The sequence below is a fragment of the Pontibacter brevis genome (assembly GCF_054779655.1).
Window position 1 is genome coordinate 1 of record NZ_BAAGXV010000084.1, and the last position, 54,407, is coordinate 54,407.

The 54,407-nt window shown below is 47.9% G+C and carries 62 protein-coding genes; 25 read left to right on the forward strand and 37 right to left on the reverse strand.

Going from position 1 to position 54,407, the window contains the following annotated elements:
* Positions 1 to 161: 161 nt before the first annotated feature.
* From ACYVB1_RS17750 to ACYVB1_RS17780, 7 genes are all read left to right on the forward strand, one after another.
* Positions 162 to 410 carry a hypothetical protein gene (locus ACYVB1_RS17750; protein WP_460925139.1) on the forward strand — a complete coding sequence of 83 codons (249 nt, stop codon included), beginning with the start codon at positions 162 to 164 and terminating at the stop codon, positions 408 to 410.
* A gap of 79 nt (positions 411 to 489) precedes the next feature.
* A complete protein-coding gene (locus ACYVB1_RS17755; RefSeq protein ID WP_460925141.1) occupies positions 490 to 831 on the forward strand; it encodes a hypothetical protein in 342 nt (113 codons plus the stop codon).
* Positions 832 to 929: 98 nt separating this feature from the next.
* Positions 930 to 1,661: a hypothetical protein gene (locus ACYVB1_RS17760; RefSeq protein WP_460925142.1), complete on the forward strand. Its 732-nt coding sequence runs from the start codon at positions 930 to 932 to the stop codon at positions 1,659 to 1,661.
* Between the two features lie 135 nt (positions 1,662 to 1,796).
* A complete protein-coding gene (locus ACYVB1_RS17765) occupies positions 1,797 to 2,240 on the forward strand; it encodes a hypothetical protein (protein ID WP_460925143.1) in 444 nt (147 codons plus the stop codon).
* Positions 2,241 to 2,553: 313 nt separating this feature from the next.
* Complete coding sequence (locus ACYVB1_RS17770; RefSeq protein WP_460925144.1) at positions 2,554 to 2,895, forward strand: type II toxin-antitoxin system RelE/ParE family toxin; 342 nt, start codon at positions 2,554 to 2,556, stop codon at positions 2,893 to 2,895.
* A complete protein-coding gene (locus tag ACYVB1_RS17775) occupies positions 2,879 to 3,190 on the forward strand; it encodes a helix-turn-helix domain-containing protein (RefSeq protein ID WP_460925145.1) in 312 nt (103 codons plus the stop codon). The genes ACYVB1_RS17770 and ACYVB1_RS17775 overlap by 17 nt, the downstream gene beginning before the upstream one ends.
* A gap of 106 nt (positions 3,191 to 3,296) precedes the next feature.
* On the forward strand, positions 3,297 to 4,262 hold the full coding sequence (locus tag ACYVB1_RS17780) for a glycoside hydrolase family 5 protein (RefSeq protein WP_460925146.1): 966 nt from the start codon (positions 3,297 to 3,299) through the stop codon (positions 4,260 to 4,262).
* 85 nt (positions 4,263 to 4,347) lie between these two features.
* Here the strand turns inward: ACYVB1_RS17780 and ychF are convergent, their stop codons facing one another.
* Both ychF and ACYVB1_RS17790 read right to left on the reverse strand, forming a co-directional pair.
* Entirely contained in the window at positions 4,348 to 5,445 is a 1,098-nt protein-coding gene (gene ychF / locus ACYVB1_RS17785; protein WP_460925147.1) for a redox-regulated ATPase YchF, read from the reverse strand.
* 285 nt (positions 5,446 to 5,730) lie between these two features.
* On the reverse strand, positions 5,731 to 6,075 hold the full coding sequence (locus ACYVB1_RS17790) for a DUF3276 family protein (RefSeq protein WP_460925222.1): 345 nt from the start codon (positions 6,073 to 6,075) through the stop codon (positions 5,731 to 5,733).
* Positions 6,076 to 6,205: 130 nt separating this feature from the next.
* Here ACYVB1_RS17790 and ACYVB1_RS17795 point away from each other — a divergent pair, with 130 nt between their 5' ends.
* Together ACYVB1_RS17795 and ACYVB1_RS17800 are read left to right on the forward strand one after the other, a co-directional pair.
* Positions 6,206 to 6,622 (forward strand): septal ring lytic transglycosylase RlpA family protein, encoded by a 417-nt coding sequence (locus tag ACYVB1_RS17795; protein ID WP_460925148.1) that lies wholly within the window; start codon positions 6,206 to 6,208, stop codon positions 6,620 to 6,622.
* A gap of 5 nt (positions 6,623 to 6,627) precedes the next feature.
* A complete protein-coding gene (locus ACYVB1_RS17800; protein WP_460925149.1) occupies positions 6,628 to 7,539 on the forward strand; it encodes a DUF58 domain-containing protein in 912 nt (303 codons plus the stop codon).
* Between the two features lie 5 nt (positions 7,540 to 7,544).
* Here ACYVB1_RS17800 and ACYVB1_RS17805 read toward each other — a convergent pair whose 3' ends face one another.
* From ACYVB1_RS17805 to ACYVB1_RS17815, 3 genes are all read right to left on the reverse strand, one after another.
* The gene (locus ACYVB1_RS17805; protein ID WP_460925150.1) at positions 7,545 to 8,156 is read right to left on the reverse strand and encodes a hypothetical protein; all 612 of its coding nucleotides are present in this window, start codon (positions 8,154 to 8,156) and stop codon (positions 7,545 to 7,547) included.
* A gap of 127 nt (positions 8,157 to 8,283) precedes the next feature.
* Complete coding sequence (locus ACYVB1_RS17810; RefSeq protein WP_460925151.1) at positions 8,284 to 8,907, reverse strand: DNA-3-methyladenine glycosylase family protein; 624 nt, start codon at positions 8,905 to 8,907, stop codon at positions 8,284 to 8,286.
* 386 nt (positions 8,908 to 9,293) lie between these two features.
* Positions 9,294 to 10,340 carry a threonine aldolase family protein gene (locus tag ACYVB1_RS17815; protein WP_460925152.1) on the reverse strand — a complete coding sequence of 349 codons (1,047 nt, stop codon included), beginning with the start codon at positions 10,338 to 10,340 and terminating at the stop codon, positions 9,294 to 9,296.
* 78 nt (positions 10,341 to 10,418) lie between these two features.
* On the opposite strand from ACYVB1_RS17815, the gene ACYVB1_RS17820 reads away from it, so the two are divergent.
* A complete protein-coding gene (locus ACYVB1_RS17820; RefSeq protein ID WP_460925153.1) occupies positions 10,419 to 10,634 on the forward strand; it encodes a hypothetical protein in 216 nt (71 codons plus the stop codon).
* Between the two features lie 110 nt (positions 10,635 to 10,744).
* Here the strand turns inward: ACYVB1_RS17820 and ACYVB1_RS17825 are convergent, their stop codons facing one another.
* Together ACYVB1_RS17825 and pyrE are read right to left on the reverse strand one after the other, a co-directional pair.
* A complete protein-coding gene (locus ACYVB1_RS17825; RefSeq protein ID WP_460925154.1) occupies positions 10,745 to 11,242 on the reverse strand; it encodes a metallophosphoesterase family protein in 498 nt (165 codons plus the stop codon).
* Positions 11,243 to 11,439: 197 nt separating this feature from the next.
* Positions 11,440 to 12,078: an orotate phosphoribosyltransferase gene (pyrE, locus tag ACYVB1_RS17830; protein ID WP_460925155.1), complete on the reverse strand. Its 639-nt coding sequence runs from the start codon at positions 12,076 to 12,078 to the stop codon at positions 11,440 to 11,442.
* A gap of 111 nt (positions 12,079 to 12,189) precedes the next feature.
* On the opposite strand from pyrE, the gene ACYVB1_RS17835 reads away from it, so the two are divergent.
* Positions 12,190 to 12,870, forward strand: a complete 681-nt coding sequence (locus ACYVB1_RS17835) for an NUDIX hydrolase (RefSeq protein WP_460925156.1) — start codon at positions 12,190 to 12,192, stop codon at positions 12,868 to 12,870.
* Here the strand turns inward: ACYVB1_RS17835 and coaD are convergent.
* The 3 genes from coaD to ACYVB1_RS17850 form a co-directional block, all read right to left on the reverse strand.
* Positions 12,824 to 13,303: a pantetheine-phosphate adenylyltransferase gene (coaD, locus tag ACYVB1_RS17840; protein WP_460925157.1), complete on the reverse strand. Its 480-nt coding sequence runs from the start codon at positions 13,301 to 13,303 to the stop codon at positions 12,824 to 12,826. The genes ACYVB1_RS17835 and coaD overlap by 47 nt on opposite strands.
* Positions 13,304 to 13,436: 133 nt before the next feature.
* A complete protein-coding gene (locus tag ACYVB1_RS17845; RefSeq protein ID WP_460925158.1) occupies positions 13,437 to 14,324 on the reverse strand; it encodes a DUF3822 family protein in 888 nt (295 codons plus the stop codon).
* A 90-nt stretch (positions 14,325 to 14,414) separates the two neighbouring features.
* Positions 14,415 to 14,900 carry an NUDIX domain-containing protein gene (locus tag ACYVB1_RS17850; RefSeq protein ID WP_460925159.1) on the reverse strand — a complete coding sequence of 162 codons (486 nt, stop codon included), beginning with the start codon at positions 14,898 to 14,900 and terminating at the stop codon, positions 14,415 to 14,417.
* 38 nt (positions 14,901 to 14,938) lie between these two features.
* On the opposite strand from ACYVB1_RS17850, the gene ACYVB1_RS17855 reads away from it, so the two are divergent.
* From ACYVB1_RS17855 to ACYVB1_RS17870, 4 genes are all read left to right on the forward strand, one after another.
* Positions 14,939 to 15,394, forward strand: a complete 456-nt coding sequence (locus ACYVB1_RS17855) for a PaaI family thioesterase (RefSeq protein WP_460925160.1) — start codon at positions 14,939 to 14,941, stop codon at positions 15,392 to 15,394.
* A gap of 148 nt (positions 15,395 to 15,542) precedes the next feature.
* The gene (locus ACYVB1_RS17860) at positions 15,543 to 15,734 is read left to right on the forward strand and encodes a cold-shock protein (RefSeq protein ID WP_460925161.1); all 192 of its coding nucleotides are present in this window, start codon (positions 15,543 to 15,545) and stop codon (positions 15,732 to 15,734) included.
* A 279-nt stretch (positions 15,735 to 16,013) separates the two neighbouring features.
* Entirely contained in the window at positions 16,014 to 17,420 is a 1,407-nt protein-coding gene (locus ACYVB1_RS17865) for an ATP-dependent DNA helicase (protein WP_460925162.1), read from the forward strand.
* An 81-nt stretch (positions 17,421 to 17,501) separates the two neighbouring features.
* A complete protein-coding gene (locus ACYVB1_RS17870; protein ID WP_460925163.1) occupies positions 17,502 to 17,951 on the forward strand; it encodes a DUF1573 domain-containing protein in 450 nt (149 codons plus the stop codon).
* A gap of 190 nt (positions 17,952 to 18,141) precedes the next feature.
* On the opposite strand, the gene ACYVB1_RS17875 is transcribed toward ACYVB1_RS17870, so the two are convergent.
* The 7 genes from ACYVB1_RS17875 to ACYVB1_RS17905 all read right to left on the reverse strand — a co-directional run bounded on the left by ACYVB1_RS17875 (position 18,142) and on the right by ACYVB1_RS17905 (position 23,881).
* Entirely contained in the window at positions 18,142 to 18,519 is a 378-nt protein-coding gene (locus ACYVB1_RS17875; RefSeq protein WP_460925164.1) for a DUF423 domain-containing protein, read from the reverse strand.
* A 113-nt stretch (positions 18,520 to 18,632) separates the two neighbouring features.
* On the reverse strand, positions 18,633 to 19,082 hold the full coding sequence (locus ACYVB1_RS17880; RefSeq protein ID WP_460925165.1) for a DUF2750 domain-containing protein: 450 nt from the start codon (positions 19,080 to 19,082) through the stop codon (positions 18,633 to 18,635).
* A gap of 175 nt (positions 19,083 to 19,257) precedes the next feature.
* A complete protein-coding gene (locus ACYVB1_RS17885) occupies positions 19,258 to 20,103 on the reverse strand; it encodes a glycerophosphodiester phosphodiesterase family protein (RefSeq protein ID WP_460925166.1) in 846 nt (281 codons plus the stop codon).
* 51 nt (positions 20,104 to 20,154) lie between these two features.
* Positions 20,155 to 20,838, reverse strand: a complete 684-nt coding sequence (locus ACYVB1_RS17890) for a YggS family pyridoxal phosphate-dependent enzyme (protein WP_460925167.1) — start codon at positions 20,836 to 20,838, stop codon at positions 20,155 to 20,157.
* A 227-nt stretch (positions 20,839 to 21,065) separates the two neighbouring features.
* A complete protein-coding gene (locus ACYVB1_RS17895) occupies positions 21,066 to 22,112 on the reverse strand; it encodes a vWA domain-containing protein (protein ID WP_460925168.1) in 1,047 nt (348 codons plus the stop codon).
* Positions 22,099 to 23,007: a hypothetical protein gene (locus ACYVB1_RS17900; RefSeq protein WP_460925169.1), complete on the reverse strand. Its 909-nt coding sequence runs from the start codon at positions 23,005 to 23,007 to the stop codon at positions 22,099 to 22,101. Before ACYVB1_RS17900 ends, ACYVB1_RS17895 begins: the two co-directional genes overlap by 14 nt.
* Positions 23,000 to 23,881 (reverse strand): DUF58 domain-containing protein, encoded by an 882-nt coding sequence (locus tag ACYVB1_RS17905; RefSeq protein WP_460925170.1) that lies wholly within the window; start codon positions 23,879 to 23,881, stop codon positions 23,000 to 23,002. The genes ACYVB1_RS17900 and ACYVB1_RS17905 overlap by 8 nt, the downstream gene beginning before the upstream one ends.
* A gap of 136 nt (positions 23,882 to 24,017) precedes the next feature.
* Between ACYVB1_RS17905 and ACYVB1_RS17910 the strand changes: the two genes are divergently transcribed.
* Positions 24,018 to 24,347, forward strand: a complete 330-nt coding sequence (locus ACYVB1_RS17910) for a DUF4296 domain-containing protein (protein ID WP_460925171.1) — start codon at positions 24,018 to 24,020, stop codon at positions 24,345 to 24,347.
* Between the two features lies 1 nt (position 24,348).
* Here the strand turns inward: ACYVB1_RS17910 and ACYVB1_RS17915 are convergent, their stop codons facing one another.
* A complete protein-coding gene (locus ACYVB1_RS17915; protein WP_460925172.1) occupies positions 24,349 to 26,592 on the reverse strand; it encodes an ATP-dependent helicase in 2,244 nt (747 codons plus the stop codon).
* A gap of 299 nt (positions 26,593 to 26,891) precedes the next feature.
* On the opposite strand from ACYVB1_RS17915, the gene ACYVB1_RS17920 reads away from it, so the two are divergent.
* Both ACYVB1_RS17920 and ACYVB1_RS17925 read left to right on the forward strand, forming a co-directional pair.
* The gene (locus ACYVB1_RS17920; RefSeq protein WP_460925173.1) at positions 26,892 to 28,514 is read left to right on the forward strand and encodes an ankyrin repeat domain-containing protein; all 1,623 of its coding nucleotides are present in this window, start codon (positions 26,892 to 26,894) and stop codon (positions 28,512 to 28,514) included.
* Between the two features lie 241 nt (positions 28,515 to 28,755).
* Positions 28,756 to 29,340: a DUF3109 family protein gene (locus tag ACYVB1_RS17925; RefSeq protein ID WP_460925174.1), complete on the forward strand. Its 585-nt coding sequence runs from the start codon at positions 28,756 to 28,758 to the stop codon at positions 29,338 to 29,340.
* Between the two features lie 75 nt (positions 29,341 to 29,415).
* Here the strand turns inward: ACYVB1_RS17925 and ACYVB1_RS17930 are convergent, their stop codons facing one another.
* The 6 genes from ACYVB1_RS17930 to efp form a co-directional block, all read right to left on the reverse strand.
* Positions 29,416 to 29,751 (reverse strand): DUF6340 family protein, encoded by a 336-nt coding sequence (locus ACYVB1_RS17930; RefSeq protein ID WP_460925223.1) that lies wholly within the window; start codon positions 29,749 to 29,751, stop codon positions 29,416 to 29,418.
* Positions 29,690 to 29,839 (reverse strand): hypothetical protein, encoded by a 150-nt coding sequence (locus ACYVB1_RS17935; RefSeq protein ID WP_460925175.1) that lies wholly within the window; start codon positions 29,837 to 29,839, stop codon positions 29,690 to 29,692. Before ACYVB1_RS17935 ends, ACYVB1_RS17930 begins: the two co-directional genes overlap by 62 nt.
* The gene (locus ACYVB1_RS17940; RefSeq protein ID WP_460925176.1) at positions 29,823 to 30,362 is read right to left on the reverse strand and encodes a hypothetical protein; all 540 of its coding nucleotides are present in this window, start codon (positions 30,360 to 30,362) and stop codon (positions 29,823 to 29,825) included. Before ACYVB1_RS17940 ends, ACYVB1_RS17935 begins: the two co-directional genes overlap by 17 nt.
* A 108-nt stretch (positions 30,363 to 30,470) precedes the next feature.
* Positions 30,471 to 31,817: an acetyl-CoA carboxylase biotin carboxylase subunit gene (gene accC / locus ACYVB1_RS17945; protein ID WP_460925177.1), complete on the reverse strand. Its 1,347-nt coding sequence runs from the start codon at positions 31,815 to 31,817 to the stop codon at positions 30,471 to 30,473.
* A 123-nt stretch (positions 31,818 to 31,940) separates the two neighbouring features.
* Positions 31,941 to 32,438 (reverse strand): acetyl-CoA carboxylase biotin carboxyl carrier protein, encoded by a 498-nt coding sequence (accB, locus tag ACYVB1_RS17950; protein WP_460925178.1) that lies wholly within the window; start codon positions 32,436 to 32,438, stop codon positions 31,941 to 31,943.
* Positions 32,439 to 32,441: 3 nt separating this feature from the next.
* Positions 32,442 to 33,005 carry an elongation factor P gene (gene efp, locus ACYVB1_RS17955; protein WP_460925179.1) on the reverse strand — a complete coding sequence of 188 codons (564 nt, stop codon included), beginning with the start codon at positions 33,003 to 33,005 and terminating at the stop codon, positions 32,442 to 32,444.
* A 374-nt stretch (positions 33,006 to 33,379) separates the two neighbouring features.
* On the opposite strand from efp, the gene ACYVB1_RS17960 reads away from it, so the two are divergent.
* The 3 genes from ACYVB1_RS17960 (at position 33,380) to ACYVB1_RS17970 (ending at position 36,382) form a co-directional block, all read left to right on the forward strand.
* Complete coding sequence (locus ACYVB1_RS17960) at positions 33,380 to 34,399, forward strand: NADP-dependent oxidoreductase (protein WP_460925180.1); 1,020 nt, start codon at positions 33,380 to 33,382, stop codon at positions 34,397 to 34,399.
* 100 nt (positions 34,400 to 34,499) lie between these two features.
* The gene (locus tag ACYVB1_RS17965) at positions 34,500 to 35,657 is read left to right on the forward strand and encodes an iron-containing alcohol dehydrogenase (protein ID WP_460925181.1); all 1,158 of its coding nucleotides are present in this window, start codon (positions 34,500 to 34,502) and stop codon (positions 35,655 to 35,657) included.
* 479 nt (positions 35,658 to 36,136) lie between these two features.
* On the forward strand, positions 36,137 to 36,382 hold the full coding sequence (locus tag ACYVB1_RS17970) for a hypothetical protein (RefSeq protein ID WP_460925182.1): 246 nt from the start codon (positions 36,137 to 36,139) through the stop codon (positions 36,380 to 36,382).
* 127 nt (positions 36,383 to 36,509) lie between these two features.
* Here the strand turns inward: ACYVB1_RS17970 and ACYVB1_RS17975 are convergent, their stop codons facing one another.
* Together ACYVB1_RS17975 and ACYVB1_RS17980 are read right to left on the reverse strand one after the other, a co-directional pair.
* Complete coding sequence (locus ACYVB1_RS17975) at positions 36,510 to 36,755, reverse strand: hypothetical protein (protein ID WP_460925183.1); 246 nt, start codon at positions 36,753 to 36,755, stop codon at positions 36,510 to 36,512.
* Positions 36,756 to 36,830: 75 nt separating this feature from the next.
* Positions 36,831 to 37,586 carry a hypothetical protein gene (locus tag ACYVB1_RS17980; RefSeq protein ID WP_460925184.1) on the reverse strand — a complete coding sequence of 252 codons (756 nt, stop codon included), beginning with the start codon at positions 37,584 to 37,586 and terminating at the stop codon, positions 36,831 to 36,833.
* 143 nt (positions 37,587 to 37,729) lie between these two features.
* Between ACYVB1_RS17980 and ACYVB1_RS17985 the strand changes: the two genes are divergently transcribed.
* The 3 genes from ACYVB1_RS17985 to ACYVB1_RS17995 all read left to right on the forward strand — a co-directional run bounded on the left by ACYVB1_RS17985 (position 37,730) and on the right by ACYVB1_RS17995 (position 39,455).
* The gene (locus tag ACYVB1_RS17985) at positions 37,730 to 38,446 is read left to right on the forward strand and encodes a hypothetical protein (RefSeq protein ID WP_460925185.1); all 717 of its coding nucleotides are present in this window, start codon (positions 37,730 to 37,732) and stop codon (positions 38,444 to 38,446) included.
* A gap of 89 nt (positions 38,447 to 38,535) precedes the next feature.
* On the forward strand, positions 38,536 to 39,099 hold the full coding sequence (locus ACYVB1_RS17990) for a hypothetical protein (protein ID WP_460925186.1): 564 nt from the start codon (positions 38,536 to 38,538) through the stop codon (positions 39,097 to 39,099).
* Between the two features lie 122 nt (positions 39,100 to 39,221).
* Positions 39,222 to 39,455, forward strand: a complete 234-nt coding sequence (locus ACYVB1_RS17995; RefSeq protein ID WP_460925187.1) for a hypothetical protein — start codon at positions 39,222 to 39,224, stop codon at positions 39,453 to 39,455.
* A 163-nt stretch (positions 39,456 to 39,618) separates the two neighbouring features.
* Here ACYVB1_RS17995 and ACYVB1_RS18000 read toward each other — a convergent pair whose 3' ends face one another.
* The 10 genes from ACYVB1_RS18000 to ACYVB1_RS18045 all read right to left on the reverse strand — a co-directional run bounded on the left by ACYVB1_RS18000 (position 39,619) and on the right by ACYVB1_RS18045 (position 50,860).
* A complete protein-coding gene (locus tag ACYVB1_RS18000; RefSeq protein WP_460925188.1) occupies positions 39,619 to 41,364 on the reverse strand; it encodes an amino acid permease in 1,746 nt (581 codons plus the stop codon).
* A gap of 168 nt (positions 41,365 to 41,532) precedes the next feature.
* Entirely contained in the window at positions 41,533 to 42,207 is a 675-nt protein-coding gene (locus ACYVB1_RS18005) for a DedA family protein (RefSeq protein ID WP_460925189.1), read from the reverse strand.
* 118 nt (positions 42,208 to 42,325) lie between these two features.
* A complete protein-coding gene (locus tag ACYVB1_RS18010; RefSeq protein WP_460925190.1) occupies positions 42,326 to 42,688 on the reverse strand; it encodes a hypothetical protein in 363 nt (120 codons plus the stop codon).
* An 80-nt stretch (positions 42,689 to 42,768) separates the two neighbouring features.
* Positions 42,769 to 43,620 (reverse strand): hypothetical protein, encoded by an 852-nt coding sequence (locus ACYVB1_RS18015; protein WP_460925191.1) that lies wholly within the window; start codon positions 43,618 to 43,620, stop codon positions 42,769 to 42,771.
* Positions 43,621 to 43,730: 110 nt separating this feature from the next.
* The gene (dapA, locus tag ACYVB1_RS18020) at positions 43,731 to 44,600 is read right to left on the reverse strand and encodes a 4-hydroxy-tetrahydrodipicolinate synthase (RefSeq protein ID WP_460925192.1); all 870 of its coding nucleotides are present in this window, start codon (positions 44,598 to 44,600) and stop codon (positions 43,731 to 43,733) included.
* Between the two features lie 186 nt (positions 44,601 to 44,786).
* Positions 44,787 to 45,524 carry a LytR/AlgR family response regulator transcription factor gene (locus ACYVB1_RS18025; protein WP_460925193.1) on the reverse strand — a complete coding sequence of 246 codons (738 nt, stop codon included), beginning with the start codon at positions 45,522 to 45,524 and terminating at the stop codon, positions 44,787 to 44,789.
* Between the two features lie 4 nt (positions 45,525 to 45,528).
* Complete coding sequence (locus ACYVB1_RS18030) at positions 45,529 to 46,575, reverse strand: sensor histidine kinase (RefSeq protein WP_460925194.1); 1,047 nt, start codon at positions 46,573 to 46,575, stop codon at positions 45,529 to 45,531.
* A gap of 704 nt (positions 46,576 to 47,279) precedes the next feature.
* Positions 47,280 to 49,292 (reverse strand): NAD-dependent DNA ligase LigA, encoded by a 2,013-nt coding sequence (gene ligA / locus ACYVB1_RS18035; RefSeq protein ID WP_460925195.1) that lies wholly within the window; start codon positions 49,290 to 49,292, stop codon positions 47,280 to 47,282.
* 198 nt (positions 49,293 to 49,490) lie between these two features.
* A complete protein-coding gene (locus ACYVB1_RS18040) occupies positions 49,491 to 49,994 on the reverse strand; it encodes a DUF4920 domain-containing protein (RefSeq protein ID WP_460925196.1) in 504 nt (167 codons plus the stop codon).
* Between the two features lie 287 nt (positions 49,995 to 50,281).
* Positions 50,282 to 50,860: a hypothetical protein gene (locus ACYVB1_RS18045; RefSeq protein ID WP_460925197.1), complete on the reverse strand. Its 579-nt coding sequence runs from the start codon at positions 50,858 to 50,860 to the stop codon at positions 50,282 to 50,284.
* Between the two features lie 292 nt (positions 50,861 to 51,152).
* Between ACYVB1_RS18045 and ACYVB1_RS18050 the strand changes: the two genes are divergently transcribed.
* Positions 51,153 to 51,779 carry a cytochrome c oxidase subunit 3 gene (locus tag ACYVB1_RS18050; RefSeq protein WP_460925198.1) on the forward strand — a complete coding sequence of 209 codons (627 nt, stop codon included), beginning with the start codon at positions 51,153 to 51,155 and terminating at the stop codon, positions 51,777 to 51,779.
* An 87-nt stretch (positions 51,780 to 51,866) separates the two neighbouring features.
* Here the strand turns inward: ACYVB1_RS18050 and ACYVB1_RS18055 are convergent, their stop codons facing one another.
* Complete coding sequence (locus tag ACYVB1_RS18055; RefSeq protein WP_460925199.1) at positions 51,867 to 54,383, reverse strand: gliding motility-associated C-terminal domain-containing protein; 2,517 nt, start codon at positions 54,381 to 54,383, stop codon at positions 51,867 to 51,869.
* Positions 54,384 to 54,407: the final 24 nt, after the last annotated feature.

Here is a 54,407-nt window from a genome sequence, read left to right on the forward strand (position 1 = left end):
AGAACCTTGGTCAGACAGGAAAAGAAGGCTGATAATTACCTGGCATTCCTGCTGCTCGCGTGCATGAAGATAATGCTTAGGTATTTTTGAGATAGCTTCTAGTCTTGGCTTTTTTGATGGTGGGCTGTGAGCAGAAGGTATCTGAAAAGGCTATAGCGTCCTTGGATAACGAGGAATACCCTATATTTTCCCATGGCGGAGATGGGCTCCCAGATGATTTACCAGAAAGAAGATATGAAAAGTATACTGCCTTCAAAGTGAAAAGGAGATTTAGCAACATGGCTTTATTTCCTAACTACATTTCTTTAGAAAATGATACTGTCATAGTACATGAACCAAAGAAAGATAGCTCTCTTACAAGCGTAAAAATCATTTCTACAGGTTCCTTACCAGAAAAAAAAATACACTGAATTGAGAAGTGTTCAGACGAGAAATAATTTTGAAACTTTTCTGTTTCGGGACACGCTGCAATTGAAATTCTTTGACAGAATGAAATTCAGAGAAGAGGGCGTGAGAGTCAGAGTTATAAATAATCAGTTTACAGTTTCTCCTTACGTTGTTGATGATGACAATGTCATTTACACACCAAATAATTTAAGACCTCTGCCTTATACAGAGTCAGAGAGTTTTGTTCATTGGTGGTATGTGCCACAGGAACTGAACCTTTATCTATTCTTAAACCAAGAGTCATATGAGGTAGGGGATACAGTTTTTGGAGAGATAAACTATGTAGGTAGCTACCGTAATTCTACAATATATGCAAAGGGTAGCTTTAAGGGTACTGTAAAAGAAGGAAAATCATTTACCCTAACCTCACCTAAAAAGCACTAAAGCCCTTCATTGCCTAGCCTTTTAGCGCATATAAAAATATGAATTTCCCTTCTACTGAACCGCTATCATCCTTTGTTAACCTGTGAAGAACTGAAGCTATGCATCAGATATTGTTATTATCGCTACTCTTTCAGTTTAGCTCTTGGTTTGCTCCTTTAGCTGCACCAGAGGAAAATGGTGGATTCCAGTTCAACAACTTCAAGAAAAATTATGTGAAGATGCCAAAAGGATTGGAGCAAGCGGTGGAAGGATTGGGGGTGTATGAACACAACATGATATCAGGAGCAATGGCTAATTTGAGTGAAAAGGAATTCATTGATGAAGACAGCCTGCTTACTAATGTTGGTAATAAGGGCATCTTTGATGCTTTCTGCGACCCTTATGAGCCTGCAACGGACTTTAGTGCAGGTCAACACTACGATAGGGTAAAGATAACACTGTGTGGCAAAATTCCTTACAGCACAAACTTCACCACCACAGTTGTTCTCGTTGAGTATGACGTGATGTCGTACTGTGACAATAAGTTTGTTATATTGTTGCTAAACACAAAGGGTAATAGGATACTGAGCTTGGCAAGGGTGGCAATGCATGACTTCCAGAAAAGGAGATTAGGTTATACAAGGCTCACCAAAGCTCATACTTTTTATTATAAAGACGAGCCATATTCTGGAGATGTTAAAATTGATAGACAGGGGTTGGAAATTCTAAAGACAAAGGGAAAGAGAACACCAGAGAAACAGGATGACTGGGCAGACTACATAATTAACTATGCCAAATTCAGGATAAGTAAGGATGGCTATATTGAAGTGGTAGAAAAAGGGAAGATTTAATATCTCTTCAGGTGAGGGATACAGATTGTAGTACCAATCATCAACAGGTATTATCAAAAGAACAAAATGACATTACCTAACCCCACCTTTACGGTAGCTGCGCCACCGCAAAGCCTTATCCGTTAGCAAGTAATTATGATGAAATTTCTAAAGAAGATTCCTAAAGAGAACTACTGGGACTACTTTATACTTGCGGCAAGGTTTCTCATCGGGTGGACTTTCCTGAGGTACGGCTACAGCAAAATGGTGGATGGACAATTTGGTATAAGTGACGTAGAACTGGCCACACCGTTGAAGGATTTAAGCTTGTTTCGTGTCTCTTGGTACATGTTCGACCATCAACCCTTCAAGGCATTTATAGGTGTCTCACAGGTGATTTGTGGTGGTCTGCTCATCATCAACAGAACAGCCTTGCTTGGAGCGTTTCTCTTCCTTCCAATAGTTACTACAGTTCTGCTGATTGACCTTACATTTATGCCGACAGCTATGGCTAATGCCTTTGCATGGCGCCTGTCATTTTATATCCTGTTAGACTTTTTGATACTATGGCACTACAGGAGCAAAATGGAAGTAATCTAGAATGAGGTATGGCAAAATGTAAACACCAAATTCAAGTATCCGATTTGGATGTACATGCTACTGCCGCTTATGGCAATAGCTATCGAAGTAGCAGGTGTTTTACCGAAAGCATTGTACCACATCATCCTGAATCCAGATAGGGCATGGTCAGGCGTACAGGGAAGACTAAATAAAATCATCAGCATATAACACCTATCAGGTAGCTACGCCACCGCAAAGCCCAGGACGTTGAAGGAAATAGGAAATATAAGAGGAGAATATTTTATAATTTATAGTAACTTTTAAGTTACATTTACTGTTGAAAATACAACAGATGGATAAAGTCAGAGAAATCATCGCTTACAAAAATTACTTTGAAGATTTCTTGAAGAAGCAACCTGTTAAGGTGCAGGACAAAATATTTAAGATTCTGGAAGCGATAGAAACACTTGAGCGAGTGCCTCAGAATTACCTGAAGCACCTGACAGGCACAGATGGACTATATGAAGCACGCGTACAACTTGCTTCCAACATTTGGCGGGTGTTCTGTTTTTTCGACGAAGGCAAGCTAGTCATCCTGCTTAACGGTTTTCAGAAGAAAACACAAAAGACACCAAAGAAAGAAATCGACAAGGCACTACAATTAATGGCTGAATATTATGAAGGAAAAAGATAAACAAAGAGAAGTTAGTTCTTGGGCAGACATCAAGAACAGAGTGTACGGAGTGAAAGGCACAGAGAGACGTGATAACCTTGACAGGGAGTTTGAGTCGTTTAAAATTGGGCTTGAGTTGAAAAAGGCCCGCGAAGCACGACATCTTACTCAGCAGGAGTTGGGAGAAATCATTGACAAAAAAAGAACTTACATTTCCAGAGTTGAAAACGACGGAAGCAACCTAACGCTTAAAACTTTATTCGATATTGTTGAAAAAGGATTGGGCGGGAAAGTGAAAATCTCTATTGAGCTTTAAAAGAAGAATTACTACTCCGTAACCTAGTGCAGCCATAACCCCTTGCTTCGCTTTGGGCTTCGGTTGCACTAATCCGTTCACCAAACTATTGATCTAACCCCGAAGAATGAACCTAAGAACAACACTAGCAGCCCTTGCCCTGGCAGGTTGCACTTTCGCGGCCAGCGCCCAATCCGTAAAAAAGCACGGGCAGCTAACAGTTGACGGCACACAACTGAAAGATAAAAATGGAGAGGCTATTATGCTGCGTGGCATGAGCTATGGCTGGCACAACTTCTGGCCGCTTTTTTATAATGCCGGTTCTGTGAAATGGCTGCAGGAAGATTGGAACAGCACCGTGGTGCGTGCTGCCATGGGCATAGAACCCCGCAACGGCTACCTTGAAAAACCGGAGTGGTCAAAAGAAAAAATCAAGGCTGTGGTGGATGCCGCTATCAAAGAAGACATGTATGTGATCATCGACTGGCACAGCCATAATATTAACCTGGAAGAGGCCAAGGCCTTTTTTACTCAAATGGCGCAGACCTATGGCAAACACCCGCACGTGATTTATGAGATTTTCAATGAGCCGGACGAGGAGTCGTGGGAGGAGGTGAAGGCATATTCTACGGAGGTGATAGATGCCATACGGGCACATGACCCGGACAATATCATCCTGGTAGGCTCACCACACTGGGACCAGGACATTCATTTGGCGGCCGATGCGCCTATAACAGGCTATGATAACCTGATGTACACGTTACATTATTATGCTGCCACACATAAGCAGTCTCTCCGCGACCGCGGCGACTATGCCCTTCGCAAAGGCTTGCCCATTTTTATATCAGAATCGGCAGGTATGGAAGCAACCGGCGATGGGCCTTTGAACTTGGAGGAGTGGCAGCGGTGGATAGACTGGTCTGAGAAAAACAAAGTGAGCTGGATTACCTGGTCTGTTTCCGATAAAGATGAAACCTGCTCGGTGCTTTTACCTACCGCAAACGCAGAAGGGGGCTGGAAGGAGAAAGACTTAAAGCTATCAGGCAAGAAAAGCCGGGAGTATCTGAGGAAGTATAATGCAAAGCAAAAATAGCGGCTACACACTATATAAAACAGGAAAGGCGGGTAACACCCGCCTTTCCTGTTTTATATAGTTCTGCTCATCAGAGCGTTTTGGCTTACACGTTAAAGCGGAAGTGCATGATGTCGCCGTCCTGCACCACATAGTCTTTGCCCTCTACCGCCATTTTACCGGCTTCTTTGATTTTCGCCTCCGTTTTATACTCCTGGTAATCCTTTAGCTTGATTACCTCGGCCCGGATAAAGCCTTTCTCGAAGTCAGAATGAATCACACCGGCTGCGGCAGGTGCTTTCCAGCCCCGGCCAATCGTCCAGGCGCGCACTTCTTTTGGACCGGCAGTGAAGTAAGTGATCAGGTTCAGTAACTGGTAGGACGCTCTAATCAGCTTGTTCAGGCCAGACTCTTTCAGACCATATTCTGCCAGGAACATTTCTTTCTCTTCCGGGTCAGTCAGTTCAGCAATCTGCGCTTCGATAGAAGCCGAGATCAGAACTACCTGGGCATTCTCGCCTTTTACGTGCTCTTCCAATGTCTTTGAAAACTCGTTGCCGTCGTTCATAGAGTTTTCGTCCACGTTGGCAGCGTATATCACCGGCTTGGCTGTGAGCAGGTTCAGGTCTGCTACGGCTTCCAAATCATCCTCGGTCACATCAAGGCTGCGGGCGTTCAGGCCGGCCTCCAGGTGCGCTTTGTACTTCTCTAAGCTGGCGTGCTCTTTCTTAGCCTTAGCATCACCGGACTTGGCAGAGCGAACTACTTTCAGCAGTTTTTTCTCAACTGAATCCAAGTCTTTCAGCTGCAGCTCTGTATCGATGATTTCCTTGTCAGAGACAGGGTCTACCTTTCCGGCCACGTGCACAATGTTCGGGTCTTCGAAGCAGCGCACCACGTGAATGATGGCGTCTACCTCGCGGATGTTAGCCAGGAACTTGTTACCGAGGCCTTCGCCCTTGGAGGCTCCCTTCACCAGGCCGGCAATGTCCACAAACTCAATAACCGTTGGCAGCACGCGCTCCGGGTGCACCAGTTCTTCCAGCACCTGCAGGCGCTCGTCGGGCACCGTAATCACACCCACGTTCGGCTCTATTGTACAGAAAGGGTAATTGGCAGATTCTGCCTTGGCATTAGAAATAGCGTTGAATAAGGTAGACTTGCCCACATTTGGCAGTCCGACAATTCCGCATCTGAGTCCCATTGTAAATATCTTTTTAAATCAGGCCGCAAATATACAAAAAAAGGCCAGTATTTCAGAGGCAGCAGGGTAGAAGGAGGATTCTTGCCGCCTTTAGATGCTTTTAAGAGTGAATTCAGGTGTGGCAGGGTTCTTATACATCAGCCTGGGTTCTCAAGAACAGCAGCAAAATGGTGCTGAAAGGTTTCAGTTGCAGCCTGAGGCACTGCCTATAGAGACTTTTTCAAATCAAAAAGCCCATGGCGGTGCCATGGGCTGCGTTTATTTTCATTAAAATAATGGCTCAGTTTACTCCCACTTTAATTCGTTTCCGAAAGAAGGTTCTGCTTCTGCCTCTGCTTCTGCAACAGGAGTTGCCTCTAAAGAAGCCAGGGCTTCTTCTGTCAGTAGCTCGGATTTAACGTGGTCAATCGTTCCCTGGAGTGCCTCCATAAATTTTGCAAAGTCCTCTTTGTACAGGAAAATCTTGTGCTTCTCGTATGAGAAACTCTCCTCGTTAAACTTTCTTTTGCTCTCCGTGATGGTCACGTAGTAGTCATTCGAACGAGTTGATTTCACATCAAAGAAATACGTTCTTTTCCCGGCTCTCACCCTTTGGGAATAAATTTCTGCTTTGTCGTTGTTCTCTTCCACCGTTTTAAACGTTAAATTCAACTTTGTGAATCTAAAAGTAAAATTAATTTACGATATATAAAAGTTTTCGAATTTAAAATTTAAGATAAATTTTTCCCGTTATATTTGCAGTTGGACCAAAATGTTTACTATGAATTTATGTTCGATAGTATTCCTCTTTATCCTTACGCTTTATAACAGCACAGCAGGCTACACGGCAGAGGGCACAGCCTCTTATTATGCCGACCGTTTGCATGGCCACCGTACAGCCAGTGGGGAGCGCTACGATAAGAAAAAGTTTACCGCTGCGCATGCCACGCTGCCCTTCAATACGAAAGTGCTGGTAACCAACCTGAAAAACGGGAAGTCAGTGGTGGTGCGGGTGAACGACCGCATGGCACGCAGCCGCCACAACATCATTGATGTATCCAAGGCTGCAGCCATGGAAATTGATTTGGTACGGGAGGGAAGCGCTGTGGTGCGGCTTGATGAACTGAAAAAGGAGGTGACAGAGCAACAAGAGAAGCCACTTGCCGTTTCAGAAGCAGAAGCCACCCTCAAAAATTGACTGTCATGAAAAAGCCTCTCACCCTTGCCGATGTTCAGAAATTTGAAAACATGGAGTTTCTGGCTAAACAGCTGGTAGAGGGTTTTATAACGGGGCTTCACCAGTCGCCGTACCATGGTTTTTCAGTAGAGTTTTCAGAGCACCGGCTTTACAATGACGGTGACAGTACCCGCCACATTGACTGGAAGGTTTTTGCCCGCACTGATAAGCTGTTTGTGAAGCGCTACGAGGAAGAAACAAACCTGCGCTGCCACATGCTGCTGGATGTTTCGCCGTCTATGTACTACCCCACCGAGAACAACGGCAAGCTTACTTTTTCAGCCCTCTGTGCCGCTGCCCTTGCTACGCTGCTCCGCAAGCAGCGGGATGCGGTGGGGCTCGTTACTTTCTCAGACAGGGTTGAGTTACAGACTCTTGTGCGCTCAACCGGCTCGCACCTGCACACCCTGCTGCTGCTGCTGCAGAAGCAGCTGGATGAAAAACCAACCGCGAAGGATACAAATGTGGCAGAGGTCGTGCACCAGATTGCGCAGCAGATACCGAAGCGCTCCCTCGTGGTCATCTTCAGCGACATGCTTAGCCGGCAGGATGACCTGGAGGCTACCTTTGCTGCCCTCCAGCACCTGAAGCACCAGAACCACGAAGTGCTTATCTTCCATGTGATGGATCGCAAGACGGAGGAAGAGTTTGACTTTGCCGAGCGCCCTTATGTGTTTGTGGACGTGGAGTCGGGGCAGGAGCTAAAGCTGCAGCCCTCGCAGGTGCGGGAGCACTACCGCACCGCCGTAGAAAGCTATAAGCGTGAGCTGGAGCTGAAATGCGGCCAGTACAGAATAGATTTTGTGCCGGTTGATATCAGTGAGCCTTTCGATAAAGTACTTTATGCCTACCTTGTGAAGCGGGGAAAGGTGAGATAGTTTTTTTACTTTACAGTGTAGCGCACCAGCTCGTAGCGTTGCATCACCTTCTCGGAGTTTACGTAATGTTTGTCTGCCCGCACCAGGCCAATGCCGGGGGCAACATAATCCTCCTGTTTGATAGTGTGCGTAGCACCATCGAACTGTGATTTGTACTGGTTCTCGATTCTGAAAACATAGCTGGCGTATTTTTCAGAAGCAGCTGTAACGGTGTCCTGCTGCAGACTGCGCGTGGTCATGACCAGGAGGTCGTAGTCATGGTATTTATACATATAGCCTATGCCCCCATAGTTGTGGCGCTGGTAAATGGTGACGGCCTCTCTGGCTGTTTTGTTGTAATACACATAGCCTTCGTGGCTGTTCCGCACAATCTGCCCGTCGCTTAAAATATACCAGGTGCTGTTTTGGATGATAGTGTCTTTCTGTACCCTGTTTTTAAGCGAGCTGGTGGTTATCAGGTTCCCGTTGGTGTCATAATCCTTTACCTCATACACCCACTCATTCCCAACCCGAAGCGGCACAACTTCTTCTACTGGTAAAATATCGTTGTCTCTCTCGCAGGATGCGAGCGAAAAGAAAAGCAAGCTGGAAAGGATGTAAGTGAATGTTGTCTTCATAGTGTGTTTTCCATGGGGCTATAATGAGGAGAGCAAATTTGAAAAAAATTCTGCACGTGCTGTGTAACTGTAAAGTTATTTTTCAGGAGCTGGTTCAATACGTGTAGGTACTTGATGACCTCATTCTTTACTTCGGCATGTTGTCCAGCGATTGCCACAGGTATTTGCTGGCAATAGTGCGGTAAGGGCGCCAGTTATCTGCTATTTCCTGCATCCGTAGCTTTAGCGCTTTTCCTGTCTCTTCCAGCCCGTAATGCCGCTTCATGGCATTCTGAATACCTAAATCATCAACCGGAAACACATCAGGCCGCTCCAGGGCAAACATCAGCAGCATTTCCACCGTCCATCGCCCTACGCCCTTTATCTGCGTCAGGTGTTTTATCAGGTCCTCGCTTTCCATGTCATCTATGGTGGCGTGTGTCATGTTGCCCGCTGCTGCAAAAGCAGCCACATTCCGCACATAGCCTATCTTCTGAAACGAAAGGCCAGCGCTGCGCAACACCTCATCCGGTGCCTCCAGCACCAGCTGTGGGTGCGGGTAATCGCCCGGAAACAAGGCTGTAAACCGTTTGAAGATTACTGCCGCCACCTTTGTGCTCAGCTGCTGTGACACAATGGAACTGAGTAGCTTATAGTACAAATCCTCAGACCTGGACGACCGGAGTGGCTGGCCCTGCCTGATAATTGCCGCCATCACAGGGTCTTTATCCAGCACAGCTAATACTTCAGGAGAAGGGGAATCAGGAAACATAGTCTTTTTATATTTAAGCCCAAGTAGCTAAAATTTTCAGAGTCTGCCAACAAACAGGCTGGTTCAGGTGCCTTTAGATGAAAATCCGCTCCCTTCTGTGGGTTTTTGTAGGTGAAAATAAAAAGTGTGCAGCAGTGCCCGCAAACAGGGCCTGCTACTCACTTTGAGAGTGCTTCATAGAAAAAGGGGAGAAGCTTCGTTTGATTTGTGCCGAAAGAGTAAAAGAAAGTAGATCAGATAGTTGCCTGACTCTTCTTCGTGCTCGGACCATGAACATCTGCTTTTGTTGCAGCAGGTACAGCTTGTTTTACAGCCAGCAGGTTATGGGAAAAAAATAGCGCAGAATGTTTTCCGCGCTATCCTTAGTAAAAGAAGGGTCTGTAGAATTAAGCTGTGGCAACCGGGGCCTGGCTCAGTTCCTTTAAAACCTGTAGTGTGTGCTGCAGCATTTCATCTGTTACATCAAGGTGTGTCACAAACCGTATCATTTGAGGGCCAAAGCTCGAGGCACGGATATTTTCTTTGGCTAAAGCCTCCACAAAAGCCTTATCACTGTACTTGTCGTTCAGTTTAAAGATGACAATATTCGTTTCTACCGGCAGCACGCTTTCCACGTAATCTGCCTGTAGCAGGGTTTCCTCCATCGCTTTTGCCTTCTGGTGATCTTCCTGAAGGCGATCTATGTGGTTGTCGAGGGCGTAAATACAGGCAGCAGCAAGATATCCTCCCTGGCGTATACCGCCACCCAGCGCCTTTCTTACCCTTCGTGCCTTTTTGATGAAATCTGCGCTACCTAGCAGCACAGAGCCAACGGGTGCACCCAGCCCTTTTGAAAGGCATATAGAGATGCTGTCGAAATACTTTGCATAGTCCTGTGGGCTCTCTCCTGAGGCAGCCAGCGCATTGAATACACGGGCTCCATCCAGGTGCAGGGCCAGGTTGTGGCGCCTGCAAACTTCCGAGATAGCCGCAATTTCCTCCAGCGTATAATAGGTGCCGCCGCCTTTGTTGCAGGTGTTCTCCAGGGCTACCAGCTTTGTCTCCGGAAAGTGCACGTTGTCCAGCGGCCGGATGTGGGCTTCTACCTGCTGAGGTGTCATTTTGCCCCGGGTACCGTGCACCAGGGCAACTGAGGCGCCGGAGTTAAAAGAAATACCACCGCCTTCGTATTGATAGATGTGTGCCGTTACGTCGCAGATTACCTCTGTGAGCGGCTGTGTATGCACTTTAATAGCAATCTGGTTGGTCATGGTGCCGGATGGGCAGAAGAGGCCTGCCTCCATCCCGAACATGGCGGCTGTTTTAGCCTCTAAGGCATTTATAGTAGTGTCTTCGCCGTACACATCGTCGCCAACCTCTGCGCTGAACATGGCCTGAAGCATGGCAGGAGTGGGTTTTGTGACGGTGTCGGAGCGTAAATCTGTTATTTGCATGGTGATTTGGTTCTGGAAATACTTTACTTTGTAAAATTAATAACTTACTTTTGCCGTTCAAATTAAATTATTGCAACGATGGGAGTTACTAGATTAAAAAGAAAAGACCGTAAGAATAAGGCAAGAGCAAACAACAGAGTAGCAAGAATTAAGCAACTGCTGGCTACGCCTGTTATCAAGAACGTTGACATGGACGAGTTGAGAGCTCAGTTCGGTGAAGCTCCAAAGAACAAGCAAGAGGAGACTACTGAGGCGCCTGCTGCACAGACTGAAGAAGAAACTTCTGCTGAGTAGTTCTTTTTAGGGGTACGTAAGCCCATCTGCCTGCCGCTGCTATTCCAGCAAATGGCGGCGGCTTACTAAAAAGATTTCATAGTGTGTTTGCCACGGCAGGCACACTTTTTTTATGCCCTTTTGCCAAGCTCAACTACCTGCAGGTCCCGCACCTGGCCGCCCTCCACAGCGAAGCGTACCATCGTCCGGATTTTGTGGAACCCATGCCTTCCTGCTGCACCTGGGTTAATGTGTAGCAGGTTGTTCAGGCTTTTGTCCGTCATTACCTTCAGAATATGGGAATGCCCGGTAATGAACAGCTGTGGCGGATTCTCTTTGATGATGCTCCGCACATCCGGGTGGTACTTGCCGGGGTAGCCCCCGATGTGCGTCATCAGCACGTCCAGCCCATTCACCTCAAAGCGTTCCACCTTAGGATGCAGCTTCCGGACGTCCTGCCCGTCAATGTTGCCGTACACGCCCCGCAGCGGCGCCAGCTCGCGCAGCCGCTGCGATACCTCTGCCGTGCCGAAGTCGCCGGCATGCCAGATTTCATCACGGTCAGCGAGCAGCCGCAGTATCTGGTCGTCGAGGTAGGAGTGGGTGTCGGAAAGCAGGCCTATTTTCATGTCAGTTGTTTTTGCAGTCGTCTCAGGTTTACTGCAGAAAAGGGGGAGGGGTTATAAGTTTGTCGCGGAGGCAGCAGAAAAAACGGTCATTTCGACCAGAGGGAGAAATCTGTAAGCATTCAGGACAGATTTCTCCCTGGTCGTAATGACAGAGAAGATTTTTATTTATAGAAGCGCTAAACCTGGGCTTTCGATGCTTACTTGCTCCAGCTTTCCGGAGACTGCCGCCACTGTGCCAGGGCCTCCATGGCAGAGGCCTGTATGTAACCGTTGGCCACGGCGGCTTCAGTAAGGGCATTGTAGTTGCTGAGGCAATGCAGCGGGATGCCGGCTTTCCGGAAATTATCATCTGCCACGGAGAAACCGTAAGTGAAAATGGCAGCCATGCCAATTACTTCGGCACCGGCAGCTTTCACTGCTTCGGCGGCTTTAAGAGAACTGCCCCCTGTGGAGATAAGGTCCTCTACCAGCACCACTTTCTGGCCTTCCAGCAGCCTGCCCTCTATCTGGTTTCCCATGCCATGCTTCTTCGGCTCCGGCCTTACATACAGAAAAGGCATCTCCAGCAGGTCCGCTACGAGTGCACCCTGTGCAATGCCAGCCGTGGCTACTCCGGCAATGGCTTCTGCTTCGGGGTAATGCTGCTTAATGAGCTCGGCCAGTTGCTGCTTTATGTAGCTGCGGATATAAGGGAAGGAGAGGGTTACACGGTTATCGCAGTAAATGGGCGAGTTCCAGCCGCTGCTCCATTTGAAAGGTTGCTCTGGTCTTAGTTTTACCGCCTCGGTTTCCAGCAGGAAAGAGGCTACCTGATGTGCTGTGTTCGTAGAATCCATGGCCGAAATTACATAATTATTCTTCCTTTTTAAGCCTGCAAATTTTGTTTAAGGTGATTTATTTATTGATTTGTGTAAATTTAGAATTCTTCATCAGAAGCACCTAAAAGCATGAATGTTTTCATTAACGATATTCCCCTGATATTAAAAAAGGCAACAGAGAAGGTGTACAAGCATGAGTACGACCTGATCCTGAAAGCCTCTGACCATTTCACTTCCAAAGATTTGGTTGGGGATGTGCTGATAAAAGATGCTGATGCCATGCTGATTGACCGCATTGTGCGGTTAATGGAGGTGAAAAAGCTGAAAAAGCTGCGTTCGCTGACCCTGGTGACGGACAAAAAGAAAAAGCTGATTGCGCACCTGAAAGATCAGTTTAAAATAGTAAAGGCTGCCGGTGGCCTGGTGCTGAAGGAGGGCAAGATTCTGATGATTTACCGCCTGGGCGTGTGGGATCTGCCGAAAGGGAAACTGAACAAGAAAGAAAATGTACAGGAAGGTGCCCTGCGGGAGGTAGAAGAGGAGTGTAACATACAGGTAGAAGTGGTGGATAAGCTGCCTAAAACCTGGCACTCTTACGCCTTTAAGGGTAAAAAGATCCTCAAGAAAACCAGCTGGTACGTGATGAGCTGCACCGATGATAGCCTGATGAAGCCGCAGGCAGAGGAGTTTATTGAAGAAGTGCGCTGGATGAGCCCCGAAGAAGTGGAAGAAGTGTTACCAAAGGCCTATACATCCATTGCCTTTATTGTCCGGCACTATCTGCAATCTCTGAAAACTGGAAAGGTATAAATTGATCCACGTTGCCACCAAAGCGGTGTATCTCCCTGATAATGGAGGAGCTGATGGCGGCAAGCAGCGGTGAGGTAATTAAAAAAACACTCTCCAGGTCATTGTTTACCTGTCGGTTTGCCTGAGCGATGGTGTTCTCATATTCAAAATCAGTGGTGTTACGCAAACCCCGCAGCAGAAACTGCGCCCCGACTTCCCGGGCAAACTCTGCTGTCAGTCCCTTAAACGTCTGCACCTTTATATTCGGCTGTTCTGCAAAGAGCCGTGTCATCACCTCGTACATCTTCTCTACCGGAATATAGCGCTGCTTGCTGCTATTATTTCCTATGGCCACAATCACCTCATCAAAAAGCTTTGCCCCCCGCATCACCACATCATAGTGTCCGTTGGTAAAAGGGTCGAAGGAACCGGGAAACAAGGCAATTCTTTTCATAATTTAATTTTGAATGACTGAATTTTGAATAACTGAATATTAGAAACGAAACTTCGAATGGCTTGATACTATACGGTTGAGTTAAGGCAGTAATTAATTCAATTATTCAGTCATTCAAAATTCAAAATTGAATTTACTCACAAAGGTGCAGGCTGTAGAGCTCGAAGTACCGGTGCTCGAACATGTCATGGAATTTGTAGCTGTACTCTACGTCAGCTGGCTTTTTGCCAAGTTTTATATGTCGGACGTACTTCTGCAAAATATTAAACAGGGAGGAGTCATGAGTAATGTCGCCCCAGGTAATCAGCGTTTCCTGCTCCGGGTTCAGCTTCTGTTCCTGCATCACAAAAATGATGTAGTAGATGAAGTCCTCGGGGCTATGGTACTGAAACACATTACAAAACTCTAATCCACTTGCGTTTACTACCAGTATTGTTACATAGTTACGCTCCACAAAAATATTCATGCTCCGGGCCGCCGTACGGTCGGTGTGGTGCAGCACACTGCGGATGAGGGCACTGGTTTGGTGCACAAGCTGCAAGGGCCGTCTGGGAAAGAGCTCCTGCAGGGCCCCGAAAGATTCAGCATCTACTGAAAAAATGTTTAAAGCTTCCAGTCCGCTGTGGCGGTAGGATAACACCACATCCTGTAGCGGGTTCAGTTCTGTGTGCAGGCGCAGGTAGTCTTCCTTATGAGCAGGGTCGTAGAGTGTTTCCGGTACAAGCGTGAAATGCAGGTTGCTGAAAGAGACACGGATAGTGTTCCATTGTTGTTCCTGCAGCAGGGTGTTTTCTGTGGCAATCAGTCGCAGCTGTTCAGCCACCTGCAGCGGGGTGAAGATGGTGATGAGTTCATAATCCTCCAGCACCACAAACTTGTTGCGTACGGTATCAACCACAGCCAACCGGATAGCCTTCTGGCTAAGCGACAGATATAAGTTGCAGTAATAAGCCTGTGAGAGCGCAAATGCCTCGTCCTCTATCTTATGGGAAAGCCGGTAATGGGTGTTGATGGTGTTCAAAATATATTGCTATAGGAAAAAAGCTGCTTTGCGCTTCGGTGCACTTCTGCAAGTATAAAAAAATTATGGCAAACAGCAGCAAGGCAGCCGTTACGGGATAAAATAATGGTTTAGGCCCAGCAGGTCGTCAAAGGAGAGCAGTAGCTGCAGCACCCGGTGCTTGTCCTTGAATGGGATAGCCTGTAGTTCCTTTAACGCAAGCCACTGCACCTGCTCAATCAGCTGTTCTTCGGCCGTTGCCTCCGGATCAGCGCCTGTCACCAGGCTACCGCCCTTCACATTCACTTCAAAGAAAAACTCTACAGCGTGCAGGGGCGGCTGCAGAAACTCATTCACAAACAGGAAACGCTCTACCTGCACTTCCAGCCCGGTTTCTTCCTGTATTTCGCGCACCAGGCCCGCCTGCATCGTTTCGCCGTATTGCAGACCACCACCCGGTGGCGCCCAGAAATTTTCGTTTCCTACGGTGCTGCCATGGCGCACCAGCAAGAGCTTGTTGTTGTGTATACAGATGCCGCACACGCGCACGCGGAGCTTTTCGGCGTAGGGAGCGGTTTTTGGGTTCAGTTCAGGCATATTTTGTGAGCGATAGGTATTGGCAGTACTTTTACACCATGATAAAGACATTCAATCCTGACTTTGAACAGGACATTCGGGAAAAACTGAAACGGCAGGAGTTTATGAAACTCATGGGCTTCCAGGTTACAAAGATAGAAGCTGGCAGAATAGAAGGCGAATTAATCCTGGAGGAGAAGCACCGGCAGCACAAAGGTTTTGCACACGGGGGCCTTATTGCTAGCCTGGCCGATATTGTGGCCGGTTTTGCTGCTGTTAGCCTGGTGCCTAAGGACCATAACGTTGTTACAGCAGAGTTGAAGGTCTCTTATTTTCATCCGGGTGTAGGGGAGAAGCTTCTGGCGAAGGGCTATGTGCTAAAGCCTGGGCGAAAGCTTAATTTTTGTGAGGCCGAAATTTATGTGGTGAAAGAAAATAATGCTCCTTTACTCATCGCAAAAGCAAGTACTACTATGGCAACCATAACCCCAGGCGATATACCGCGTAGAGACTAAAAAAGAATTTATTTTGGGGGCCTTTACCTGAAAATCATAGATTAGAGCAATGTTTTTCATTTAAAAAGTCAATAAAATAAAGAATTTTGAAAATTATAGTGATTGGCATTGCATTAATATGTAGTTTTGAGGAAAATAAAAATTAATCATGAACAAAGGAGTAGTAAAGTTCTTTAATGAGACAAAAGGTTTTGGATTCATTAAGGATGAAAGCACAGGACAAGAATATTTCGTACATGTTAGCGGTCTTGTTGACGAGATCAGAGAAAATGACGAAGTAACGTATGAACTTCAGGAAGGAAGAAAAGGACTAAATGCTGTTAACGTTAGAAGAGCTTAGTTCTTAGACTATACAACATTTCAAAAAAAACAGAAAGCCTTACTCAAAGCGTAAGGCTTTTTTTTGTGCAAAAATTTCCGCTGTCGTACCTTTATACTATTCCAGAGCAGATAGACAGGGTGTGCGGTTGGGTTGGGAGTAGCAAAGAAAAAGAGAAATTCCCTCCTCTACTTTAAAGCATTTTTGATTTCGTTTTATGAGCACCAAGTATGGTTTTAACTCATACGCCTGATGCCTGAAATCCTGTCCCTTCTGCTGTTTTATTATTTTTGAAGAAGCATGCGCCCCTTAGAAGCCTTACGAAATAATTTCCCGTTTGAACCTACAGAAGACCAGGCCAAACTTTTCACCAAGCTGGATGAGTTCATTCTTTCCAAACAGGAGGAGCGGCAGGTCTTTTTGCTGAAAGGATATGCGGGAACCGGTAAAACTACGGTGGTCAGCTCGCTGGTGAAAATCCTGAATACGTTTGGCTACAAATATGTGCTGCTGGCACCAACCGGCCGTGCGGCAAAGGTAATGGCCAGTTACAGTGGCAAACTAGCACACACCATCCATAAGAAGATTTACCGCCAGACAGCCAATCCTTTTTCCGAGGGCCTCTCCTTTACACGGCAGCCCAACAAGTCCGACAATACCATCTACATTGTAGATGAGTCGTCGATGATCTCGGATGAAGGCGGGTTTGGGGACAATGGCTTGCTGGAGGACCTGCTTAACTTTGTGTTTGATAAAAAGAACAACAAGCTGCTGCTCATTGGCGATACGGCTCAGCTGCCACCGGTAGGGCAGGCGCTCAGCCCTTCGCTGGATGCCGAGTACCTGAAGCAGAACTTCTGGTGTAATGTACAGCAGGTAGAACTACGCAACGTCATGCGACAGGCAGAAGCTTCAGGTATCCTGATGAACGCCACGCAGCTGCGGGACCAGATGAAGCAGGAGCACCTCGAGATTAAGCTGTTCACCAAGGGCTGGCGCGATATCTTCCGGATGACGGGGGAGAAGCTGGAGGATGGCCTGCGCTATGCCTACGATAAGTTCGGAATAGAAAACACCATCATCATCTGCCGCTCCAACAAATCAGCGAACCTGTATAACCAGCACGTGCGGCGGCGTATCTTTTTTGCCGAAGACGAGCTGGGGGTGGGGGATTACCTGATGATTGTGCGCAACAACTATTTCTGGCTTCCGAAAGACTCTGATATCGGCTTTATGGCTAACGGTGACTTTGTGGAGGTGACCAAAATTATACGCTTCGAAGAGATGTACGGCTTCCGCTTTGCCGATGTGCGTGTCCGGTTCGTGGACTACCCGGACGCCCAGGAGGAGGAAGTAAAGATTATGCTTGACACCCTGTATACGGATGCACCCGCCCTGCCTGCCGACCAAAACAAAAAGCTGTACGAGGAGGTGCTGCTGGATTATGCGGACATCAGGACAAAAAAAGAACGCAGTAAGGAACTGAAGAAGAACCCTTACCTGAACGCGCTCCAGGTAAAGTTTGCTTATGCCCTTACCTGCCATAAGGCACAGGGTGGCCAATGGAAAGCGGTGTTTGTGGACCAGGGTTTTCTGAAAGAAGATATGATAAACGAAGAATTTGCCCGCTGGCTGTACACCGCACTTACCCGATCGTCGGAGGAGCTGTACCTGCTGAACTTTAATCAACAATTATTAGTTAACTGACAAAATAAATGCTTATTTTGTAACGTTTTAAAAGCTAAATAAGTACCATAGCTATTGCTTTAAACCTAACTCTTTACACAGATGAAAAAAGTACTTCTTTCTTTTGCTTTTGCAGCTTTAGTGGCTGGTGGCACTATGGCGCAGGAACAACCAAAAGCCAAGGCGACAGCTCCGCAAGAGCAGGCAAAGAATGGCCCGGCGCTAACTTTTGAGGAAACAGAGCACAATTTTGGCGACATTACGCAAGGCGATGTAGTGGAGCACACCTTCAAGTTTACAAACACAGGTACACAGCCGCTTGTAATCGAGCGTGTGGATGTAACCTGCGGTTGTACCACGCCAAACTGGACGAAAGAGCCTGTAATGCCAGGCAAAACAGGTTTTGTAACAGCTAAATTCAACAGTGCCGGTAAAATGGGGCAGCAGAAGAAAGCTATCACGGTGCACTCTAACGCAGCAGAAGGTGCGAAGTATGTGTACATCGTGACAAACATTAAAGACAAGTCAACTGCAAGTGCTGCAAAGCAGTAATTTTACTTTCAGTTTATTTAATACATCAAAAGCCCTCTGTTAGAGGGCTTTTTTTATGGGGGTAGGAAAGATGCCTGTTAACTACGGAGAGTTCTGATTTCTGAATGAACAGGAGTCCAAACACTGGCCGGGAAAAAAGAGAGGCTGCCGGTTTGCGGCAGCCTCTTGTTGTTCTATGGTTTAAATAGCATTACAATGCTTTCAGGATGGCGTAAAACAAGGCTCCCCAGCCTATTATCATGGCTGTGCCGCCAATTGGGGTTATGGCTCCCAGCCAGGTAACGCCCGTGATACACAAGGTATAAAGGGAGCCTGAAAAAATAAGGATACCCAGGAAAAAGCACCAGGCAGCCACCTGAAGTGCCGGTTGCTCTACTCTGAACAAAAGCAGGCCTACCGCCAACAGGGCCAGCGTGTGATACATCTGGTACTTTACGGCAGTTTCAAATGTGTCTACCCGGTTGGTTGCCCGTAGCATTGGCCCCAGCGCATGCGCCCCAAAAGCACCGATAGCAACCGTTAAGGCTCCGAATGCAGTAGCTATAAGCAGAATTGTTTTTTGCGTCACTTGTTTATGGATGAATTACAATGAAAGTATGTATGATAGCAAAGGTAAGGGGCAAGTTGTAAAGTCTGAACCTCTTTTTTTATGAAAAATTAATTCAACCAATTACTAAGGTTTTACTGTTCTCCGTCCAGCGCCTCTATTACCTGCTCTTCAAACTCCTCCTGGCTTTCGTATTGTGTAAACTCCAGCGTTTTGCCTTTCGCTTTTAGAACGTTCACAACGTCCAGGGCTACCACAAGCGGTTCTGCTTCTTTGCCGCTGAGGTCTGTGTCCCAATCGGCACCCAGCAGTAATTCATCGCCGTACATGCCCACGCACCAGTTCTCCAGGAACTCCACCAATGAGATGCTTTCCGGCTTGTATGTTGCCCATTCATCTTCGGCACAGGCTTCGGCACCTTCCTTCCCTGACCAGAACAGGATAACCTCTGTGTCCTCAAACTCCTGAGAACTGGAGGTTGCCCAGGTTTCGTCTTTGGTCAATCCCCATACAGCATTTGTGTCAACAATGCGTTCTACGAATTCTTTGTACTTTTTTTCTACGGTAGCTGCATGTTGTGTCATAGTTGTGTGTGGCTTTTGTTTAATTTAAATTATTTAACAGATAATTTTATGCTGCCCGCTTCGGAAATATGGTAGCTAAGCAGGCCGGACAGTGCTGAACTGTAGCTGGTGGAAGAGGTGTTAAATGCTTTTACGCAGCGAATATGATTTGAATATCTGCATTATGTGGTTTAAATCATAATTTACAAAACAAATTCGGATAGTCCGAGATGAGCCCGTCTACACCCATTTGCTTCAGTTGCCGCATTTCGTCCAGGTTATTCACCGTCCAGGGAACAAGCCTGATGCCTTGCCTGTGTGTGGATTTTACTAAACCGGGAGAAACTAAAGCATGATCAGGACTGTAAATCGTGGGTATAAAACCGAGAGGATCTAAGTTTTGCTCCAGGCTTTCTTTATTCTCTACAAGCAGAGAAGTTTTTACCTGTGGGTGTAGGGTATGCAGCACCTGCAGCGTTCGTACATCAAAGGACTGAATGATCACCCAATCTACTACTCCCTTTTTTTCTATTACCTCCATCAAAAGCTGCACAAATTCTTTGGGTGCCGGATGATATTTCCCATCAGTCCCAGGCCAGGATTTAGTTTCGATGTTGTAAAACACCTGGGGAAGCTGATGGGCTGCAAGGAATGACTGCGCTTCATCAATTACTTCAGACAGAAGCGGTTTATGCACCTTCATGAGGTCCTGCTGCGGGAAGCGCTTATACCTCCTGGAGCCTACATCAAATTGCCTGATTTCGCTGTAATGCATCTGGTACAAAACATACTTTTCAGCGTCTGCAGCAGGTATTTCGCTACCGTCAGGCATCAGTTCGTGCTCCGGATTGATGCAGGGATCATGGGAGAGCAGTACCTGCCTGTCCTTACTGATGTGCGCATCCATTTCCAGTGTCGTAACCCCCACAGCCAAGGCTTTTAGCATGGCGGGTATTGTGTTTTCCGGCATCAGCCCCCGCGCTCCCCGGTGGCCTTGCATATCAAAAGCAGGCAGGTTTGTGGAAGCCGGGGGAGTTGACATTGGATACCTGTGCGATTTAAGTTTGTGAAAACAAAGGTTGCTGTTGCTGTGCTACCTGTTATAGTTGCGGCTTCCGAAAATGCCGCTTCCTACCCGAATCATGGTACTTCCTTCTTCTATGGCCAGTTGCCAGTCGGAGGTCATGCCCATGGATATTTCATTAAAATAGTCGCTGGAAAAGAAAAATGTCTCTTTCAGGTTCTGAAAGCACTCGCGCAGGTACCTGAACTCCTGCCGCAGCTTTTGCTCGTCTTCTGTGTTGGTGGCAATGCCCATTACGCCTGTTATGCTGATGTACCGCATCTCCTGGTACTCCTGCGACTGGAGCAGCGCCACCGCCTCCTCATAGCTCATCCCGAACTTTGTTTCCTCATCGGCAATAGAAATTTGCAGCATGCAGTTAATGGGCAGGGTGCGCCCAAATTGCTCGGCACGCTTGTTAATTTCCTCCAGTAGCTTCAGGCTGTCTACCGATTGAATGGTATCGATGAACTGGGCAATGTACTTTACTTTGTTCCGTTGCAGGTGGCCGATCAGGTGCCAGGCAATGTCGTGTGGTAACAAGTCCCTTTTATCGACTAATTCCTGCACTTTGTTTTCTCCAAAAAGGCGATGCCCTGCATCATAAGCCTCTTTTATCTTCTCAACAGGATGTGTTTTAGAGACAGCCACCAAGCGGCAGGGTGTGTTCCTCAGCTGCTCATCAAAGTAACGGATGTTATCGGCTATTGACATAGTTTTTGTTTTACGTATCACGATGCGATGTTCGTATCATGTATCGCGACCGGTGGTTTTTAGTTGTATTGATTGGGCAGACAGCTTTAAAAGTAAAGTTTTCTAAGCGTCTTCGCCCTTTCGTCTTGCAATCTAACTTCTGTATCTAATGACGCTGCAATGTTGCCAAGTGTCTTTAGAATAAGGTTTTATTGTGCTACCTGATACAGAATACGTGCTACGTAACTTCAATCTTCCAGCACATTGGTGATGAACGTATTCTTAAGAAGCATCCAGAACAGGAGGAGCAGGAGCGCCCACTTCAGGTATACCTGGTAATAGTCATGGGTATCGCGGAAGCGCTTTTCTGTTATTTCCGTTCGCTCCAGTCTGTTGATGCTCCGGAAAACCTCCTGCAAGGCGTCTTTGGTATCGGCCCTGAAAAAGCTTCCTTCTCCGATACGGGCTATCTGGCGCAGGCTAGTTTCATCCATCTGCGTTTCTACATAAAGCGTCTTGCCCGTTTCTTCCTCCTGGTAAGGTACCTGCCCATCTTTACCTATCCCGATGGTATAAAGTTTTATACCGTAGGCAAAGGCAAGCTGGGCGGCCAGTTCAGGATCCAGGCTTCCGGCAGTGTTCTCCCCGTCGCTGATGAGGATAATGACCCTGCTTTTAGCATCAGAATCCCGCATGCGGTTGATGGCCACCGCCAGGGCACTGCCGATGGCGGTGCCATCGTTCGGAATCATTTTAAAACTGATGGAATTTATGTGTTCCCGCAGGAGCTGGTAGTCGGTTGTGAGAGGGGAGAGGGAGTAGGCATCCCCGGCAAAAACCACCAGCCCGATGCGGTCCTGCACCCGGCCGCTAATAAAGTCAAGGGCTACTTCCTTTGCCGCCGCCAATCGGTTTGGCCTGATGTCCTGCAGTTCCATAGAACCCGACACATCCATGGCCAGCACAATGTCGATGCCCTCTGCCGTTTGCTCTACCTGCTCATTAGTCCTCTGTGGCCTTGCCAGGGCTACGAGTACCAGCATCATGAAGACCATAAACAGCAGGTTCGGAATATGCCGCAACAAGCTGCTCCACTGCCAGCGCACTTTTCCCTCAAACATAGCTAAATCCAGCTTGTTTCGGGTGTTGATGGTAAAAAGCCACTTTAACAGGAACAGCAGGGGCACCAGGGGCAAGGCATAAAGCACCAGCGGGTATACCCAATCAAAGGAGCGCAGGGTGCTGAAGCTGAACCACTCCAGGCTTAGCCAGTCCCATAGGTTATCTCTTTGCATTCTTGATTAGTTCTCGTTGGGTTTTATGACGGCTCTTGGCAAAGCGGCGAAGCATACCCAGGGCCAGGTTTGTCTCTCCCTCAGTTTCTGTTTGCACGTTGCCATATATGGCTTTGTCACAGATACGCAGGGCTGTATTTACTTCCTCGTCGTTTTCATAGTACTCCACTATCTCTTTTGTGGTAAAGGAGTTAATGGCACTTTTTTCCAGCTTTGTGAGGTAGTTTTTCCAGAGCGAGACAGCCTTCTCAAGGCTCTGGATCGCCCCCGTCTTCTTAAAGCGTTCTTCATGCGAGTTATAGCGGGAAGCAAAGTACACGTGGTCCTTCCGCAGCCGGTAAAGCTTGTATTTCCGGCGGATCGCCTGTCCGAATATAAACCAGATAAGGCTTAGAAAAGTGGCTACCGCGACTATCCATAAAAGGAGTTCGGGCCAGTTGAAGCGCTCCTCCACAGTGACAAGCGTTGTATCAGCCTGCACCTGCAGCGGCTCCTGCACTTCTGTCACAAGTTGCCGCAGCACAATGGCGTCAGCATCTGTGAACACCTCCGTTGTATCCTGATCACCGAGAACATAAACCGGGAGGGCCAGTTGTTGTACCGGTTCAATTTCAAAACTGCGCAGCGTGTACACGGCACTGTCTGTGCTGATGCCTGCTTTGGTGGTAGTGGGGTAAAAATCTTTACGCACCAGCTCAAAAGGAGCAAAGTTATAGTTCTCCGGCGGCAGCACGACCTCCTGTGCGGCCGGGTGCCTGTGCACCAGGGTATATTGCAGCAGCTCGCCCAGCTTGGCTGTGTCCTGGTTAAAGGAACCCTGGGGCCTTGGTACCTGCTGCCCCCACGCTCCTGCCTGCAGGAAGCAGAGCAGTATGATGAAGAATAATCTAAACACTTTTCTTAGTAGACTTATTTCTTAACCTGAACAGGTTTACCAGTTGCGGTACATAATCCTCGTCTGTCTGGATGGTCAGGTAATTCGCCTGGTACTTCTGGCAGAGGCGCATCAGGTTCTCCTGATTTTCCTTATACTGCGACAGGTAGCGCTTCTGAAATTCATCTCCGGAGGTATTGAGCCAGACGGTGCGGCCGGTTTCCTTGTCCAGCACAGGCACGATGCCCATGGGCGGCAGGTTATGCTCCCGAACATCCAGCAGGTGCAGCACAATCAGGTCGTGGCGCCTGGCCAGCATAGAGAGCTCCTTCTCGTAGTTGTTGTCGATGAAATCAGATAGCAGCAGGATGATGCTGCGGCGCTTGATAATGTCCAGCGTCAGTTTGATGCCTGCCGGTAAATTTGTTTTTACTGATTTGGGCTGCAGCTCGCTCAGCGCTTTTATAATGCTGTAAGCCTGCTGAATGCCCTTGGCTGGATTTATGTACTTTTCCTTCTGATCGGAAAAGCAAATCATCCCTATCTGGCTTTGCTGCCTGGCCGCTGACAATGCCAGTACGCCACATATTTCTTTGCCCACATCCAGCTTCTGCTGGGTACCGGTGCCTATGGTTTGGGAGGCACTTACATCCAGCATCAGAAATACAGACTGCTCTTTTTCCTCGCGATAAGTTTTAACAAAAGTACCATGGCCCTTAGCAGACACGTTCCAGTCGATAGAACGCACATCGTCACCGTACTGATAAGCGCGCACATCGTCAAACTCCAATCCCGTACCTTTAAACACAGAGTGAAAGTCGCCCTGCATCTGAGTGGTAATGGCTTTACGGATGCGTATTTCGTATTTGCGTAGCTTCTTTACAAGCTCTTTCATGGGCTGCCGCCTTTTTGCGTAATTTTAAAATTATCACATATTCTCGTAATTTACACCCGTGAAAAGACTTTTCTACCTCCTTTTTTGCCTCTTTCTGCTGGGGTGCCAGCAAGATAACGGAGATAAGCCTGCTAATATGATACCACAGCCCAAGATGGTGCGCATTCTGGCTGACATACACACCGTAGAGGCGGTGATTGAGCAGCACATTGCGTACCCGGATACGGCCCTGATGGTGTTCAACAAGCAACAGGCTGAAATTCTGGAAAAGCACGGTGTACAGCAAGAGGATTTCAAGGCCACCTACCAGTACTACCTCAACCACGTAGCAGAGATGGATAAGCTCTATGAGATTGTGGTAGACACGCTTAGTGTCCGGGAGTCAAAAATAAAGGCGGAGCAGGGTGTACAGGCGCAGGAACAAGGGCCGGCACCAAGAGAAATGATGCCGGCCCTTGTTAAATGACCTATGCGTGAATCTTTAGTTTAGCAAAACTCAGCAGTAGCGTTTTCTCACCCACTTCATCAAAGTTGATGATGGCTTTGGTGCTGTTACCCTGCGTGTCCATCTTTGTGACGGTTCCGAATCCGAACTTCGGATGCTCTACCTTCATACCCGCTGCCAGGGTGGAAGTATCACTTGCCTTGAAGTCGGCTGGGGGCGTGTAGTTGCTGGCTACCTGCTTTCGTGGCGCAGGCGCAACGAGGTTGCTCTTTCGCTGCAGTACGCGGTCAAACACGTTTCCGCCACTGCTCGCGCCGCTGTCCCCGTACTTGAAGTTGATGTATTTCGGGTCGATTTCGTCTAAGAAGCGGCTCTTTTCACAGGCACGCAGGTTGCCCCACTGGTAGCGGCTGGTGGCATAGGTGAGGTACAGGCGCTTTTCTGCACGCGTAATGGCCACATAAAACAGCCTGCGCTCTTCTTCCAGGTCGGCGCGGGAGTTCAGCATCATCTGGCTCGGGAAGAGGTTTTCTTCCATACCCACGATAAATACGTTCTTAAACTCCAGGCCTTTGGCCGAGTGAATGGTCATCAGGGTCACAAATTCCCCCTCATCGTCAGCCTTGGTATCAGCGTCCGTAATCAGGGCAATGTCCTGCAGAAAAGCGGAGAGGCTTTTGTCTTCTTTCTCCGGGTCGTCTACATACTCTTTTATACCATTCAGTAACTCCTGGATGTTCTCATAGCGCGCCAGGCCCTCTACAGTCTTGTCCTGGTACAAATCATCCACAATACCGGAGTGTTTTGCCACATGCTTGGCTACCTCAAAAGCATCGCTGTTTTCAGCAATGCGGGCAAAATCCCGGATCATGATGGAGAAGTTCTCGATAGCCGTGCCCACACGGTTACCTAAAAACTCCGTCGCGTTCATTACTACCTCCCAAACTGCGTGGTTGGTATCATTGGCCACCACAAAAAGCTTCTGCTCGGTTGTCTCGCCGATGCCGCGCTTCGGATAATTGATTACACGGCGCAGGGCCTGCTCGTCGTTAGGGTTCACCGTCAGGCGCAGGTAGGCAATCAGGTCCTTGATTTCTTTGCGCTGGTAGAAGGACAAACCCCCGATGATCTTGTATTTGATGTTCATGCGGCGCAGGGCCTCCTCCATGGCACGCGACTGGGCATTGGTGCGGTACAGAATGGCAAAATCGTCGTAGGAGAGGTGGTTGCTCATTTTCTCCTCAAAAATGGTAGTGGCCACCAACTTGCCTTCCTCGTTGTCGGAGTTGGCTTTGATGACCTCAATCAGCGGACCCTGCTCATTGTCTGTGAAAACATCCTTGCGCAGCTGTGCCTGGTTGTTTTTAATGACAGAATTGGCAGCGTGCACGATGTTCTTCGTGGAGCGGTAGTTCTGCTCCAGTTTAAACACCTGCAGTTCCGGATAGTCGCGCTCAAAGTTGAGGATGTTCTGTATATCAGCCCCACGGAAGGCGTAGATGGACTGGGCATCGTCACCAACCACCACAATGTTTCGGTTCTGGGCGGCCAGCTTGCGGGTAATGAGGTACTGGGAATAGTTCGTATCCTGGTACTCATCCACCATCACGAACTTAAAGATGTTCTGGTACTTGTTCAGCGCATCAGGGTGATCTTTAAAAAGCACGTTGGTGTTGAACAGCAAATCATCGAAGTCCATGGCACCTGCCTTAAAGCAGCGGTTCTGGTATGTCTCATATATTTTTCCGATTTTTGGGCGCATAGCAGCCTCATCATCAGCCTGTATCACCGGGTCGTTGATGTATTGCTTTACAGATATCAGCTTGTTTTTGGCAGACGAAATACGACCCAGCACCACATTCGGCTTGTATAGTTTATCGTCCAGGTTCATCTCCTTCACAATGTTGCGGATGAGTGTCCTGGAGTCATCGGTATCGTAGATGGTAAAGCTTTTGGGGTAACCGATTTTCTCTGCCTCGGAGCGCAGGATGCGGGAGAAAACAGAGTGGAAGGTCCCCATCCAGATATTTTTAGCTTCGGCGCCAATCACTTTCTCGATACGATGGCGCATTTCTTTGGCCGCTTTGTTTGTAAAGGTCAGGGCCAGTATGTTGAACGGATCTACCCCCTGGCTTATCAGGTGGGCAATCCTGTAGGTTAGTACTCTTGTTTTGCCGGAACCGGCACCCGCAATAATCATGGCAGGTCCTTCTATGTGAAGCACTGCCGCACGTTGCGACTCGTTTAATAAACTTAAGTGATCCATTTCTTCTCTTCCGCGTGCGTCTTAAAATCTACCGCAATTTACGAATACAAATCCGTTTTCTGAACCGGCTTTCTTATTTTGGCACGGCACGTACTCTGTTGTTAAAAGATAAATCCTGTAATATGAACAGGAACAAACTCTAAAGCGTTTACATTGAAGCTTGTAGCCACAGAATTTGTTTACTTCCGCCTCAAGGTTGGTGCGTTTTTTGATTTACAGCCTCAGAGTTGGTTTCTTTGCATCAATTTTTGCTTTTATATTACACTAAATTCGCACTTATAGTACCTCATATACCTCTTATGAAGCATTTGCTACTGATTTTGTTTTTGGGCGGCGCAAGCCAGGTTGGGTTTGCACAGAATGCACCTCAGAAGGCTGCTGACAAAGCCCCTGCGACAAATGCCACCAAGGCAACTGTTACAGCATCTGCAACTATAAAGCCTGCTACTGCTGCCCCTGTGGTGGTCACTAAGAAGATCTGGCGCACCCCGGCTATGGACGAGGCGATGGCCTATTATAAACTTCAGCGTTATGAAGAGGCCTATGATAAGTTTAAGGAAGCCATTGCACAAGGCGACAAAGATGCTTATTATTTTATTGGCCGTATGCACCAGTTCCGGGAACTGAAATATGACTCGGTGCAGATAGATACTGTTCAGCAAATAGAGAATGCGGAGAAGTACTTTGCTGCGAACAGGGACTCAGCCCAGTATTACTACAAGCTGGCCCTGGATGGCGGGAGCCTCTTTGGGCACCTGGGCATGGCAGAAACAATGACACTGCGCAACAAGGATGACGAGCGTCGGTTTATGCAGCGCATGCGCACAGCAGGTATCGAAATAAGGGAGAAAGCAGTGGAAGGGGATGCCTTCTGCAACCGTATTCTCGGAGGAATGTACTATACCGGGTTTGGCGAGATGGTGGACAAGGGCCTGGCCTTCAATTACCTTAGCCGTGCTGCTGAGGCAAACGATGTGTCTGCGTATGCTTCTTTGGCCAACCTTTACCTGAACGGCGAAGGTGTAGCTAAAAACACAGAGAAAGCATTGTGCTGGCTTAACAAGGGCGTGGAGGCAGGAGACAGAGAGTCTACCTATACGCTGGCCCTGCTTTACGAGGAAGGCACGCTGGGTGAAGTAAAAATAGACAAGGCCCGCCAGCTATACCGCAAGGCAGTAGAAAAAGGAAGCGTGAATGCTTATGAGCAGCTGCTGTACATTAACCAGACCCCGGATCAGAAAGTAGTGATTGCGGCCATCAACAGGGACCCGGAAATGCTGCAGCGCGCCATTGCGGCAGGAGGCAGCCCGAACTCTATGGCTGTTCCTGAAGAATACAGTGCTGATTTACATGGTCGTACACCGCTGATGCACACCGTTTATATACCGATGTTGCTGGAGGACTATGGCGTTACGTATGAGCCGGAGGTGCGTTTTAAAACAGTGGCGGAGCTACTGAAAAATGGTGCCGATGTGAATGCACAGGACATTGATGGTAAAACAGCCCTGCATTATGTGGTGAGCAGCTCCAGAATACGTTCAGAGTATTATGAGATGGAGCAGGTAATGCTGCTGGACACACTCATCAACAACGGTGCAAACCTGAACATACAGGATAAGCAGGGAAACACGGCGCTGGCGCAGGCTCTGCAAGCTACCATTGGGCAGCACATCGGTATTATGGAGCTGGAAAAACTATTGCAGGCAGGCGCAGATCCGAACATCCGGAATAACGAGGGCAAAACACCGCTTATGCTGGCCTGCGAAATAAACGCCAACTTCGAAATTATCCTGGCGCTGCTGCAGGCAGGTGCTGATGCCAAGTTAGTGGACAATAATGGTAAAGCTGCCATTGACTATACCAAGCACCAGAACGTGATAAACATCCTGCTGGCTTCCGGCTCGCCAAAAAAACAGGAGTAGCAGCAGTATTCTCTCTGTAATTTTCTGCTATAGATAATTTGCGCAGGGGCATTGCTGTTCTTTGGGCGGGGCTGAGTTAGCAGCATACCAACTGGTACAGCAGGAGAAGCTCTGCTGATACGCTAGCTTTGGCCCGTACAGCCTTTATTAAACTATTTTAACACTACCTTTGTCTTCCAGTAAAATCAGCAAAGGGTCAACTTGTATCTGCATTCCTTTGTTCTTACTCTTTTATTAGAAAATGATAGTCCTACAGAATACAGTCATCAGTGATGACGTGCGTGAACAGTTTTTTGTTTGTAACCTTGAGAAATGCAAAGGAGCCTGTTGTGTAGAGGGTGACCTGGGCGCTCCTTTAGAAGAAGAGGAGCTGGCAATTCTGCAGGAGAGCTATGAGCAGATAAAGCCCTATATGACAGGTGCCGGAAAGCTTGCCGTTGAAGAGCAGGGCCTCTACATCAAAGACTGGGAAGGTGATTACTCTACCCCAACCATCAACAACAGGGAATGTGCTTATGCCCTCTACGACGAGGACAACAAGTTGAAGTGTGCTATCGAACAGGCTTACAACGATGGAAAGATCAGCTGGAAAAAACCTATTTCCTGCCATCTGTATCCGATCCGCGTGACAAAATACGATGATTTTGAAGCCCTGAACTACGACAGGTGGAGCATCTGTGCTTCTGCCTGTAGCTTTGGTGTTGATTTAGGAGTGCGCGTCTACCAGTTTCTTAAAGAGCCCCTCATACGCAAGTACGGCGAAAGCTGGTACAAAGAGCTGGAGCAGGTGATTGAGGAAGAGGAAAAGCCTGCAAAACTTAAATAATATTTTATAAAATTTCAAAACAAGAGAGCCCACCTTCATCAGGTAGGGCTCTCTTGTTTTAACAGGCGGGAGTGGTTAATACCGCTCTAAATCAGGGAGCAGCATCATAGCGCATTTGTTGTTTCTTTCTATAACTATTTGGGCACAGTGTTTTGCTTCTTCAATTTGCCCCAGGGCCTCGTACACTACCGCCAGGTTGTAAGCAGCTTTGCCAGCCTCTTTCTTCTTTGTATGTTCCGTTAGTGGTTTCAATAGAGCAATCGCTACGGCCCAGTTGGCCGTAGCCATTTGGTATGCCGCAGGTCCAAAATTCTTGTTTGAGTAATAGGGGCGAAGGAATGAAACCTGCTTAGGTGCCAGTCTGTCCCCAATAATCCCATCCTGTTTCTCTAGCCAGGGAGTTAATGACAGGACCTGCGTTACTGATGGCAGGACCTATTGCCAGCAAACCACTGATAACGCCTCTGGAGTTATACAGCGCATCACTCTTCAGCGACACGCGATCCAGTACTGTACTGTACCTGTGCTATCATAGAGGGTCCAGCTGGATTGGGAGAATAACGTAAAGTGTGCCGTTTTAGTAATATCCCCGTCTTCGTCTTCCTGTCGTTCCACTTCCTGCTCCATGTAGGCGTCGAAGTTGTCGAGGGTAAGGAGAAGGTGGTGTGGATACCTGTTGTATATTTCCTGTACCTGTGCAGGAGAAAGAAGTGTTCCACTGCCATAGAAGTATAGGCTGTGGTGTCTGTGGCGACGAGGGTATAGGTTAAATCGTTGTCAATGGCATTCAGCACACCGGCAAGGGCATGCATGGCGCCATCAGCATATACTTCTATCTTTTTCTCCCGCTTATAGGGCAGCAGGTCTGCATCGTAGCGGTTCATAACCAGCACCTTCCACTGGCTGTCTTTAACCGGAACCTCTGCCGGCAACGTGCGCTCAATAAAGAGCTGGGAGGTACAGCCTGCCTGCGTGAAAAGAAAGGCAAGCCAAAGGCACCATGTCACTTTTATCTTTATCATACACAAAGTATATCTACCCTGAAGATACTAATTTGGCTTTTACAGTTGCACGGGAAAATAAAAAAGCCCCGGCATTTCCGCCGGGGCCTGTAAAGAAAAGAATTCTATCTAGTCCAGAGTTTTAAAGTCAAAGCCTTCCAGGTAAGCTGTTGTAAAGTTACCTTCCTTAAAGCCCTTGTCATCCATCAGCTTCAGGTGGAACGGCACAGTAGTTTTGATACCCTCGATTACAAACTCACTTAGTGCCCGCTTCATTTTTACCAGAGCCTCCTCCCGTGTCTGCGCACTTACGATCAGCTTCGCAATCATGGAGTCATAGTTTGGTGGGATGGTGTAGCCAGAGTAAACGTGAGAGTCTACGCGCACACCATGGCCTCCTGGCAAATGCAGGTTCACGATTTTTCCTGGAGAAGGGCGGAAGCCGTTCTTTGGATCCTCAGCATTGATGCGGCACTCAATCGCATGCTTCTTCGGGAAGTAGTTTTTACCAGAGATTCTTTCGCCGGCAGCTACCTTTATCTGCTCCTTAATCAGGTCGTAGTCGATTACTTCTTCCGTAATCGGGTGCTCTACCTGGATTCGCGTGTTCATCTCCATAAAGTAGAACTCACGGTCTTTATCAACCAGGAACTCGATGGTGCCCACACCTTCGTAATTGATGGCTTTGGCACCCGCAATGGCTGCCGTACCCATTCTTTCACGCAGATCGTCGGTGATAAAAGGAGAAGGTGTTTCTTCCACTAGTTTCTGGTGGCGGCGCTGAATAGAGCAGTCACGCTCTGAAAGGTGCGCTGCGTTTCCGTATTGGTCACCAATTAACTGAATCTCGATGTGGCGTGGCTCTACCACAAATTTCTCCAGGTAGATGCCATCGTTTCCGAACGCGGCTCTTGCCTCGGCGCGGGCATCATTCCATCCTTTCTCGAATTCAGCATCGTTCTTGGCAATACGCATCCCCTTGCCACCACCACCGGCAGTTGCCTTCAGGATAACAGGGTACTTGATTTTATTTGCCAGCTTGATACCTTCTTCCAACGACTTCAGCAAGCCTTCGGAGCCTGGTATAGTAGGCACACCTGCCTTTTTCATGGTTGCCTTCGCCGATGCCTTATCGCCCATGGCGTTGATCATCTCCGGGGAGGCACCAATAAACTTGATGTGGTTTTCGGCGCAGATGCGGGAGAATTCTGCATTTTCTGACAGGAAGCCATAGCCAGGGTGTATGGCATCCGCATTCGTGATTTCTGCAGCAGCAATAATGTTCGGGATGTTCAGGTAAGATTGGGCACTTGCAGGAGGACCAATACAAACAGCCTCGTCAGCAAAGCGCACGTGCAGGCTTTCTTTGTCGGCGGTAGAATACACGGCCACCGTTTTTATACCCATCTCTTTGCAGGTACGAATAATACGTAATGCAATCTCGCCACGGTTGGCGATCAGTATCTTCTTAAACATAATCTAGAATTTGGAGATTTGAAGATTCGGAGAATCTGAAAATTCTGAACAAGGAAAATGGAGACATATTTTCAACATCTCCATTTCCAGATTATCTCATTTTCAAACTTTCAAATCAGAATGTTAGCTTGGGTCTACCAGGAACAGTGGCTGGTCGTATTCAACCGGAGAGGCATTGTCTACCAGCACTTTCACGATTTTACCTGACACTTCAGATTCGATCTCGTTGAACAGCTTCATAGCTTCGATGATGCAGATCACCTGGCCTTTTTTCACTTCGTCGCCTACATTTACAAAAATAGGAGACTCCGGGCTTGAGGCACGGTAGAAGGTGCCGATCATAGGTGCCTTGATGGCTACATACTTGCTTTCGTCGTTGGCGGGTGCTGCAGCAGGTGCGGCAGGGGCGGGGGCAGCAACGGCGGCCGGAGCAGCGGCCTGAGGAGAAGGTAGCGGTGCAACCGGCGCAGCAGCCTGTGCGCCGGAATCTTTCACATACTTAATCTTCTGGTCCGGATCACGTTTTACTGAGATCTTGAACTCCTCTGTTTCGATGTTTACTTTGTTCAGGCCGGATTTGGCGATGAAGTCGATTAGTTCCTGGATTTCTTTAGCTTTCATGTGTTATTTAACTCTCTCTGCGTATGAATAGGTACGAGTGTCTACTTTGATTTTTTCATCCTGGCCGATGAAAAGGGGCACCTGAATGGTGGCACCTGTCTCTACAATGGCTGGCTTGGAGGCATTGGTTGCTGTGTCTCCTTTTATGCCAGGCTCCGTGTAGGTAATAGTCAACTCAACGAAAGGAGGTATTTCGCAGGTCAGCGGTGTTTCAGTTTCGGCATGAAACAGGATGGTTACTTCCTGTCCTTCCTTCATCAGGTCAGCAAACGGCACCATGTGTTCTTCCAGAGCAACCTGCTCAAAGGTGTTCATGTCCATAAAGTTGAAGCCCAGATCATCTTTGTAAATAAACTGATGCGGGCGCTGCTCCACGCGGGCGGTTGTGATCTTATGGCCTGCTGAAAAGGTGTTGTCGATTACTTTTCCGGTTTTGATGTTCTTCAGCTTAGTTCTAACAAAGGCTGGGCCTTTGCCAGGCTTAACATGCTGGAATTCTGTTACAACATAGAGGTCGTTGTTGAACTCTAAGCAAACTCCGTTTTTAATATCAGCTGTGGTTGCCATACAGGTAAACTCTTTATCGTATCGTAATTTATGGGTAAAAGTAATTTTGTTTTTGTTGTCTTGCAAAGCAAAGTTAGTGATTCTGATGGAAATGTAGCCAAAGTATATAGCATTCTTATGATAGAACAGCACTTGTTTTGGTGCATTTTCGCCTCCTGGTCACTGCTTTTCCTGCGCTTCATTTTTTACGGTGAAATGAAGACTTTCCGCAGGAAACTACTATGGTGAGTTGTTCCGAAAACGCTAATCAGTTCTGGGTCAGGGTGAACAGGGGTGGAAGGAGATGATTGGCAAATTTTACTGTTAAAACACTAAACAATAACACTGGCAGGCGGTTGTGCGTGTATTCAATTGCTAAACTGTCGGAATAAAACATGAAGAATAAAGCCATTTTATTAAGTAGCCGCCCAACCGGAGTTCCTACTCATGAGAATTTTGAGTTCACCCAAACGGAAGTACCCGCTTTACAAAGCGGAGAAGTGCTGCTGAAAGCTTTGTACGTTTCAGTTGACCCCTACATGCGTGGCCGTATGAGTGATGCCAAGTCTTACGTGGCGCCTTATGAGGTGGGTAAACCGATAATGGGAGGCGTGGTGGCCGAGGTAGTAGAAAGCAAGAATGCACAGCTGCAAAAGGGGGCAGTGGTAGTGGGCAACCTGCCATGGCAGCAATATGTAGTGCACCAGGGGGATGGGCTAAACCAGGTAGATCCGGATGTGGCACCGCTGAGTTACCACCTGGGCATACTGGGGATGCCTGGTCTCACAGCTTACTTCGGGCTTCTGCATATTGGGCAGCCAAAGGAGGGGGAAACTGTAGTAGTGTCCGGTGCTGCAGGTGCCGTAGGTACAGTAGTGGGGCAGATAGCAAAACTCAAAGGCTGCAGGGTAGTCGGTGTTGCCGGCACAGATAGTAAAGTTGATTACCTCAAAAACATTTTGGGTTTTGATGAGGGTATTAATTATAAGACAACCCCTAACATACAGGAAGCGATAGCAAAAGCCAGCCCGGATGGCGTAGACGTGTACTTCGATAATGTTGGCGGTGAAATATCAGATGCTGTCCTGCTGGCGCTGAATACGTTCGGACGTATTGTCATATGTGGGCAGATTGCCTTTTATAACAATACAAGCCCTGCTACAGGGTTGCGGGTGGAGCCAATACTGCTTAAGAAAAGCGCCCTCATGAAAGGCTTCATTGTCCGAGACTATGCCAGCGAGTATGGCCCGGCGGCAAAAGAACTGGCCAACTGGGTGAAAGAAGGCAAACTGCAGTACCAGGAAACCGTTAAAGAAGGCTTTGAGCAGATTCCGGACGCTTTCCTGGGGCTCTTTTCAGGAGAAAACACAGGCAAACAGCTTGTTAAAGTAGCGGAACGTGAGTTCATAAACTAAACGCTGTATTTATGCCTTCTTTCAGAATAACAAGGCCTTAATTTCTCTGCGATGCTGTTGCCATACGGCTTTTATACAAACAATATATATACATTATCATATGAATAATTTCAATTTTTATAATCCCGTTAAAATCATTTTTGGTAAAGGTCAGATCAGTGCTTTAGCCAAAGAAATTCCTGCCGATGCACGTATCATGATGACGTATGGCGGGGGCAGTATCAAGAAAAATGGTGTCTATGAGCAGGTGATGGCAGCCCTGGAAGGACGCACAGTGATAGAATTCAGTAATATCGAGCCCAACCCGCATTATGAGACCCTGATGCAGGCAGTGGAAATAGGCAGACGCCAGGAAATAGACTTTGTACTGGCCGTAGGCGGAGGTTCTGTTATTGACGGTACAAAGTTTATAGTAGCTGCGATGGCGTATGAAGGAGACGACCCCTGGGATATACTGGCAAAACGAGCGCCAGTAAAAGCAGCTGTTCCGTTTGGTACGGTACTAACCTTACCGGGAACAGGATCGGAGATGAATTCCGGAGCTGTGATTACGAGAGTTTCCACGAAAGAGAAGCTCTCATTTGGTAGTCCGTACACCTTTCCTAAGTTCTCCGTTCTTGACCCTGAAACCACCTTCACATTGCCTTTGCGCCAGGTAAGCAATGGTATTGTGGATGCCTTTACGCATGTGCTGGAACAGTATCTCACTTATCCTGTAAATGGGCCGCTGCAGGACCGTATGGCAGAATCTATATTGCTGACGCTGAAAGAGGAGGGGCCTAAGGCATTGCAAAACCCACAGGACTATGATACCATGGCTAACATAATGTGGAGTGCCACCATGGCCTTGAATGGTTTGATTCGGGTGGGAGTACCGACAGATTGGGCCACGCACATGATAGGCCATGAGCTAACGGCACTGCATGGTATTGATCATGCCCGGACGCTGGCCATTGTGCTGCCTTCGTTGCTCCGTTACAAGAGCAATGAAAAGAAAGAAAAGCTCCTGCAGTACGGAAGGCGTGTTTGGGGAGTGGATGCAGGCACGGAGGATGAGTGCATTGAGGCTACGCTGCAGGCTACCATTTCTTTCTTTGAGTCGATGGAGATCAGGACCCAGCTTTCTGACTATGAAGTAGGGGAAGATACTATTAAAGCCATTGTGCAGCGCTTTCAGGCGCGTGGCGTAAAAGACCTGGGGGAACGGTCTGATATACAGGTCGATGATGTAGAGAAGATTCTGATGATGAGCCTTTAGATAAAAATTAGTACATGCCTGAAAGCAAAGAACCGCTACAGATGCTACTGTAGTGGTTCTTTGCTTTCAGGCGAAATTTTGAAGGCCCCTTGGGCGAAGGTTTAGCTTGTATACAACGGAGAAAAAAATTGTATTGATTTTGGCACTTTTTTCTGTCTTCAGGCGTCCGTTTTATATAAGCTTTGTCTGTAGTAAATAAGGCACGAAAGCGGGCAAGTGATTTTGTGAATGGAAAAGAAAGAAAAAGTAGTTTCAGGACTGATTTTTCGTCTTTGATTCTTCATTTTTAGAAGTTTAAACATAAATAATAATTTATCAACAAAGCTTGTGATTTTAGTGCCGCCCTCTTAAATTGCACTAAGCTGTTTTGTTAAAGGGAGTTTTATAGAAGAACAATCAGATGTTTTGTGGGGTTGGCTCTTAACAGTTAAGCTATGTAAGTTTACAACAAACACCAACCTTACAATACCTTTTAGCCAATGTTAGACATCATCAATTTTATAGCACTTTCCGGAATATTCAATGTTCTGTTTTTCTGGTATGCTTCCACTAAAATGAGTTCAAAACCTGATCCGGTCAAGACTCTCATCATTTCGTTTCTTTTTTCTGTGCCGCTCAGCTTTCTCCTGATTGGTGTTTATACAACCATGCTGATTTATGCTGCCAGAATAGGAGCTAGCGAAGATGCTATGTGGGAGTATATGGAGCAGGAAGAGCTTCAATAGCCTTTACATACCATACAACATCGTGTAACAGAAAAGCCACCCTCTTGAGGTGGCTTTTCTGTTATTTATATAATAATAATTAGTTCCTAAGAGAACATACAGGCTTTCTTCCTGAAAGCTGTTTGACTTAGTGGCTTCCTGCGCTGCTTCCTACGTCATCGCCACCATCCTGTACGTCGGCACTACCCCGGCTACCGCTTTTCTGGGAAGGGGCACCACCAACATTTCCTTTTATGATTTCATCTTCATCAACTACCTCCCTGTTAGCTCCGGTAGGGTGTATGTTTGGAACACTGTTCCCTTCATTAATCGTGTTGTTGAAGTTTTCGTTTTTCAGTTCGTCCTGGTTTTTATTTTTATCGTTTTTGCTCATCGTTTTCAATTTTAAGTTATAGTAACGGCAGAAGGTCTAAAGGCCTTCTGCCATAAAGATTTATGCTTGTTGGTTTTAGAACCAATCGGAGTCGTTTTCACCATTTCTGTTACGGCTTGTGCCGCCCCTGTAGAGACCGCGCTCCGGGTGCCGGCTCTGATAATTACCGTGGTAGCTGCGTCGCTCCCCGCTTAAAGGGTCATAGTTTCTATTCCAGTCCGGATCAGAGTTTCTGTCGCCGTCGTAGCCAAAGCTTAAAGAGCCTGCCATGTTGCCTTCATTAGCACCGCTTCTTCTGCCAGCATAATTATCTGGGCTGTAGTCGCTGTTAAAGTTATCCCAGCCTGAGCTGTTCCTGTCATCTATACGGCTGCGGACACTGTCATGTCTGTTGTTTCTTTCATTTCTGTCGTAGCCACCAAAGTTACCACCTGAATTGCCTCCAAAGCGGGAGCCATAGCCACCGCTTGTTGGTTGGTACTGCTCATCCCAATTACGGCTGTTGCCGTTGCGATCCTGGTACTGGTAACGGTTGTCCCGGTCGTAATCAAAATTACCTACAGAACTGCGGCCACGGTTTCCCTGCTGACCGCTGTTGTAGTTGCGGCTATAATCGCTGTTGTAATTGCGGTTATAGTTATCGCCACCCTGGTTGCGGTTTCTGTCGTTCCTGTCAAACCCATCCCAGGTTGTCTCATTTCGATGGTCGCTGGTGGTGTCAAGTCGGTATGCACCACGGTAGCTGTCCTCATCAGCACGCCGATCGTTGCCTCGGTTCTGGTTCCTGTTGTCGTTATATCTGTCTCTATTATTCCAATTGTCTCTTTCCATAGTTCGTATATGTTTAGTGTGATACTTTTTTAACGCATCAAAAAGGGCTGAGGTTTACCTGTGGCCGGTACTGATGTTAACCTATAAGCCACTTGCCCCCGTAAAAGAGGAGTAATTGATACTTACATAAAACTATAAGAGCTATGAGAGACGAAAGAAGAGACAATAACAGAAACGATAGAGATAGAGACAGGGACAGAGAACCACGTTGGCTGCATGGCCACCACCATGGTCAGAATTCAGACCGGGGTAACTACGTAAGGGACAGTCACTTTAACCGTGGATACGGTAACAACGCCTTCAGCCACTGGGGTGACGATAACAGCTTTAACAGTAATGCCGACCACAGCTATATGTACCCGCAGGGCCGCTTCCAGGCGGGAGGCGCACACTACAGTGGGGAAGACTTTAACGACCGTGGCAACTATAGCGACGACAACCCTTATGGAATGACATTCACTCCCGAGAGAGATGAAAATATCTATAACGGTCAGTATGATTCCCGTGGGGACTACAGCAACAGGGACTACAGCGACGAAGCATTAGGAAACAACGGGCCGTCTGACTACAGATATGGCCTGGCTGATGAGCGTTTCGGGCACGATGTGCGCCGTGGTGGCAACGACGGAAACTGGGACCGTGGCTCACGTGGAGACTATGAGTCTTATCGCCGCTATGAGCATGGAAACCGCATGTACGACAATGACTACAGCACAGGCTTTGCCGGCCGCAACTATGCCCGTGGCGAAGACCATTTCGGCGAAGATACCCGTTACAGCAACATGGAGCGCTGGCGGGGTGAGAGTGATCAGCGCAGCGACCGTTACGATGACTACATGCGTGACAGAGACAGACGCTAAGCATCAGGTAGGCTTATGACCTGAGATTGAAAAAAGATTGTGTGGTACCTGTATCCTGACAGGTGCCCATTTAACTAAAGAACCAAAATATGAGAGACGATAGAGAAAGAAACTACGGCAGTTTTAGCCGTGACTATAGACAAGAAGGCCATGGCAATCACCGAAACTGGCGTTATCATGGAAGAGAGAACGCTTATTTAGGTGACACCCGAAATGAAAGGGATGAGAACTACAGGGTACAGCAAAGCCGTGAGTATGGCCGCACCGGAGGCCGTGAAGGAAACAGAGATGAACGCTACAAGGAAATGTATGGCATCTCAAACTATTCCGGCCAGGCAAGGGCAATGGACTATGGGCTTCCTTATGGTGCCGAGAATGACCTGGACAGGGTAGATCGGTTCCAATATTCAGAAGGACCTTATGCAGGCCGCCCGAGGCATTACAGTTATAAGCAGGGCTATAATCCAAACTACGATAACCCAGAGGAGGGTGACCGTTACCGTGACTTTGACAGCCGCGGAAACCATGGTTTCCGGCATGACATGGGCTACGGTAACTCAGATTCCTTCCGTGAGTTCGGTAACGACCGCTTTGGAGACCCGAACAGGGATGACAATCACTACTATGGTCACTTCGGGGGATACAATCGCTAAGAGCTACTTTTCAGGTAGCAGATACGTATAACCAGAGGTACATTAGTATTCATTTTCCATCTGAAAAGGCCGTAGCTTTCGCTGCGGCCTTTTTTTTGTTGACCTGATACAGGTTCAAGCCTGTGCATCAGCTTTCCTCTGGTGTGAGGCCGGTAAAAAAACAGCCCCTGCTACAAATGCAGCAGGGGCTGTTCTCAAAGAATAAGAAAGGTCACAACCAAAGGCTGTGGCTTTTACTACCTATTATTCAACTAACTATTCTCTTTTGGGGAGGCATGGCTGCCTCAGGTGAAAAAGGTGTTTTACAGCTTAAGCATTCCAGCGCTTTATCTGCATTCGCGCCTTTTTCAATTTAACATAATTTATCAACCAGAAAACCTGGTAAGCCATGTATGCCTTGCAGGGCAGGGGCTGAGGCTGCTCTGCCTGCTCAGGAAGAACCACGCTATACAGCAGCGTTACCTTCCGGAACAGGAGCATGAATGGTACTATGTGTTTCTGATTGTTCACTGATTCGGGTTAGGCTGCTACCGAAGCGGCAGACTTATTTTGTTTACTGTTGCGGTAACCGTAGAAGAAATAAATGACCAGCCCCAATACCAGCCAGGCCAGAAAGCGGCTCCAGTTGGTGATGCCCAGTTCTGTCATCAGGTACAGGTTTGTCAGCAATCCCAGCACCGGTATCAGTGAAAGGTTACGGGTAAAGGTGAGCAGCGTCAGTACAAGTGCTACCAAAACAAAGCCCAGCAGGGGCAACTTGTGTTGGAAGGTTTCCCAACTGCTGTCTATTTGTAAAAACTGTGCCAGGCCTGCCTGGTTGTACACGTACAGCAGTACCAACGCAGCCAGCAGAATCAGGGGCAGAATAAACCTGCCATTGATGTAGGGTACACGAAAGCCTTTATTTGTGGCCGGAACAGTTTGCTGCTGCTCCATGAGCAGGATACCGCCGCACACAAGTACAAAAGCAAATAAGGTCCCAATACTGGTCAGGTCTGTTACCTCGGTCAGGTTCATGAACAGGGCAGGTACCGCCACCAGCACACCCGTTACGATGGTAGCAAAAGAGGGGGTTCTGTGCTTAGGGTGAATACGTGAAAACACCTGCGGCAGCAAACCATCACGGCTCATGCTCATCCAGATACGGGGCTGCCCGTACTGGAACACCAGCAACACACTGGCCATGGCCACTATGGCACTCACCGCTACGATACCGGCAATGGCATCAAGATTCACCTTTGAGAAAACAAAGGCCAGCGGATCACCAACGGCCAGTTCTCTGTAAGGCACCATACCTGTTAATATCAGTGCCAGCACCACATACAGCACTGTACAGATAATTAGGGCAAAAATCATGGCTCTGGGTAAATCGCGTTGCGGATTTTCGCACTCTTCAGCGGTAGTGGAGATGGCATCAAAGCCGATGTAGGCAAAAAATACGGCTGATACGCCTTTCATGATCCCTGAAAGGCCATTAGGCGCGAAAGGAGTCCAGTTTTCGGTGCTCACATAGAAAGCTCCCACCGTTATCACTAATAGAATGACGAGTAGTTTGAGCAACACCAGCAGGTTTGCCGTGCGCTTCGACTCCTTGATGCCAATGTACACGAGGTACGTGATCAGCACCGTGATGCCCAGGGCCGGTATGTCTGCCACCAGCCTTACTCCTGCAATAGAAGGAGCCTGTAGCCAGGCCTGGTACGCTTGCTGTAGGTTCACTGGCAGAGTGGCCAGGAGGTTCCCCTGTGCCAGCAGTCCTGCGGCGGTCTCATAGCCTCGGGAAGCGCTCAGGTAATCCATTGTCAGGTACTCCGGCAGGCCAAGCCCCACACCATGCATCACAGCGGTAAAGTAATCCGACCAGGAGATGGCCACGGCAATGTTCCCGATGGCGTACTCCATGAGCAAATCCCAGCCGATGATCCAGGCTACCAACTCCCCAAACGAGGCATAGGCATAAGTATAGGCGCTTCCGGAAACAGGAATTGTGGACGCAAACTGTGCGTAGCAAAGCGCCGAAAAGCCGCACGCTATCGCTGTAAAAATAAAAAGCAGCGAAACCCCCGGACCGCCAGCCGCGCTAGCATTGCCGATGGTACTAAAGATGCCGGCCCCGATGATGGCGGCAATACCAAAAGAAACTAAATCCTTCAGACGAAGGGTCCGCAACAGGTCGGTGCCATGAATGTTCCCATCCTGTTCGTAATCAGCCAGAAGTGCTGTCGCACTTTTGCGGCGGGTAATATTGTTTAGCAATTTGCTCATAAAGTGGCTGCTACACAGCCATTCATTTTGAATTTAATGTTGATGTTTACCAATTGCTTTACCCCATCATGAGGTGCTTTGCTATGAAAGACACGTGTGGGATTGCATTTGCTGTCAGTCCTTTTTTGAGATCCTTTTTGGAGATAGTCTTTTATGCTTTGAAAAAGGCTATTTCAGGTCCTGTACTTCCACTTGGCTTTTAAGTGCAAGCTTTTGCTTTACTATGGTTATAACCGGCGGCAGCATGGAAATACCAATAATGGCAAGCACCAGCAGCGAAAAGTTTTGCTTTATTGCCGGCAGGTTTCCGAACATGTAGCCAATCAGCACAAAGAACAGGACCCAGATAAAGGCTCCGGCTATATTATAATACAAAAAGCGGCTGTAGTGCATCTTGCTCATTCCAGCCACAAATGGAGCAAAGGTGCGCACAATCGGAATGAAGCGGGCATAGATGATGGTGCGGCCACCGTAGCGGGCGTAAAAATGCTCCGCCTGCTGCAGGTGTTCCTGCTTCAGGAACCAATAGTTCTTCCGGTACACCCTGCCACCAAATTTCTTGCCTGTCAGGTAGTTAAAAGTGTCGCCCAGGATGGCAGCGGTACAAAGTAAGGCCAGTAACAGCAGGAGGTTTAAACCAGAGGCTGGGATCGCAACTAGTGCACCCAGTGCAAACAGAAGCGAATCTCCCGGCAGGAAAGGAGTCACCACCAGGCCTGTTTCGCAGAAGATGATGAGAAACAGGATAAGGTAAATCCAGCTTTCGTACTGCTGCAACAACTCTACCAGGTGCTGATCGATGTGCAGTATAAAGCCAATCAGGTGCTGAAATAGCTCCATCATAGTAATTTGTAAAAAGGGAAAAAGAATGAAAAGGGTAGCTGTTTCAGGCTTCCTGAGCAAGGAAGGTACAGCCAGTCATCTTGCAGAAAAGATGATGTAGAGGTAAAAGAGGGGAGGATTAAGGCCCTTTTGTGAGAATAGAGTGTTGGAGTATTGTTCCGGAATGGAAAGGGTAGCAGGCAGGAATAGCCTCAGCATGGAGTGCTTGCGGGTAGATCAGCTGTAGAAAGGCCTTTGAGAGCGGAGTCCAAAGCGTTCTCTCTGATTTCTGTAGGATACCTTCTGATTCACCGGCGCTCACTTCGCCGGCTGCTATAATAAAAGGGGCGTCATCAGTAGCATGAACGTTTGCTTCTTTAGCCGGCTCCGGGGTAGGAGCAGCCTTTGCAGCAACAGGTGCTGCAAAAGCCAGCACGCTGCCCAGCAAGATAGCCAGCAGCAGGCTCAGCCTCTTTAAAATATGTACCCCGGTTGTTTTCACAGTAGCAAAGGAATGCAGTTGTAGCATCCAAAACAATAGGGAAGGGCAACAATATTTTTCAGAGGTGCTGCAAGGAAGAATTAGCAGCCTACAACCTCAAACACAGCTACTTTCTCGTACAGCTTCTCGCGCTGTGCTTTAGAAGATAAGAAGAGGGTGTAGCGGGCCACATTATAGTGGTTAGACAGGTCGAGCAGCAGATCCGGAATGCCGTCATTGTCGAGGTCGCCGGCCCATAGCAGCACGTAAATAGAGTCATCAAAAGCCTCATCTTCTGCCAATAGCTGCTCTATCCGCTTGCCATTTTTTGTGCCTGCCACTTTCCAGCCATAGTGCCTGTAGCTGTATTCTCCTGACGTGGCCTGTGTGCTGTCGCCAAAGGATTTGATAAGATAGTCTTTCCCTTTGAAAGTATAGGTAAGTGCTTTGTTTGCCGGAAGTGTTGTTCTGCTGAAAACGGCGGTGTCTATTTGCTCTTTCTGGTAACGATGCAGGCCGGTGAGCAGCAAAACAGCATCAGAGTCTGCTGCTACCACTTCTCTGCCCGACAGCATGCCTTCATTATCACCAACAGGGTCTTCTACTGTGTTTACCTGCACTGTAGTTGGCCGCAAGAGGTATTTTCCAGTCTCATAATAAAGCCCCAGCCACTCTTTTCTTTCAGCGCCCCGCCAAACCTCGTTTTTATGGTAGGTACCTTCCATAAGCAGTTTTAGCGGTGTATCGGGCTCCGGTGAGAGGCCACTTGTATCCAGTACAAGCGTGGCCTGTGGCACTGCCGCTAAATCAGCACCTTTCTGTAAGTCACCCACATTGCCTTCCTCCCCGCTGTGATCTGTTTGTGTGCCTGTATTCGTTTCGTTCTTTCGCTCCTGGCAGCTGAACAGCAGGAGCAGGCTACAACATAGCAGCAGGCGGAAGTGTGGCGTCATGGTGTGTAGGTTTTGTAGTTAACAGAAGAAACAGCAGCAGCCTGTGTCAAGTCAACAGAAAAAGGTCAGTACTGAAGCTGACCTTTTTCTGTTGACTTGATGACATATGTCTATAAGACCTTAAAAAGCTTATCGCGTAAACCAGCCGAAGCCTCCACAAGTGGCAACCTTACACTGGCATTACAAATCCCAAACCGCTCCAGCAACACTTTCACTCCCACAGGGTTGCCCTCCTCGTACATGAGCGGGTTGATGTCTACAAAGCTGAACAACAGTTCAGCGGCTTCTTTAAAATTACTCTGCAGTGCTAGCTGCACCATGCTGCTGAACTTGTCTGGAAAGGCATTTGCCAGTACAGAAATGGAGCCCTCTGCTCCAAAAGAAATCATTGGTACAGTCATCATGTCATCACCGCTGATGAGCATAAAGCCTTCCGGTTTATGCTTGGCAATGGCCATACACTGCTCCAGGTTCCCGGAGGCCTCTTTGATTCCGATAATGTTCTCGTGCAGCGCAAGTTTCAGCGTAGTGTCCGCTGTCATGTTGCTGCCTGTGCGGCCAGGTACGTTGTACAAAATAACAGGGACCGGAGATGTTTCTGCTATTTGTATAAAGTGTTGGTAAATACCTTGTTGCGATGGCTTGTTGTAAGCAGGGCTTACAGAAAGTATGGCGCTGATACCTTCCAGGTCTGTAGAAGCAATTTGCTCTGTCACCTGTTGTGTATTATTGCCTCCAAGGCCGTAAACCAGGGCCACCTGGCCTTTTACATGCGCCTTTATAAACTTAAGTATCTCTGTTTTTTCAGCAGTACTGGTAGTAGCAGACTCGGCAGTAGTGCCGTTAATTACAATATAATTTACTTTCCCCTCCAGCACAAAATCCAGCAGCTTTTGAAGTGCGTCGTAATCTACTGCCAGGTCTTTTGTAAATGGCGTTACTAAAGCGACCCCTGTTCCTATTAATTTCTCTCTTACCATGTTCTTTCTTTACAGAGCACGAAGTTCGAATTAAGAATCCTTTTCTGCAAATGCATTAGGTCAAAAAGACTGAAGAGTAAGGTGCAGAGGATGCAGTGCAGAAACAGTTGGACAAGCTACACATAGCTCTGATTGGGTCTTGTGGTTGGTAAAGTAACATGACACTTCCACTAGAGCATCCTCCTTTTACTGGATGTTGTTTTCTTCTACCCATTTCAGAAACTGCTCTTTATAGACTTCCCCAATCGGAATCTCTTTGCTCCCGATGCGGATGCGGCTTTTCTCAATGCTGTCGATCTTCTGCAGCGATACGATAAAAGACCTGTGCACACGCAGGAAGCGGGAATCCGGTAGCTTTTCCATCATTTTGTTCATGGAGAGCAGCGTAATAATTTTCTGGTCCTTTGTCTGGATAATGATGTAGTCTTTGAGCCCCTCTATCCAGAGTATGTCTATGAAGTCTACGCGTATGGTTTTGTAGTCGGCTTTTACGAACATAAAATCATGCTCCTGTGCTGCGTGCGTGGCCGGAGCAGCATGGGCCACCTCCGCTGCCTTACCGTTTCGCTGTAGCCGCTCCTGTGCTTTGGTGACTGCCTTCAGAAAACGGTCGAAGGGAATGGGCTTGAGCAGGTAGTCTACGGCGTCCTGGTTAAAACCCTCCAGGGCATAATCCGGGTAAGCGGTAGTGAAAATAATAAGCGGCTGGTTTTTCAGGATGTTCAGAAACTGTATACCCGTTAGTTCGGGCATTTCTATGTCCAGGAACATCAGGTCTACCTTCTCTTCCTGCAGCACCTGCATGGCCTCTGTGGCACTGGAGCAGGTTCTGACCAGCTGCAGAAAGGGCAGTTTTTTTATATAACTCTCTAATATATCCAGGGCCAACGGCTCGTCGTCCACGGCGATGCAACGTACATTCATAGTTTTATTTGTGATTAGAACTGAAGTATATTTTCAAAGTCGCATAAAAAGCCCCATTCTTCTCCTCGAAAGAAAGCTGGTGCCGGTTTTGGTACAGCAGGTTCAGGCGCTGCTTCAGGTTTTCGAGACCAATGCCGCCGAACTCCCGCTTTTTATGGGTACTGGTGTTGTTGATAGTGCTAAAGAGCAGGGAGTTATTCTTCACTACCAGGTTCAGGGTAATGCCGATTTCGTTCTTGCTGACCAGGCCATGCTTGAAGGCATTTTCCACCAGTGTCATTAACAACATGGGGGCAATTTGCTTTCCCTGCAGGTCACCTTCAATATTGAACCTGATGCTAGTATGCTCCCGCAGGCGTAGCTTCTGCAGGTCAATGAAGTTGTTAATATGGTCTACTTCCTTCTCCAGGCTTACCAGTGTGTCGTTGCTCTCATACAGCATGTACCGCATCAGAAGCGAGAGCTTCATAATGGCATCCGGTGTCTCCGGGTGCTGTTTATAAGCTAGTGAGTATATGTTGTTTAGGGTGTTAAACAGGAAGTGTGGGTTTACTTGCGATTTCAGGTAGGCCAGCTCTGCCATCAGTTTCTGTGTCTCCAGTTCCTTGTTGCGCCGCTCGTTGCGGATGTAGTTCCCCGTTACCTTCAGCGCAGAGCTGATGAAGGTCGTGACGAGGCCACCCAGCACGTACTGCAGCAGGCGCTCATAACTGAACAGGCTGGTCATGCCCGGGTTATAGTCCCGGAACAGGTAGTAGTCAAAAGGCGCCTGCAAAACAGCTACTGCTACGAGCATGGTAAGTACAGCGGCTACATACAGCAGAATGCGGTTGCGGGCCAGGTACTTCGGTATGAGAACATACCAGTTAAAGTAAAATATCAGCAGGTGAAATAATAAGCCAAACGTTATATCCAGCCCCTTCCCGAAGGTGAGGGTGCGGTTGGCATATACAAAATAGAAAATCCAGGCGATGAATATCAGCCAACCGGCAACATGCAGCGCTATCTGATAGCGCTTCTTCATCGTTGCCTCTGGTAGCGTTATGTTCATGGTGTCCGGGGGTGCAGCTAAGTGATGGTTGTGTGGAAGCTGAATTGTCAGGCTACTCGTTCGCCTTACCTCTAAAGTTAAGCAAAATGTGTCTTAAATCCCGCTGAAGAGGAGAAGTATATACAAATAGCTATTTTGTAACTATGAAGCGCCTATTTTAAAAGATAAAACCGTTTTCTTTCGAATGGCAGCCCTGATCTAGGTTTTACCAGGGCTGGTATAACTTACTTTTGAAAGGTAATAATTAAGTGCAGCTTAGTGGAAGTCATCACTGGAAGTAGCCTAAGAGACCTTGCATCATTGAAACGTACAGGCTGAGTGCTGGCACTGCTGTACGACCTTTAACTTATTGTTTTATATTGAATAGCTAGTGTACTGATAACAAGTGGCATATATGAGATACTGGAACTGATGTTGCGCCTGAGCCATGACAGAGGATAAACAGTTTTCCTTTTCACTATTGTCTTTTTTACTTACCCGTTGATGACGGTAATGAGGTTTCCGTTTGCGGAAATCGCCCGGAGCATCGTGGCAGAAGAGGTGCTGCTGCGTTCAGGAGTTGGGGTAGCAGTGCCTGTGCTGTGGTGCCTGGAGGTTTACCAAAAGAGATATCGTGTAAGATTTTGTTTGTTGTTTGTTAGCGTGTTTGTAGAAAAGGCACCGCTGCTTTCGCAGCCGGTGCCTTTTGTTCAACAGCAAGCCAGTTACTCCTGTATCATGGCCAGAAATTCACCTTCTGTCAGTATCCGAATCCCCAGCTTATTTGCTTTCTCCAGTTTGGCAGGGCCCATTTTATCCCCGGCCACCAGGTAAGTGAGTTTGGCTGAGATAGATGAGACCACTTTTCCGCCGTGGCTGATGATAAGCTGCTGTAGCTCTTCGCGGCTCACGCTCTGGAATACGCCTGAAATTACGAAGGTACTTCCTGCCAGCTTTTCGCTTTCCATTTCAGGGGCAGTGTTCTCAGCCTTGAAATTCAACCCCGAAGCTTTCAGGCGCTCCACCAGCTGTACATGATCCGGGTTCTGGAAATACTCAATGATGGAGCTGGCAATACGGCCGCCTATTTCATTGATGGCAATCAATTCTTCATAGGTTGCGCCCCGCAGTGCCTCTAAATCCGGCAATTGCTCTGCCAGCTTCCTGGCCACTGTGCTTCCTACGAACCGGATACCTAGGGCAAACAGTACCCGATCGTAAGGGGTTTCTTTCGACTTCTCGAGGCTGGCCAGTATGTTGTTTGCAGATTTCTCGCCCATGCGCTCCAGGCCCACCAGTTGCTCAAAGGTCAGGTCGTAGAGGTCTGCCGCGTTGCGCACCAGATTTGTTCTGTATAGCTGCTCAATGGTTTCCGGTCCTAAGCCATCTATGTTCATGGCTTTGCGTGAAATGAAGTGCTCCAGCTTTGCCTTTATCTGCGGCGGGCAACCTTCTTCATTCGGGCAGTAGAAATGGGCTTCTCCTTCTGTGCGCACCAATGGTGTGGCGCAGGCCGGGCATTCAGTAGGGTAAACAATGGGCTGACTGTCTGCCGGGCGTTTCTCAAAGTTAACCCCTGTGATTTTAGGGATGATTTCGCCTCCCTTTTCTACAAAAACTGTGTCGCCAATCCGCAGGTCCAGCCGCTGGATTTCGTTTGCGTTGTGTACGGAGGCTCGTTTTACGACAGTACCTGCCAACTGCACCGGTTCTAAGAGCGCTACGGGGGTTACTGCGCCTGTTCGGCCCACCTGGTACTGAATGCCCTGTAGCTGCGTTGCGGCACTCATGGCGGCATATTTGTAGGCAATTGCCCATCGTGGGCTCTTGGCTGTGAAGCCAAGCTCCTCCTGCAGGGCATAGCTGTTTACTTTTACCACCACTCCATCAGTGGCAATCGGTAGTTCAAAGCGCTTTGTTTCCCATTCGTTGATATAGTCCAGCACGGCATCAATGCCGTGGCACTTGCGCCAGGTGTCTGACACCTTGAACCCCCATTTCTGCACTGCCTGCAGGCTTTCGGAATGGGTGTCGAAGGGGTTTGGGGAGCAATGGAAGGAATAAGAGAAGCAACCCAGTTTACGGCTGGCCACGATGGAAGAATCCTGTTGCTTCAGTGTGCCGGAGGCGGCATTCCGTGGGTTTGCCAGCAGTTGCTCGCCGGCTTCCTCACGCTCCGTGTTCAGTTGCTCAAACACCTGTAGCGGCAGGAATACTTCTCCCCGTACCTCAAATAAATCCGGATAGCCCTGGCCATGCACCTGCAGGGGCACATCATGAATGGTGCGTACGTTGGCAGTAATGTCATCGCCGCGTGTGCCGTCGCCGCGGGTGGCTCCCTGCACAAACTGCCCGTTCTCATAAGTCAGGCTAATGGCTACGCCGTCAAACTTCTGCTCACAAACATATTCCACCTCATCACCTATGGCCTTGCGAACCCGCTTGTCAAACTCGCGCAGGTCCTCTTCTGAGTAGGTGTTGCTGAGCGAGAGCATCGGCCATTTATGGTATACTGTTTTAAAGTTCTTGGTGATAGTGCCCCCTACACGCAGGGTAGGGGAGTTGGGCTGGCGCAGATCCGGGTGCTTTTCTTCCAGGTCCTGCAGTTGCTTCAGCATCATGTCGAACTCATAGTCCGGCACTTCTGAAATGCTGTTCTGGTAATATTGGTAGTTCAGGTAGTTTATGCGTTCTGTCAGCTGCTGTATCTGCTGTGCTGGATCTTTCTCTGATATCATGCCGGGGTCTTTTGTTCTATCGGTAAAAATAGGAAAGAGAAGTCAGATTAAGTGGCGCATCGAAAGGGAAATTGTGCGCCTGTTGTGTTAGGCTGCATGCCCACCATGAAACTAAAAAAGCCTGATGCAGTACCACCAGGCTTCAGGAAAGATTCAGTTATAAGTCCCTACCTTTTTCTTTCTTAGTAAGTTAAGGCGCTACTTCAGGATGACGCCATCTGCTATGAAACGCAACTCTTCTTTAGGCGCTATGATGGCAGCTATCTCTGCCTCCGGTTTTCCTGCATCCTGCGCGTAATGACGTTGGTCCTCTACAGAAATAACCTCCCGTTTTGCTGTCCCGGTAAAAATCACCTGCCTGCCTTTCAGGTCTTCTACGGGCACAAAGAAGCCGTAATTGCGGAAGGTAATTTTCATGGTGCTGTTGTCAGCTAGTTTTACATCCATCCAGCAGCCTTTCGCCTGGCAACTCTCTACTACCTCGGCAGCTACAGTAGCTTGTAAGGAGTCTTTTCCAGCTACTGCTTCGGAAAGCTGGGTGGCGGGTATCACCCCTGCTTCCGGTACGGCAGCACCATAGGTGGAGCCGGTGTTACTTTCTGTAGCGGTCATTTCGTTAGCGGGTGTGTCAGCGGCGGTTTTTACCTGGTTGCAACTAAAGCTGCCAGCTGCTAAGCACAGTGCAAGGGCAATGTTTTTCATGCTATTACAGTTTGTTTGGATCTTCATAAAGATAATTAATCGTTAACAGGTATTTCATAACAGCACCCGTTTTAGTTTGTCAGTTTGAGGTAACTCGTGTGATGCCTGTAGGCCGTACACCAAAGGTGCTGTAAAAGAAAAGAAGGAGGGAGGAAATAAATTAATGGAGTGTGTAAAATGTGTATAACAATATTTGTTAATTGTTTTAATGTCAGATTAATGATTATTTATGATAAAATATATACTTTAACATAAGTGTGGCTGCTTTATGCTTTTATGAATGGGCCTTACCGCTGCCCCAGGTTGCTCCATTGAGCCCGTTCAATACTGAAATGTACTCTGCCCGTGAGCAGTGGCACATACTTTACTGGCAGAGACGCCTGGAAATTATTCAGCATCAGGTCAAAGTTGGTAGAGAAGTAAAAGGTATTGTTCTCAGGCAGGAATGAGACCGGGATGATAGTTTCATTATTGACACCCTGCAAACTGATGGAGGTGGTACAGCCTCTGTTAGCGGGCGTAAACCTACCTGTGTTGGCCTGCTGTTCCGGAGCTTCAATCATGATGCGAAGCTCAGGGTATTTGGCCCCGAAGAGCACTTCATAGGCCATGGCAGGTGGAATGGTATCGTTGAGGGGAACCAGACTAGCCACAGGAAGGACACACTCGAGCCTGTGTGTGGCTTTGTTGTGGCGCACCATCATCTGGTTTGACACAAACTCATAACGCTGTCCTATCCCTTCCAGCGCTACCACTATGGTATTGTTGCCTGTGTATGGTTCACGCTCATCCTGTGCCAGAACCTCCAGGCTGAACAAAGGTAGCAGTAACAAGCCGAGAAATACTTTTGTTATATAATTCTTCATAAAAGCCCATTAGGTAAAGCTGTTGCTTTTTAAACGCAGATTCCGAAATTAGGATGTTATGATTATGGAGCCAGGTGAAAGAATGCGGGGTATAATTGTTGTAACACAACATATTACACTTTTTGCTGTTCTGATGTCAGGGTTTGAAGTACTTAAATTAATTGGGTAAAATCCTAAACTAATTATGCCCTCAGAGGTATAAATATAAAAGATAAACACAAAAGTAAAACGCACTGTGGGCTTCGCTGTTCCACAGATAGATATAGATAAAGAGCTGAAAAAGAGGCTGAGGATGGATTCAGATAAGAAAAAACAAATAAACGCAACGCAGAGCTTTGCCTTCCGGAGGATTGAAAAAATGCACCCTATCCGGATGTTGCTCTACCTGAGCATGATCGGAATAGGAGTTCTATTTTTTATACTGACGGTGGCCTTCGCTCGCACCGGAGGTTTCAACGGGGAACAGTTTCAACTACCTAAATTCTTTAGTGTAAGTGCCATCCTGCTTCTTTTCAGCAGCTATACCATGTCGAAGGTGCCGGGCCTGTACAAGAAAGAGAGATTGAAGAAGATGGTGCGGTACCTGGCAGTGACGTTGACGCTGGGTATTCTCTTCATAGGAGCGCAACTGATCGGGTGGAATGAGATGTCTAAAACAGGCGTGTATTTTTCAGGCAAGGCTTCTGGTACTTACCTGTACCTTATTTCAGCACTGCATATTCTGCACTTGCTCGGAGGTATCATCTTCCTGTCGTTTATGCTCTTTAAAACGATATATGTGGCCTCTGATGGCGTCCGTAGCCTTATTTTTATCCGTGACCCTTTCAGGCACCTGCAGCTGTCTATGTTAAACAGCTACTGGCATTTTATGGATTTCCTGTGGCTCGGCCTTTACTTCGTCTTCCTCTTTATAGCATAACCCGATTTAGTTAATTGTTACATAAAGCAGAAGTCCCTCTCATGTACACACTTGAGAGGGACTTCTGCTTTAGGGGGCTGGCTGCCCTTATTTTACAATAGTAACAGAGCCTTTGTATTTGGTAGTCCCGTAATCAATCACGTACAAGTATACGCCGGGATTTACTCCCGCACCATCCCATTTAAAGTTGCTGTTCGTATTGCCGTACACTTGCTTTCCCCAGCGGTTGAAGATCTGTATGCTGGAGAAAACAGCCGTACAAAACTCAGAAGGCAGGTTCGGAACTTCAAAGAAGTCATTTTTGCCGTCGCCGTTGGGGGTGAAGATATTGGGTGGGATGTAGTCGGCAATACTTGGGGCTTTCACACGGAACTCCATGGTTAACTGCTGTGGCGAGGGGTCACAGGCATCTTCTGCCAGCGTGAAGTTTACGCGCAACACCTCCTGCTCTGTGGCTCTGCAAATGGCCTGCATCGTGAATGTGCCCGTTGCGTTCCCTGCACCTCCTGTGCTCTGAAAGCTCATACCATATTCTGCAAGGTTAAAACCATCTCCGGCTGCAGAGAGTATCAGGTTGTCCAGATCTACATCTGCTCCGGTTAGCTGCGCTTCAAACGACTCATTCAGGTTTAACTCGAAAGTCAGTACGTTCTGGTCAGTGGTTAGAGTGGGGGCGTTGTTAGGTGCTTTTAAGCGAAACTCCAGCACCAGTTCCTGATCTGAAGGTGGTGCACAGGCATCTTCTGTTAAGATGTACTTTACACGCAGTGTGCCCTGATTGAACGCTTCACAGGTTGGTGTCCATTGAAAGTTGCCTGTGGCTTCGCCGTTGCCGCCTGTGCTGGTGAATACCATTCCGTAATCCCCCAGGTTAAAGCCTTCACCCTGTGCTATAAGGGCAAGCAGGTCTTCATCTATGTCAGTTCCGTAAAGATTGGCCTCGAAAGGCATACCCACCTCCAGTTCAATCACCTGGTCTGGCTGGTCAGAGGTGAGAACAGGTAAATTGTTGTTGCTTTCGGGTTGAACATCTATCGTTACCGTTCGCGTGACTGGCTCATTACAGAACATGGAGGTCACTATGAAGTCTAACTTATAGGATTCGTTTTTCATGACTTCACAATCTATGTCCCAGCTGAAAGCCGATTGCACCTGGCCAGTGCCACTGCCTCCGGCAAAGGTGATGTCATGGTTGCTGATAGAAAAGCCCTGTCCTTCGGCTTTTAAAGAGACGATGTCTTCATCCGGATCGAGGCCCAGCACATCAAAGGTGAGCCTGTCACCCTCCTTTACTTTAAAAACCCGGTTGGTGGTAGAGAGAGAGACAGTGGGCGAAGCGTCTGGTATTGGTTCTACCATCAGGCTGAGCCGCACGGTGTCCTGGCGGGGCAGGCTGCACCCGTCGTCCTGCACAATAAGGTCCAGTTCATACACTTCTCCTCCTGTGTCAAAGCAATCGGCAAAGCAGATGGTTGCCTTTAGTGAGTCCAGGGCGTTTCCCTGGTTAATCATGCCGCTTGTAGTTCCTGTAAAGGTGTAGTCGCTGCCGGAAAAATTAACCGGCCTTGCCCGCAACGATACAAACTCGCTTAAGTCTGGGTCTGTGATAAAAATGTCAATACAGCGACTGTCTGTAGGGCTGATACGGAGCACGGTGCCCCTTTCATAAAACTCTGTTTTACCCTGCTCCCGGGCTGCTATCTGGGGAGACTGATTCCGGGGGCAATCCAGCACGAGCACCTGGAAATCGCGCCGCACTTCACCTATCTTTCTTCCGTTCCTGAACTCCTGGGCCCGTACCCCGAAAACAAAAAGGCCCACCCGGTCAGGCCGCATGATGAGCTGCCCTGTATTGCGGTCAATCGTCATATTTGGGTTACCCCGCACCTGTACGTTGCTGCTGTAGCCAGGCAGCCACCTAACCTCGGGATAGGGCGCCGGTTTTGGCGGAATGTTGTAGACGGGCATCTGGGTAGTGGTATATCCGTTCAAGGGTGTAACCATGTCATACACGATGGAATCGCCATCAGGGTCTGTGCCGTTGAAGTCAAAGTAAAAGAGTTCGCCAACACAGGCATAGTCGCTGAGCGGCGGAAACAGGACAGGGGAGGAGTTCTGGAATGGTTGCCTGTTCTGCACTACCGGCGGAAACTCCATATAGAAGGTTTGTGCGGCATTCTGCGGGGCTGAGATGTTGTTGATGGTGTTATTGCGGCAGCAGCGTTCCCAGGTAACGTAGTAGCCTTGTGGTTCATTGAAAACGCTTGGGTTCAGGTAGATTGTCTGATAGTAGACAATCTTTCTCGTCACAAGCTCTCCACTTGCACAGTCGATGTTGGTGTATTGTACCAGCGACTGCTCCTGGATAAACATTACCTGCGAAGCAATATGCTGGTTAGTAGCTTTGCTGAATATGTTAACGGTAATAGAAGGGTCTAGCGCTCCGGGGTTTCCGTTTACCACATCGAAGTACAGGTTAAGCTTAAGCCGGTAATTGTAATCAGTTAAATGTTGTAGCTCAAACTCACCACCCACAATATGTGTGGCGCGTGCACTTACAGAAAGTAGCAGAAAACATATAAATAAAAGTAAGTATTGCCGCATAAGCAAAAAAAGAATATTAGAACA

Excerpts from the sequence above, each read along its gene's own strand:
- ACYVB1_RS17760 (WP_460925142.1), top strand. The coding sequence starts at position 930 with ATGCATCAGATATTGTTATTATCGCTACTCTTTCAGTTTAGCTCTTGG.
- ACYVB1_RS17885 (WP_460925166.1), bottom strand. The coding sequence starts at position 20,103 with ATGTCAACTCCCCCGGCTTCCACAAACCTGCCTGCTTTTGATATGCAA.
- ACYVB1_RS17795 (WP_460925148.1), top strand. The coding sequence starts at position 6,206 with ATGAATTTATGTTCGATAGTATTCCTCTTTATCCTTACGCTTTATAAC.
- coaD (WP_460925157.1), bottom strand. The coding sequence starts at position 13,303 with ATGAAAAGAATTGCCTTGTTTCCCGGTTCCTTCGACCCTTTTACCAAC.
- accC (WP_460925177.1), bottom strand. The coding sequence starts at position 31,817 with ATGTTTAAGAAGATACTGATCGCCAACCGTGGCGAGATTGCATTACGT.
- ACYVB1_RS17810 (WP_460925151.1), bottom strand. The coding sequence starts at position 8,907 with ATGTTTCCTGATTCCCCTTCTCCTGAAGTATTAGCTGTGCTGGATAAA.
- ACYVB1_RS17925 (WP_460925174.1), top strand. The coding sequence starts at position 28,756 with ATGATAGTCCTACAGAATACAGTCATCAGTGATGACGTGCGTGAACAG.
- ACYVB1_RS18015 (WP_460925191.1), bottom strand. The coding sequence starts at position 43,620 with ATGACGCCACACTTCCGCCTGCTGCTATGTTGTAGCCTGCTCCTGCTG.
- ACYVB1_RS17980 (WP_460925184.1), bottom strand. The coding sequence starts at position 37,586 with ATGGAAAGAGACAATTGGAATAATAGAGACAGATATAACGACAACAGG.
- ACYVB1_RS17890 (WP_460925167.1), bottom strand. The coding sequence starts at position 20,838 with ATGTCAATAGCCGATAACATCCGTTACTTTGATGAGCAGCTGAGGAAC.
- ACYVB1_RS17970 (WP_460925182.1), top strand. The coding sequence starts at position 36,137 with ATGTTAGACATCATCAATTTTATAGCACTTTCCGGAATATTCAATGTT.
- ACYVB1_RS17985 (WP_460925185.1), top strand. The coding sequence starts at position 37,730 with ATGAGAGACGAAAGAAGAGACAATAACAGAAACGATAGAGATAGAGAC.
- ACYVB1_RS17825 (WP_460925154.1), bottom strand. The coding sequence starts at position 11,242 with ATGAAAATAGGCCTGCTTTCCGACACCCACTCCTACCTCGACGACCAG.
- ACYVB1_RS17940 (WP_460925176.1), bottom strand. The coding sequence starts at position 30,362 with ATGATAAAGATAAAAGTGACATGGTGCCTTTGGCTTGCCTTTCTTTTC.
- ACYVB1_RS17975 (WP_460925183.1), bottom strand. The coding sequence starts at position 36,755 with ATGAGCAAAAACGATAAAAATAAAAACCAGGACGAACTGAAAAACGAA.
- ACYVB1_RS17850 (WP_460925159.1), bottom strand. The coding sequence starts at position 14,900 with ATGCCTGAACTGAACCCAAAAACCGCTCCCTACGCCGAAAAGCTCCGC.
- ACYVB1_RS17755 (WP_460925141.1), top strand. The coding sequence starts at position 490 with ATGAAATTCAGAGAAGAGGGCGTGAGAGTCAGAGTTATAAATAATCAG.
- dapA (WP_460925192.1), bottom strand. The coding sequence starts at position 44,600 with ATGGTAAGAGAGAAATTAATAGGAACAGGGGTCGCTTTAGTAACGCCA.
- ACYVB1_RS18005 (WP_460925189.1), bottom strand. The coding sequence starts at position 42,207 with ATGATGGAGCTATTTCAGCACCTGATTGGCTTTATACTGCACATCGAT.
- ACYVB1_RS17770 (WP_460925144.1), top strand. The coding sequence starts at position 2,554 with ATGGATAAAGTCAGAGAAATCATCGCTTACAAAAATTACTTTGAAGAT.
- ACYVB1_RS17895 (WP_460925168.1), bottom strand. The coding sequence starts at position 22,112 with ATGCAAAGAGATAACCTATGGGACTGGCTAAGCCTGGAGTGGTTCAGC.
- ACYVB1_RS17805 (WP_460925150.1), bottom strand. The coding sequence starts at position 8,156 with ATGAAGACAACATTCACTTACATCCTTTCCAGCTTGCTTTTCTTTTCG.
- ACYVB1_RS18045 (WP_460925197.1), bottom strand. The coding sequence starts at position 50,860 with ATGAAGAATTATATAACAAAAGTATTTCTCGGCTTGTTACTGCTACCT.
- ACYVB1_RS17835 (WP_460925156.1), top strand. The coding sequence starts at position 12,190 with ATGAATGTTTTCATTAACGATATTCCCCTGATATTAAAAAAGGCAACA.
- ACYVB1_RS17915 (WP_460925172.1), bottom strand. The coding sequence starts at position 26,592 with ATGGATCACTTAAGTTTATTAAACGAGTCGCAACGTGCGGCAGTGCTT.
- ACYVB1_RS18000 (WP_460925188.1), bottom strand. The coding sequence starts at position 41,364 with ATGAGCAAATTGCTAAACAATATTACCCGCCGCAAAAGTGCGACAGCA.
- ACYVB1_RS18055 (WP_460925199.1), bottom strand. The coding sequence starts at position 54,383 with ATGCGGCAATACTTACTTTTATTTATATGTTTTCTGCTACTTTCTGTA.
- ACYVB1_RS17820 (WP_460925153.1), top strand. The coding sequence starts at position 10,419 with ATGGGAGTTACTAGATTAAAAAGAAAAGACCGTAAGAATAAGGCAAGA.
- ACYVB1_RS17920 (WP_460925173.1), top strand. The coding sequence starts at position 26,892 with ATGAAGCATTTGCTACTGATTTTGTTTTTGGGCGGCGCAAGCCAGGTT.
- ACYVB1_RS17965 (WP_460925181.1), top strand. The coding sequence starts at position 34,500 with ATGAATAATTTCAATTTTTATAATCCCGTTAAAATCATTTTTGGTAAA.
- ACYVB1_RS17880 (WP_460925165.1), bottom strand. The coding sequence starts at position 19,082 with ATGACACAACATGCAGCTACCGTAGAAAAAAAGTACAAAGAATTCGTA.
- ACYVB1_RS17765 (WP_460925143.1), top strand. The coding sequence starts at position 1,797 with ATGATGAAATTTCTAAAGAAGATTCCTAAAGAGAACTACTGGGACTAC.
- ACYVB1_RS17780 (WP_460925146.1), top strand. The coding sequence starts at position 3,297 with ATGAACCTAAGAACAACACTAGCAGCCCTTGCCCTGGCAGGTTGCACT.
- ACYVB1_RS17800 (WP_460925149.1), top strand. The coding sequence starts at position 6,628 with ATGAAAAAGCCTCTCACCCTTGCCGATGTTCAGAAATTTGAAAACATG.
- ACYVB1_RS18025 (WP_460925193.1), bottom strand. The coding sequence starts at position 45,524 with ATGAATGTACGTTGCATCGCCGTGGACGACGAGCCGTTGGCCCTGGAT.
- ACYVB1_RS17855 (WP_460925160.1), top strand. The coding sequence starts at position 14,939 with ATGATAAAGACATTCAATCCTGACTTTGAACAGGACATTCGGGAAAAA.
- ACYVB1_RS18040 (WP_460925196.1), bottom strand. The coding sequence starts at position 49,994 with ATGAAAAACATTGCCCTTGCACTGTGCTTAGCAGCTGGCAGCTTTAGT.
- ACYVB1_RS17775 (WP_460925145.1), top strand. The coding sequence starts at position 2,879 with ATGAAGGAAAAAGATAAACAAAGAGAAGTTAGTTCTTGGGCAGACATC.
- ACYVB1_RS17905 (WP_460925170.1), bottom strand. The coding sequence starts at position 23,881 with ATGAAAGAGCTTGTAAAGAAGCTACGCAAATACGAAATACGCATCCGT.
- efp (WP_460925179.1), bottom strand. The coding sequence starts at position 33,005 with ATGGCAACCACAGCTGATATTAAAAACGGAGTTTGCTTAGAGTTCAAC.
- accB (WP_460925178.1), bottom strand. The coding sequence starts at position 32,438 with ATGAAAGCTAAAGAAATCCAGGAACTAATCGACTTCATCGCCAAATCC.
- pyrE (WP_460925155.1), bottom strand. The coding sequence starts at position 12,078 with ATGGATTCTACGAACACAGCACATCAGGTAGCCTCTTTCCTGCTGGAA.
- ACYVB1_RS17910 (WP_460925171.1), top strand. The coding sequence starts at position 24,018 with ATGATACCACAGCCCAAGATGGTGCGCATTCTGGCTGACATACACACC.
- ACYVB1_RS17960 (WP_460925180.1), top strand. The coding sequence starts at position 33,380 with ATGAAGAATAAAGCCATTTTATTAAGTAGCCGCCCAACCGGAGTTCCT.
- ychF (WP_460925147.1), bottom strand. The coding sequence starts at position 5,445 with ATGGGACTCAGATGCGGAATTGTCGGACTGCCAAATGTGGGCAAGTCT.
- ACYVB1_RS17860 (WP_460925161.1), top strand. The coding sequence starts at position 15,543 with ATGAACAAAGGAGTAGTAAAGTTCTTTAATGAGACAAAAGGTTTTGGA.
- ACYVB1_RS17815 (WP_460925152.1), bottom strand. The coding sequence starts at position 10,340 with ATGCAAATAACAGATTTACGCTCCGACACCGTCACAAAACCCACTCCT.
- ACYVB1_RS17990 (WP_460925186.1), top strand. The coding sequence starts at position 38,536 with ATGAGAGACGATAGAGAAAGAAACTACGGCAGTTTTAGCCGTGACTAT.
- ACYVB1_RS18050 (WP_460925198.1), top strand. The coding sequence starts at position 51,153 with ATGGATTCAGATAAGAAAAAACAAATAAACGCAACGCAGAGCTTTGCC.
- ligA (WP_460925195.1), bottom strand. The coding sequence starts at position 49,292 with ATGATATCAGAGAAAGATCCAGCACAGCAGATACAGCAGCTGACAGAA.
- ACYVB1_RS17865 (WP_460925162.1), top strand. The coding sequence starts at position 16,014 with ATGCGCCCCTTAGAAGCCTTACGAAATAATTTCCCGTTTGAACCTACA.
- ACYVB1_RS18030 (WP_460925194.1), bottom strand. The coding sequence starts at position 46,575 with ATGAACATAACGCTACCAGAGGCAACGATGAAGAAGCGCTATCAGATA.
- ACYVB1_RS17870 (WP_460925163.1), top strand. The coding sequence starts at position 17,502 with ATGAAAAAAGTACTTCTTTCTTTTGCTTTTGCAGCTTTAGTGGCTGGT.